This window comes from Streptomyces sp. NPDC088725 (genome assembly GCF_044751305.1).
Classification (GTDB): Bacteria; Actinomycetota; Actinomycetes; order Streptomycetales; family Streptomycetaceae; genus Streptomyces.
Genome location: NZ_JBIVLO010000009.1, coordinates 60504 through 118174, shown reverse-complemented (window position 1 = coordinate 118174; position 57671 = coordinate 60504). Strand labels below are relative to the sequence as shown.

The following is a 57671-nucleotide window of genomic DNA, read 5'->3' as shown; positions in this document are numbered from 1 at the left end:
CAATCTCCGCCGAGGTATTCAGCAAGGGCGTCAGGCCGGCAACACCGGTCCGGCGAACAACAGCTTCAACCTCGGCCCCTCTCACCAGCAGGAGCGTTAGTTGAGTCCGATGAGTCAGGCTGCGCAGAATCTGAACTGGTTGATCACCAACTTCGTGGACAACACCCCCGGGGTGTCCCACACGGTGGTGGTCTCCGCAGACGGACTTCTGCTGGCCATGTCCGAGGGCTTCCCCCGCGACCGCGCCGATCAGCTTGCGGCCGTGGCCTCCGGGCTGACCTCGCTGACCGCGGGGGCATCCCGGATCTTCGAAGGCGGCCCGGTCAACCAGACCGTGGTGGAGATGGAACGGGGGTTCCTCTTCCTCATGTCTGTCTCCGACGGTTCCTCCCTGGCCGTGCTCGCACACCCCGAGTGCGACATCGGTCTGGTGGGCTACGAAATGGCCCTCCTGGTCGACCGCGCCGGTACGGTCCTCACGCCGGACCTGCGCGCCGAGCTCCAGGGAAGCCTGCTGCACTGAAGCTTCCCAGGCACAGCCATCAGCTCCTACACCGTCAGGCCGCCCACCGGCCCCCCACCGGCCCATTCAGACGGCACGCAGAAATCCTGCTGTCACGCCCGGAGGATTCATGACCCCGCCACCCGCCTCTCACGATCCGTACGGCGCTTCCATCGACGCGTCGTACGGACCTGAGGGCGATCAACCGCTGGTACGTCCGTACGCCATGACCGGCGGCCGGACGCGCCCGCGGTACCAGCTCGCCATAGAGGCGCTGGTCAGTACCACCGCGGACCCGGCTCACCTCGCCACGCTGCTCCCCGAGCATCAGCGCATCTGCCACCTGTGCCGCGAGGTCAAGTCGGTGGCCGAGGTGTCCGCACTGCTGACGATGCCGCTCGGCGTCGCCAGGATTCTCGTGGCTGACTTGGCAGAGGCCGGCATGGTGGCCATCCACCAGCCGGGCAACGGAGAGGCCGGCGGCACGCCGGATGTGACACTGCTCGAAAGGGTGCTCAGTGGACTTCGCAAGCTCTAGCGACAGCGGAACCCGGTCGACCACCAGCGCGAAGATCGTGGTGGCGGGCGGATTCGGCGTGGGTAAGACCACGTTCGTCGGCGCCGTCTCAGAGATCAACCCGCTGCGTACCGAGGCCGTCATGACATCCGCGTCCGCGGGTATCGACGACCTCACACACACCGGAGACAAGACCACCACCACGGTGGCCATGGACTTCGGCCGCATCACACTCGACCAGGACCTGATCCTGTACCTCTTCGGAACCCCCGGACAGGACCGCTTCTGGTTCATGTGGGACGACCTCGTACGCGGCGCCATCGGCGCCATCGTGCTGGTCGACACCCGGCGTCTGGCCGACTGTTTCCCGGCGGTCGACTACTTCGAGAACTCGGGACTCCCGTTCGTCATCGCCCTCAACGGCTTCGACGGATATCAGCCCTACACCCCCGAGGAAGTACGCGAGGCCCTGCAGATCGGGCCGGACGCTCCCATCATCACCACCGACGCGCGGCACCGCGCCGACGCCAAGGGTGGCCTTATCACCCTTGTCGAACATGCCCTTATGGCGCGTCTCAAGTAGGCGAACCTCTACGGCAGTTGCTGTACTCAGCTCAGGGGCAAGGCTGTGTCATTCGACACGGCCCGCCCCTGTGTTCATAACATTTCGACAGAGAAATAACGGACCCCGGACACTCGACGCGTTCAGCTGGTGCCCCTGCGCTCATATCAGCCCCGCCTTTTGCCGGGGCTCGTTCTTTTTGCCCGTTCTATCCACGGCCGGTCCGCCTCGACCTGGCTGATTTCCGCTGTTTGGAATGCGACCGCTTCACGTGCTGGAATTCGGCGCGACCCCCGAGATAGTCACGGCCCCTGAAACGAGACACGGCACAAGTCGATTGCCGCGCTGAGAGGTTGTTGGTCGAGTGAGGCGAAGCAAGACGGGCTCCGCGGAGCAGGCACGGGGAAACTTCACCCCGCCGCCGCGCGCAGCGGTGCCGCCTGCGAACGTGGCAGGAACGCCTCGGGCCGTCAACACCCCGGGCCGGCTTTCCCCGCGCAACTGGCGCGTGCGGACCAGGCTGAACGCGATCCTCCTCATTCCGGTGCTCGTCGGGCTCGTGATGGGCGGCTTCCAGGTCAAGGGTTCCGTCGACACCTGGCGGGAGGCGCAGGACGCCGAAAGTACGGCGCTCGTCGTGCGCGCCGCCGCCGAGTACGGCCAGGCGCTCCTCAACGAGCGTGACCTCACGGCTCAGTCGCTGCTGACGGGCGAACGCGACGCCCCGGTCGTCGGCAAGTCCCGCGCCGCCACCGACGCGGCCAAGGCGAAGTTCGACATCGCGGTGAAGAGCATGCCCGCGAAGCAGGGCCTGCGACGCAGGCTCAGCCTTTTCCGCGGTGTGGAGCCCCAGCTCGCGGCCCTCAGGCAGAGCGCCTACACGGCGGCGCTCGAAACCCCTGACAAGACCGGCGGTCACGGCGGTCCCGTGGCAACCCAGGAGGGCTACACGCTGGTTCAGCACTCCCTCATGGAATTCTCGAACGAACTGGGTCTCGGCACCAGCAACATCACCAGCTACGGCCGCACCGTCTACGCCATTCAACTGGCGAAGGCCGCCGCATCACTTCAGCGTTCCATCGGTCTGGAACTCCTGGTCAGGCCCAGCCAGAAGCGGGAGATCAGGAGCGGCCAGATCGTCGCTTTCTCCTCGTACGCGTATCTGGAAGACGTATCCGTCGGTGAGTACGCCTCAGGCGGCACCGAGGCCGATACGAAAAGGCTTCAGGACGTCATGAAGCGGCAGGCGGTGCGCGGAGCCGAGGAACTGGCCGCCGCCAAGCAGCAGGCGACCGCCGCCGGCCGGGACTTCACTCCCCCGCCGAGCCAGGAAGGCTCCGTCTACGACGGCATGGTCGCCGCGATCGCGACCGGCGACAGCCCCGAACAGCTCGCGAAGCGCGGAGTGACGCCCGAGGTCTGGATGGCCGCGGCCACCGGCAAGTTCGACGGCTACGCGGTGATCGAGAAGGGCCTCGTCGACCGGGCAGTGACCGACGCGGCGCAGATCTCCGCCGACGCCAAGGCCAAGGGCCTCACCAACGGCGGCATCGTCGTGGTCGCCCTGCTGGCTGCCTTCGTCCTGGCCGGGATGATGGCCCGTCAGATGAGCCGGTCCATGCGGTCGCTGCGTACGGCCGCCTTCGGCGTCGCCGAGCAGCGGCTGCCGATGCTGGTCGACCAGCTCTCGCGCGCGGAACCGGGCCAGGTCGACACCCGTGTGGAGCCGATCCCGATCCATACGCGCGACGAGATCGGCGAAGTCGCCCGCGCCTTCGACCAGGTCCACCGCGAAGCGGTCAGGCTCGCGGCCGAACAGGCCATGCTCCGCGGGAACGTCAACGCGATCTTCACGAACCTCTCGCGCCGCAACCAGTCGCTGATCGAGGGTCAGCTGACCCTGATCACGGAGCTGGAGAGCAACGAGGGCGAGCCGGAACAGCTGGAGAGCCTGTTCAGGCTGGACCACCTGGCCACCCGTATGCGGCGCAACGGCGAGAACCTGCTGGTCCTCGCGGGCGAGGAGCCGGGCCGCCGCTGGAACCAACCGGTCCCGCTGGTCGACGTGTTGCGCGCCGCCTCCTCCGAGGTGGAGTCGTACGCGCGCATCGAGCTGACCGGCGTCCCCGAGACGGACATCCACGGCGACTCCGTGACCGACCTCGTCCATCTGCTCGCCGAACTGCTGGAGAACGCCACCACGTTCTCCTCGCCGCAGACGAAGGTCCGCGTCACCGCGACCCGGCTGCCCGACGGCCGTGTGATGATCGAGATCCACGACAAGGGCATCGGCCTCACCGCCGAGGACTTCGCGGACATCAACAACAAGCTCGCCAACCCGCCGGTCGTGGACGCCACCGTCTCGCAGCGCATGGGCCTGTTCGTGGTGGGCCGCCTCGCGGACCGGCACGGCATCCGGGTCCAGCTGCGCCCCTCCGGCGAGCAGGCGGGCACGACGTCGCTGGTCATGCTCCCCGACCTGATCACGCACGGCGGTGGTGGCGAGGAACCGGGCACCTCCGCCGACGAGTTCAGCGTCTCGCAGATCATCCCGGACCCGTCGCCCCCGCCCGAGGTCCAGGGCCACCACAGCCCCGCCACGCTGACCGCGGCGGACCTGGGCTTCGACGACTCGCGCTACGACCGGCCGGAGCCCGACAGCCTCCAGCTGAACCCCGTCAACCGCACGCTGCTGCGCGAGGAGCGACGGGCCGCGCTGGAGGCGAAGCCGGGCGCGGGCGAGCCTCTTTTCAGCGACCAGGTGGACGGCCGGTACCGCCCGGAGGCCGGAGGCACGCACACGCCGCCTCAGGTGCCGTACGGTCAGAACCCGCCGCTGGAACTGGGCAGCGGCTCGTCGTACGCACAGCAGGGCGGGTACGAGGAGTACCAGGCACCCGACGGATACCAGCAGCCCGGGGCCTACCGGCAGCCGGACGCGTACCAGCAACCCGAGACCTACCAGCAGCCCGGGGCGTACCAGCAGCCGCAGGCCTATACGGAATCCGGCTACCAGGCTCAGCAGAGCACGGAAACGCCCTACGAGAACCCGTTCGACACCCAGCCCCGCCAGGGTGAGTGGGCAGATCAGACGGCGTATCAGTCCGGTCAACAGCCGGAGGGGCGAACAGAATCGGATTCTGCACGGCCCGCTGCCGAGAACGCCGGGGACCGCGTAGGCTTTCACCGTCAGGGTCCCTCTCCGAGCACCAGCCACGCCTTGACCGACGCGGGCCTGCCCCGGCGGGACGGCGGCCGGTCACCGGAGCAGGAGCGGGAATCCACCGGTCAGGACGACGGACGGTCGGGTCAGGACAACGGACCGGCCGGGCAGACTCCGCGGCCGGGGCAGACCGAGGCGGAAGGCACCGAGGACTGGCGGTCGGCGAACGACGACCGCCGGCAGCGGGCCGAGAAGCTTCGTGAGCCCAAAGCGGGAGGCGTCACGGCGTCCGGTCTTCCCCGCCGCGTGCCCAAGGCGAATCTGGTCGAGGGCAGGGCGGAGCAGACCCCGCAGGTCGGCCCCCAGGTCTCCCGCGCCCCGGAGGACGTGCGAGGCAGATTGAGCAATCTGCGTCGCGGGGTCCAGCGGGGCAGGAACGCGGGGGCGGACAAGAACGGACCGGGCTCAGGCCCGGGCAGTACCTACAACCAGGAGCGTTAGTGTGAGCCCGATGAGCCAGGCGGCGCAGAATCTGAACTGGTTGATCACCAACTTCGTGGACAACACCCCCGGGGTGTCCCACACCGTGGTGGTCTCCGCCGACGGACTCCTGCTGGCGATGTCCGACGGATTTCCCCGCGACCGCGCGGATCAGCTGGCGGCCGTGGCCTCCGGGCTGACCTCGCTCACCGCGGGGGCGTCCCGGATCTTCGAGGGCGGCGCCGTCAACCAGACCGTGGTGGAGATGGAACGCGGCTTCCTCTTCCTCATGTCCATCTCGGACGGCTCGTCCCTCGCTGTTCTCGCGCACCCCGAGGCGGATATCGGCCTGGTGGGTTACGAGATGGCGCTCCTGGTCGACCGGGCGGGCACGGTCCTCACGCCGGACCTGCGCGCCGAACTCCAGGGGAGTCTTCTCAACTGACAGACAGTGCACTTCCCGCCACCGCACCATAAGGTGCGGTGGCGCGGATCCGCGGAGACAGGGACCGGCAACCGGCAGCAGGAGGAGGAAACGTGGCTACACCCCCAGGCGGAGACCAAGCCCGCAACCGCTTCAACTTTCCCTCCGCGCCGAGCGGTCAGTTCGCCCAGAGCCGTCCCCAGGACCAGGACCAGACGCACTACGGGCAGCAACAGTACGAGCAGTCGTACGACCAGCCGCAGCAGTCGCACGGACAGCACCAGCCGCCCTACGACCAGCCCGAGCAGTCCTACGACCAGCCCGAGCCGTCGTACGACCAGCCCGAGCAGTCCTACGACCAGCCCGAGCCGTCGTACGAGCGGCCCGAGCAGTCCTACGACCAGCCGGACCCCTCGTACGAACAGCAGCCGCCCCGGCGGCAGCCGTACGAGCAGTCGCGCGCGCCCCGGATCCAGCCGGTGCAGCCGCGGCACGTCTCGCCCGAAGACTCCCACTCCATGGGCGCCCACAACCCTCTGGTGCGCCCGTACGCCATGACTGGCGGCCGGACCCGGCCGCGGTACCAGCTCGCCATCGAGGCGCTGGTCAGTACAACGGCGGAACCGTCCCAGCTGCAAGGGCAGTTGCCCGAGCATCAGCGGATCTGCCAGCTGTGTTTCGAGATCAAGTCCGTAGCGGAGATCTCGGCTCTTCTCACCATTCCCCTCGGCGTCGCCCGGATCCTCGTAGCCGACCTGGCGGAGGCCGGACTTGTCGCCATCCATCAGCCCGGCGGCGACGAAGCCGCCGGCGGTCAGCCAGATGTGACACTGCTCGAAAGGGTGCTCAGTGGACTTCGCAAGCTCTAGCGGCGGTGCAGCCCGCTCAACCACCAGCGCGAAGATCGTGGTGGCGGGCGGATTCGGCGTGGGTAAGACCACGTTCGTCGGCGCCGTCTCAGAGATCAACCCGCTGCGTACCGAAGCCGTCATGACATCCGCGTCCGCGGGTATCGACGACCTCACACACACCGGAGACAAGACCACCACCACGGTGGCCATGGACTTCGGCCGCATCACACTCGACCAGGACCTGATCCTGTACCTCTTCGGAACCCCCGGACAGGACCGCTTCTGGTTCATGTGGGACGACCTCGTACGCGGCGCCATCGGCGCGGTGGTGCTGGTCGACACCCGCAGGCTCGCCGACTGTTTCCCCGCGGTCGACTACTTCGAGAACTCGGGACTCCCGTTCGTCATCGCCCTCAACGGCTTCGACGGACATCAGCCCTACACCCCCGACGAAGTACGCGAGGCCCTGCAGATCGGCCCCGACACCCCGATCATCACCACCGACGCCCGGCACCGCGCCGACGCCAAGAGTGGCCTCATCACCCTCGTCGAACACGCCCTCATGGCACGGCTGAGGTAGCTCGTACGGAGCCCGGCACGTCCGGGCTCCGTACGGCGAAGGCCCCGCACTCCTCAGGAGTGCGGGGCCTTCGCCGTACAGGCGTGGAGCCGGGGCCGGAGCCTCAGCCCTGCCAGCTGTGCGGGGCGCGGAAGCCGGGCGTACGCTCCAGGCGGCGCCAGCCGGCGGCGGACCGGGCGGCGAAGCCCGAGCTGTCCTGGCCTTCGCCCCTGGCGGCCGCACGGGCCATCAGGATGGCGGTGATGGCGGCCAGCTCCTCGGGAGCGGCCTGGCCCTTCTCGACGCGCAACAGGGAATTCGTGGATTCGATCATGGAGTTCGTGTCTCCGTCTTCTCGGCAGATCTCAGGTAGGCAGATCTCGGGGCGGGAGTGCGGGAGCAGAGCGCCGCGGGATGGGACGCGGGGCTACTGCGGGGGGTTGCCGTGCTTGCGGGACGGCAGGTCCGCGTGCTTCGTGCGCAGCATCGCGAGCGCGGCAGCGAGCACCTCACGGGTCTCCGAGGGGTCGATGACATCGTCCACCAGGCCGCGCTCGGCGGCGTAGTAGGGATGCATCAGCTCGGCCTTGTACTCCTTGACCATGCGGCCGCGCATGGCTTCGGGGTCCTCGGCCTCCGCGATCTGCTTGCGGAAGATGACGTTGGCGGCGCCTTCGGCGCCCATCACCGCGATCTCGTTGGTGGGCCAGGCATAGGTCAGGTCGGCCCCGATCGACTGGGAGTCCATGACGATGTAGGCACCTCCGTACGCCTTGCGAAGGATCAGCGAGATCCTCGGTACGGTCGCGTTGCAGTACGCGTACAGCAGCTTGGCACCGTGCCGGATGATCCCGCCGTGCTCCTGGTCGACGCCCGGCAGGAAGCCGGGCACATCCAGCAGCGTGACGATGGGAATGTTGAAAGCGTCGCACATCTGGACAAAGCGCGCCGCTTTTTCGGACGCCTCGATGTCCAGCACACCGGCGAGGGACTGCGGCTGGTTGGCGACGATGCCGATGACCTGACCGTCGAGACGGGCCAGTGCGCAGATGATGTTGCGCGCCCAGCGCTCGTGGACCTCCAGGTAGTCGCCGTCGTCGACAAGCTCCTCGATCACCTTGTGCATGTCGTACGGGCGGTTCCCGTCGGCGGGCACCAGGTCGAGCAGGACGTCGGAGCGGCGGTCGGCCGGGTCCTCGGGCTCGGTCCTCGGCGGGTTCTCGCGGTTGTTCTGCGGGAGCATCGACAGGAGGTAACGCACCTCGGCGATGCAGGTCTCCTCGTCGTCGTACGCGAAGTGCGCGACACCCGAGGTCTCGGCGTGCACGTCCGCGCCGCCCAGGCCGTTCTGGCTGATCTCCTCGCCGGTCACGGCCTTGACGACGTCGGGACCCGTGATGAACATCTGCGAGGTCTCGCGGACCATGAAGACGAAGTCCGTGAGGGCCGGGCTGTAGGCGGCGCCGCCCGCGCACGGGCCGAGCATCACGCTGATCTGCGGGATGACACCGGACGCGCGGGTGTTGCGCTGGAAGATGCCGCCGTAACCGGCGAGCGCGGAGACGCCCTCCTGGATACGGGCGCCGGCGCCGTCGTTGAGCGAGACCAGCGGGGCACCGGCCGAGATGGCCATGTCCATGATCTTGTGAATCTTGGTGGCGTGGGCCTCGCCCAGCGCGCCCCCGAAGATCCGGAAGTCGTGCGCGTAGACGAAGACCGTACGGCCTTCCACGGTGCCCCACCCGGTGATGACACCGTCGGTGTAAGGCTTCTTGTTCTCCAGGCCGAACCCGGTTGCCCGGTGCCTGCGCAGCTGCTCGACCTCCTTGAACGACCCCTCGTCGAGCAGCAGCTCGATGCGTTCGCGAGCGGTCAGCTTGCCCTTCGCGTGCTGGGCCTCTGTCGCTCGTTCGCTGGGGCCCCTGCGGGCCTCCTCACGCAGGGTGTGCAGCTCGGCCACACGGCCCCTGGCGTCGGCGGGCCTGCTCGGCGTCTCGTCCACAACGGTCATGTACCAACCCTACGAACATGAGTGAGGAAAGTGCGCCGTTGACTCCCACAGTCTCCTACCGATATTCCTGGTGGAGCTGGACAGAACCAGGCACTCTGGAGGGTTCCAGACCAGCAAGGTACCCCTGGCGTTTGTGGGAAACCCCTAGATTTCAGCGGAGCGAAAGCTCGCAGCCGTGACCGGCGCCCTCGGTACCGGGCGTGATGCGCAGTCGCAGCGTACGGCCAGTTTCCCGTACCTCGACGGCTGGGTCGTGCGCGGTGACCCGGCGCACCTCCCGGTCCCAGGTGATCTCCAGCGGCCGTCCCGAGCGCGGCGGCTCGCTCACGCGGAGCGTGGCGCTCGCGCCCCGCTCCACCACGAGCACGCTCGCGGGCGCGCTCGCGGTGAACGCGCCCGCCGTACCCGGCCGCCAGAAGTTCGCCGCCGTGTATCCGAGGGAGCGGATCACCACGGACTGCCGCTCTGCGGTATTGGTGACCACCTCCAGCCACCGCCGGTCGGCGGCGCGGGCCGCGAGCGTGCGCCGGCCGGCGCCCGGCATCAGCAGGTACACGTACGACGCGTCCGCCGGGTCCGTGCCGTGGTCCAGCCACAGGGTCCGGTAGTGGCGGGTACGGCGCTCGGCGGTGCCGCCGGTGTTGATGTCGCTCCAGGACCCGGTGCGCTCCTCGGCGCGGGTCCGCAGGGCGCCCGCGGGGGCTCCGCCGGGAAAGACCCAGCCGCCGTGACCCTCCAGGTGCGCCCAGCGCGGCCGGTCCCCGCCGTCGAGGGTGAAAACGCCGCTCGCGCTCGCGCCCAGGTTGCGGTTGTCCACGATCGTCTCCACGGCGGTGCCGTCCAGGGAGCCGATCCCGGCGCCCAGGCAGACCACCGCGTCGGCGACGCAGAACCAGGACTTGCGGGCGTCGAGCGTGGAGCCGAGCCCCCTGAGATGCTGCCCGACGGCCGCGAACTCTCCGTCGCTCACGCCGCCGACCCACCGCACCGCGGGCCTGGCTTCGCCCCACTCGCCGCCGGCGTTGTCCGCGAGACGCTTGGCGGAGACGGTCGTCCCGGGCAGCCGGTACGGGTCGACCGTGGGCCAGAACCAGTCCGTGTACTGGTCGTTGCCGTATGTCTCGCCCCACCAGGAGAGCATTCCCGCCCCGGTGTGCCAGCCGTGCGGATTCTCGCCGTTGCCGCATTCGTAGTGGGCGATCCGCTCGGAGGCCATGGAGATGTTCGCGGCCCAGCCGGGCCTGCGGTGCACGGCCCGGTCCATGGCGGCGAACAGGGTGTGGCCGACCGGCTCGGGCGCGGCGGGCAGCGCCGAGTCCGCCATGGCGTGCAGCCGGGCGAGGTCGGCGACCTCGAACTGCCGGGCGCCGAGGACGGGCGACACGGTGTCCCGTTCGATCCACCCCTTCACCCGTGCGGTCCAGCGGTCGCGTTCCGCCGCGCTCGCGGCGCCCGCGAGCAGGGCAATGGCCGCGATCAGGCCCTGACCGTGGAAGTGATCGCCGCGCATCACTCCCAGGTCGTCGCTGATCAGGCAACCACGGCTGACGGCACGGCCGTTGACGCTGTCCATCATCAGGCCGTTGTAGATCAGCGGGGCGTAGGCGTGCTCCACGCTGTCGTGGACGATCCGCCGGTTCGGGTCGGTGACCTCCCAGGCCGATCCGGCGAGCAGGGTGAGGAGCCGGCCGAGGCCGTCCAGCATGACCTGGCCGTACGTACCGGAGTAGGCGACGCGGGTGTGCTGGATGAACGAGCCGTCGGCGTAGAGGCCGTCGCCCGTGGTGGCGTACGGAAAGACCGGCGAAAGCGCGTCGCGGGCCAGCGCGATCTTGGCGGGCGTCTTCCCGAGCACACCGCGCAGGGCGACGGAACGGCACAGGTCGACGCGGTTGGCGCCGGTGCTCGTCCCGGAGTAGTCGCCGAGCAGCGCGTCCGGGACGAAGTGGTCGACGACCGCGCAGGCCGCGGTCCGACGCTCCTCGGTGAGGTCGTCGTACAGGACGGCGACGATGTCCATGAGCGGTCGGGGAGTACCGATCTGCCACTCCCACCAGTTGCCGTACGGCGTGGCTGCGGGCGCCAGGACGGTCGCGGAGAGGTGGTCGAGGCCGCGGACGAGCGCGGCGAGCAGGGCCGGGTCGCCGGTGACGCCGGTGCCCGGCTGGGCGTACGCCTGAGTCATCGTCCAGAGCCTCGTGCAGCTCTGGGTAATGCCGGCCGGCGGGTCGAACGGGCAGTCCGGCCACAGCGAGGTCCCGGCCGGGGCCATCGACCGCTGGAAGCGCGTGGCCAGCCGACCGGTCTCCGCGAGCCGGGAGGCGTACGGCTCGGCCGCGGGGTCGTAACCGGCGCCGAGCCGGGAGTCGACCCAGCGCAGCCGCAGTTCCTGGAACGGGTCGACGACGGGTGCGGCGGACTTCCCGGACGCGGCGGACGCGCTTTCGGAGAGCGCGAGAGACACGAGCGACAAGGTGCCCGCTCCGGCGGCAGCCAGAAACCCGCGCCGGGACCAGGCAGCCGTCAGCGACATGCGCGCCTCCGCGATCCGAAAGGTACAGACCTGCTACCCGGTTTAGCACGCATCCCGATCGCCTTTCAATGAACATGACACCAAAGGCATAACGGTGCCCATGTCGTTCCGCCGGAACTGAGAGCGCTCTCACTCTCTGCTCCTCACCTCTTGACGCCCACCGGCCGCGCTCGTCAGGGTGGTCCGCACGCAGGGCGCGACCCCCCACACAACCGCGCATCCCCTGCGACCCCCCACAGTTCAGGAGAACATCCGTGATATCCCGCCGCCTGTTCCTGACCGGCACGGCCGCCACCGCCGCCGCACTCACCTACCCCGCCTGGGGAAGCAGCCTGAGCCCCCGCGCGGCCGCCGCCGCCGGCACCTGCGAGATCGCCCTCCAGAACAAGTCGCTGTCCGGCTCGGTCAACGCGTATGTCACCGGGCACGAGCAGGGCACCGACCAGTGGATCCTGCTCCGCGCCGACGGCACGGTGTACCACCTGGAGGAGCCGCCGGCCGCCGGCACCCCGCTGCCCGTCGACTGCGCCATCCCGCTGGGCGCCGCGGGTTCCGCCCCGGTGGTCCTGACGCTCCCCCAGATGTACGGGTCCCGCGTCTACTTCGTACGGGACGACACGCTGGACTTCCTCGTCAACCCGGGTCCCTCCCTGGTCGAGCCGGCCTTCTCCAACTCCGCCGACCCGAACTACGGCCGCACGTGGTCGTTCTGCGAGTTCACCTTCAACCCGGACCAGATCTACTCCAACATCAGCTACGTCGACCTGGTGACCGGCCTGCCCATCGGCATCACCCTGGAAGGCGACTCCACCCACACGGTCGCCCCGCTGCCGGACGGCGCGCTGGAGAAGATCGCCGATGGTCTCACCGCCCAGGCGGCGACCGACGGCCACCCCTGGGACAAGCTGATCCTGCGCGGCGACGACGGCCAGGTGCTGCGCGTGATCTCCCCGCAGAACCTCGGCGGCGAGTCCTTCGGCGACGTCTTCACCAGTTATGTCGACCAGGTCTGGGAGAAGTACAGCTCCGAGGACCTGACCATCGATCTGCAGGGCGGGCGGGGCGTGTTCACCGGCCGGGTCAGCGGCGACACACTGACCTTCAACGGCGGACACACCTTCAGCAAGCCGAACTCGATGGACATCTTCACCTGCAACAGCGGCCCGTTCGCGAACAACCCGGACGACTCCGACGAGAAGAAGGGGCTGCTCGCCCGCCTCTCGGCCGCGTTCAACCGCTCGACCCTGCTGACCTTCCCCGACCAGCCGAACGGCCCCACGGCGGCCGACTACTACCAGGACCCGGTCACCAACCACTGGGCACGGCTGCTGCACGCAAACACCCCGATCGGCTACGCCTTCCCGTACGACGACGTCCAGCCGGACGGCCAGCCCGACGTCTCGGGCGCCGCTTTCGACGGCAACCCGACGCGCTGGACCGTGTCGGTCGGCTCCTGATCGCAACGACCCACCACAACGGTGCCCCGCTCCCATCAGCCTCAAGAGGAGCGGGGCACCGCGGGGCCCTGCCCTTCCCCGGGTCCGGAAGTAACCCTTCCCGGTGCGCGTCGGTCCCGCCGGGCGTCGCGTGCAGAGGATGCCCGCGCAGCGGGCTTGGCGATGTGCCCGGTATACGCCGCGCGCGCCCGGCGTTGATGCCGTCGGCCTTACGTACACCCCGCTCCGGACGGCTCGATGCCCTCCCGAACCTGGGCCGACCAGCAACGCCCCACCCTGACGGGAAGAAGGGCGACCGACCGGCACCGCAGAACCCTGCGCCCACCGATGCTCCGATCGGGCCGCCCGCACGCCCGCACACGCTCCACAAGAACGAATTGGCCGCCAACCGAAGCTGACAACAAATCACGAGAGACCGAGGTCACGGCGGGGAGCGGGGGTAACTGACGGTAGTGGGCTGTGCGGATATCGATAACTACAAGTCGGCGCAAGGCTTAATAACCGCTCAGTCCGAGTTTTTTTCTCTCAGTCCGAGTGCTTTTGGAACGACACCAATCATTGAGGCCCCAAGGCAGGAAAAGCGCGAACGGCCATCTCCCGATTAGGCCGATTTGTCTCATTAAATGCCATGACGCATTACACTTCCGGAAATATCCGCCGCGAAACGACGTGATCTGCTCCGTTGCTCATCACAATCAGCCGCTTGCCCGCAGCACTTTGGGATGTTTGAATCATGAGGCCGCCACGGCGGCTTACCGGCGGAGCCTCGGGACCATCTATGGATGTCGGCTTTCCGATGGCAGATTCAGAAGGATTTGCGATGAACAACGTTTCCTGGATCACAGCCCCCGGAAATTTTTCGACGAAGGCACAGTCGCGCCGCCCTCCGCCGCAATCGGCAATATGATGTCGACCCCCTCCCCAGCGCCAACGACAAACGAAACACCAGAGGGGGTAGTCAATGATTACCCGGAACTGTCTCAGGCACCGGAAGTAGAGCCTGGAACCATCGAATATCACAGTGCTCCCGACGCACCGCCATCAACCCCCCCTTGGGAAGACATTCCGGACATTGAGGTAACTCCCCCCACCCCAGATGCCGAGTACGCGCCGGATACCGCGCAGGCACCACAGGGGCCGGTTGCCGACGAAGACATTCCCATGGTCGGCGAGTCTCCAGACGACTACCCGAACCCTGACGACGTGCCTACCTACTCCTGGCCGCCGAGCCCTGGAACTGAGGCACCGGACTCGCTGACACTCCCTGACTCCACGGTCACCCCAGTCTCGTCCCTGCCGGACGCGGTGCCGGAACCGGTGCCCGAACCCACACCCGAACCGGCGCCCGAACCCACACCCGAACCGGCGCCCGAACCCACGCCCGAACCGGTGCCCGAGACCGAGCCCGCGTTGACGATGCCGGGCGCGTGGCCGGAGCCCGACGTGGCGCCCGATCCCACACCGCCCTCCGAGCTGCCGGAATCCGTACCGGAGTCTGAGTCCCCAGCCATGCCGGGGGCATGGCCCGGGGCCGGTCCGGTGGGTGCGCCTGCCCCCGTGCCCGTTCCGGTGGGTGCGCCTGTCCCCGTACCCGTTCCGGTGGATGCTCCTGGAAACGGGCTCCCCATGCCTGGCGCGTGGCCGGAGACTCCCCCTGCCACGCCGGACGATGTGCCTGATCCCGCTTCGGGGTCCTCCGTTCCGGATTCCGTGCCGGAGTCGACTCCTGGGCCCGAGCCGGAGCCGGAGCCGGAGCCGGCTCCCGTCATCGTCCCCGAACCCGAACCCGAACCCGTTCCCGTGGCGGTTCGCGGGCCCGAGACCGAGCCCGAGCCGGAGCCGACTCCCGTCATCGTCCCCGACCCCGAGACCGAACCCGAGCCCGAGCCCGAGCCGACTCCCGTCATCGTCCCCGACCCCGAGACCGAACCCGAGCCCGAGCCCGAGCCGACTCCCGTCATCGTCCCCGACCCCGAGCAGTCTGCCTCTGCGGGACCGGTCGTGGTCGCACCTCCCGAGGAGGAAGCGCCTCTCGCTACGCCCCACCCCCGTTTCGGCTTCGGTACCGTCCCGCAGGATCCACCGCACCCGGCGCCGATCGAGGCCCCGATTCCGCGCGAGGATCCGCTCGACTTCCTGTTCCCGGGTCACGGCCCAGGGCAGATACGGTGGTGAGTCTTTAGCACTCCAGCAGCGTTTGCTCTCTGACCCGGTCAGAGGTGTTACGCGGAGTGCGGTCGGCTGATGTTGCGTCGAGGGGCGGTCCGGGTGGATCGCCCCTCGACGGGTGGAGTCGTCGCCGGCAGTGACACCTCGGGGCACGGTCCATCACGTCCCGCGCACTGCGCAGCCGTACGAAGTCCCCCTGGACCGTCGAGTGCACCAGGAGGCCGCCCTGCCATACGGCCCGGACGGAAGTTTCTCGTCAGCCACGCTCCGGGGCCCCGAGCTCTCCGTGCTGTGGTTTCCGAACCCGATCCGCCACCGCATTCGCTGTGCGTCCGCCCGGCACGGCGACTCGGAGTCCGTCCGCTCGGACACACTGCTTTCGCAACCGGCCCCAAGGGCGGTCCCTCCGGCCGGGCGCGCGGCGTCGGCTACGCACCTCGCCGCGTTGTCGGATCGCCCGCATACGTCCAGCATGCTCGCGCCCCTCCGCTTTGCGATGCGCCGCGTCTGACTCCGCGCGCTGATCCGCCGGGAGTTACGGGACAGCTCTCAGCATCCGCCGCAGTTCTGGTACGTCACGTCCCAGTGACTGCCCTCGTCGGCGTAGACGTTGCCCGAGGCCGACTGCCACTGCGGATAGCCGTCACCGCGCAGTCCGATGTAGGTGAAGGTGTTCTTGACGTAGTTCGTCAGGCAGGTGGTCTTGCCGAAATCGAGCTTGTAGCCGTTCCAGTGCGAGTACGTGCCGCTCGCGTGCCCGGTTTCCGTACCGCCCGTAATGTTGAGAGCGCAGCCCGACGCGGACTTCAGCGTCTGCGCGCCCTGGGCCGTGGTGAGGTTCAGCTGATCGAAGGACGTGCAGGTCGCGACGTTACGGTTTGAGCAGCCACCCGAGGAGGACCAGGTGATCCCGGACGAGGAGAACATCGAGGTCGCGGAGGCGTGCGTGAGCTTGGTCACCGCCGGGGCGGCGGCCGCCGAGCCGGTGAGTCCGGCGGCGGGCACGAGGAGCGCGCCCAGGATCAGGGCGAGCGCGGTGAGTATGGAGCGGGTTTTCATGGGGGGAACCCTCCTGCTGGAGACCGTGGATGGGGTAGCCGGCTGTGCAGGTGGAGCAGGGGAGATCGTGCCCGATGGCCGCGCACGTCCGCCAGAGGGCCGGACGGCTCAATCCAAAGACATTGTTGAACCTTGAACAAAATTGCCCTACAGTGGGGCACTCAAGGTTGAATGTTCAACCAAAAACTCCCCAGGAGGAAACCCATGGCGCTCTTCCGCCGCCAGAACGACAGCGCGACGGCCCCCACCGCACCGGTGGACCCGGCTCTGGCCACCCTGACCGGTGAGTACACGGTCGACCAGGCCCACAGCAGCATCGGATTCAGCGTCCGGCACGCGATGGTGACCAACGTCCGCGGCTCGTTCACGCAGCACGAGGGGACGCTGTACCTGGACGGAACGAACCCGGAGAACTCCACCGCGTCCATCGACGTCGTGATGGCCAGCATCGACACCGGCGACTCCGGCCGCGACGCCGACCTGCGCGGCGCCAACTTCTTCGACACCGAGCAGTTCCCGGCGATGACGTTCCGCTCGACCTCGACGGAGGCGGTGGGCACCGACACGTACCGTGTCAGCGGCGATCTGACCATCAAGGGCGACACGCGCCCGCTGTCCATCACGCTGACGTACAACGGCACCGCCACCGACCCCTTCGGCAACGAGCGGGTCGGCTTCGAGGGCAGCGCGGAGATCGCGCGCTCCGACTGGGGCCTGACCTACAACGCGGCGCTGGAGACCGGCGGCGTGCTGATCAGCGACAAGGTGAAGCTGAACTTCGAGATCTCCGCGATCAAGAACGCACCGCAGGCCGCCTGAGCCCGGGCGGGAAGCGATGCCGGTCCGGCGGAACGTGCCATGGATGTGGCATCCGGACATGAGATCCGGGTGCCACATCCATGGGGGTCCTCCGGTCAGGCCGCCCGGTAGGCCGCCGTCAGGCCGGCCAGCGCGCCGGTCAGATCACCGGTGAGCAGCAGGTGGTCCGCGTCGGCGAAGGGTTTGGCCGACGCCGCCGTGATGTGCTGCCCGATCTTCCGCTGGACGAGGAGTCTGGCCCGGTCGGCCAGCGCCTTGCCCTGGGGCGACTTCCCCAGGCCCGCCTTCTGGAGCAGGCCCGCCGCGACGGACAGCGCGCGCAGGGCGGGCTCACCTCCCACGGGCGGCTTCGTGAGCGTCGCCAGGCCCCAGCCGTAGGGGAATTGGGGATCGTACGCGGCGTCACCGACGTTGATCGGCAACTGCTCGACCGACTTCGGCCAGGTCAGCGGCAGTTGACCGGTGAAGGGCAGCTTGCCGTAGAGGACATCGGCCACACCGTCGCCCTCGGTGCCCGGCAGCCAGGACGCCACCAGCGCGTCGATCCCGCCGAGCCGGTCGCCGATGAGCTGCGGACGGCCCGAGACGATCAGTACGGCGCACTTCATGGCGGCGCAGACCGTGTCCACGGCCTTCTGGTCGGCCGCCGTCAGCTCCAGGTCGTTGCCGTTGCCGACATCGCCGATCCCTTCGGCGTACGGCGTCTCACCGACCACGACCACCCCCACGTCGTACCCGTCCGTGGCCGCCGAGGCGTCCTCGGAGTAGGTGAGCGCGGCCTTCGGGGCGGCCTTCTTCATGCCCGCGAGGATCGTGGTGGCTCCGGTGGTGGTCGCTCCCGAGGCGCCCTGCCAGGTGACGGACCAGCCGCCCATCTGGTTGCCGATGTCATCCGCGTTCGACCCGGCCACGTACACCTTCTGCGAGGGCTTCAGCGGCAGGACTCCGCTGTCGTTCTTCAGCAGCACCTGCGATTCCGCCGCCGCCCTGCGCGCCACCGCGCGGTGCTCGGGCGAGCCGATCCGCGCCAGGTTCGCGGGGTCGGCGTACGGCTTCTCGAACAGCCCCAGCCGGAACTTCTGCTCCAGGATCCTGGAGACCGCGTCGTCGATCCTGGCCCGGCTGATCCGGCCCGCGGTCACCTCGTCCTCCAGGGTCGCGACGATGTCCCGGTAGGCCGCCGGCTCCATGATCATGTCGAGGCCCGCGTTGACGGAGGTGCGCACGTCGCTCGCGCGGTCGCCGGGGATCTGGTCGATCGCCGCGTAATCGCTGATGACGAAGCCCTCGAAACCCAGCCTGCCCTTCAGCTCGCCGTTGATCATGGCGGCGTCCGCGTGCATCTTCAGCGGGCCCGTGCCGTCGCCGATGACGTCCAGCGAGGAGAACGAGGGCATGACCGTGCCGATACCGCGCTTGACGGCATCCTTGAACGGGGCGAGGTGGACGGTTTCCAACTCCCGCCGGGTGACCGTCGTGACGCCCTGGTCGATGGTGTACGTGCCTTCGGTGGACGATCCGTACGCCGTGCCGCCGTCACCGACGAAGTGCTTGGCGGTGGCCAGCACCTTGTCGTCGCGGTCCAGGTCCTTGCCCGACGCGTCGCCCTGCATGCCGTGGATCACCGTCTCCATCGAGGAGACGAGCGCGGGGTCCTCGCCGAAGGTCTCGTACGTACGGCCCCACCGTTCGTCGCGTCCGACGCACAGGCAGGGGGCGAAGTCCCAGGGGACGCCGGTGGCGCGTACCTCGTTCGCCGTCATCACTCCGGCCTGCTCGGCGAGAGCGGGGTCGCGGGTCGCGCCGATCCCGATGTTGTGCGGCGCGAGCGCCGCTCCCACGAGGTTGTTGTGACCGTGCACCCCGTCCACGCCGTAGATCAGCGGGATCTGGAAGCGGGTGGCCCGCGTCCTGAGCTGGTACCCGTCGACCATCTCCGCCCATGCCTCAGGGGTGTTGGGCGTGGGAACCGACCCGCCGCCGGAGAAGAGCGAGCCGAGGCCGTAGCCGGCGATGTCGTCCTGCGAGGTGAGCGCGCCCCGCTCGGCCTGCGTCATCTGGCCGGCCTTCTCGGCGAGTGACATACGGGAGACGAGGTCGGCTACCCGCTTCCGGACGGGCAACTTCGCGTCGAGGTACGGCAGTCCATGGGCGTTGATGACGATCTGCGGCTGCTCGGCGGGGGCTTCGGCGCCGGTGACGACGAGCTTCAGCGGGACGCTCTCGGCGCTCTCGGCGCTCCGGTCCCGCAGGATCGGCACGGCCACCGTGCGCGAGGCTCCCGAGCGCGTGCCCGCGGGGAAGGTGACCGTACCGGTGAGCGGCCGGTAGTCCCTGCCGGGTTCGGCGGTGCCGCCGCCGGTGGAGTACGCGACGGTGACGGGCGCGCCGACGGGGGCCGCGCCGGTGGTCGTGAGCGAGATCCTGACCTCGGCCGTGTCGCCTTCCCCGACCGGGTGGACGGCCGCGTCGGTGACGACCTTCGCTGTCCGGTCGGGGTCGGGCTCCCCCGCCGCCGCGCTGGACCCGGCGCCCGCCAGCGGCAGCAGGCCGGCCAGGACAGCGGTCGCGGCGAGCGCCGCCGTCCTGGCGGACGCTCCCGGTTTCCGGCGTGGTGTGCGTTGCATGGTGGCTCCTCGGAGATCGGTGTCGCTTCTCTTCGTCCCGCACCCGGCCGGGACGCCGCCCGGGTCCGCCGCACGACCCACAAGACACCTCCTGAGCGCCCGGACGCCGCATCCCGGGCACGGACACACGGGGCGGGCCTGCTCTCTCCACGAGAATCAGCCCGGTCACGGACGGTGAGTCAATCGGGACGCACCGCCGTCGTCAATACTTCGGGCGCATTGGTCCGAACCTTTGTTACGCACCGGACCGGCCGCAGGTCAGCGGCGGGATGCGGTCAGCGGGTGCGTACGCGGGCTCTTGACGGGAGTTCCCAACGGCAGTTCACTCACGCCGCACGGACCCACGCGTCACCCCCCACCTGTGCCGAGAAGGGCAGCAGACCTATGTCGAGAACGACTGGCCGCGGACGAAGACTCGTGAGAAGGCTCCTCGCCGGAGCCCTCGCCACCGCCGGACTCACCGGCCTCACGAGCCTCACCGCCGGCACCGCGCAGGCCGCCGGCGAACCGGTGAACATCTGGCTGACGACGACGGACGACGCCGGCGGACGCCATGTCACCCGGGGTCTCCAGCAGCAGACCCCCATCGCCTTCCAGTCGGGCAACGGCGGCAGCGGCACCAACATCACCGTCGACGAGGGCACCAAATACCAGCAGTTCACCGGCGGCGGAGCGTCCTTCACCGACACCGCCGCCTGGCTGATGAAGAGCAGCGGCGCCCTCTCTCAGGCGACCCGCGACGACACCATGAAGAAGCTGTTCTCACCGACCGACGGCATCGGCCTGACCTTCCTGCGCAACCCCATGGGCGCCTCCGACCTGGCCCGGGGCAACTACACGTACGACGACATGCCGGCCGGGCAGACCGACCCGAACCTCGCGCAGTTCTCCATCTCGCACGACCAGGCCGACGTACTGCCGCTCACCCAGCAGGCCAAGCAGCTCAACCCCGCCGTCAAGGTGATGGCCGTGCCGTGGAGCGCACCCGCCTGGATGAAGGACAACGATGCGATGAGCCAGGGCTGGCTCCAGTCGCAGTACTACGGCGCGTACGCCCAGTACTTCGTCAAGTACATCCAGGCGTACCAGTCGGCCGGCGTCCCGATCGACTACATCTCCGCGCAGAACGAGCCGACGTGCTGCGCCGGTTACCCGTCCATGCAGTGGAACGGCTCCGGGCTCGCCTACTTCACCAAGAACAGCCTGCTGCCCGCTCTGCACGGCGCGAACCTCTCCACCAAGGTGCTGGCCCTGGACTGGAATCCGGACTCCTACGCCGGCTACGCCGCGCCCACCGTGGACGACGCGGCGATCCGCAACGACCCCAACTTCGGCGGGATCGCGTACCACGGCTACACCGGCGGCATCGACATCCAGACGACGGTCCACAACCAGTACCCCACCGTGCCGGCGTTCGACACCGAGCACTCCGGCGGTACCTGGGTCGGCAACCAGCAGCAGGAGGACATGAACAACCTGGTCGACTACACCCGCAACTGGGGCCAGAGCGTGGTCAAGTGGAGTCTGGCCGTCGACCAGAACATGGGCCCGCACAACGGCGGCTGCGGCACCTGCACCGGGCTGATCACGGTGAACAACGGCGGCAGCAGGAGCGGTCAGGTCGACTACACCGTCGAGTACTACACGATGGGCCACCTCACGAAGTTCGTGAAGCCCGGCGCCTACCGGATCGCGTCCACCGCCTCCTCCTCGGTCCCGAACGTCGCCTGGCAGAACCCGGACGGCTCCAAGGCGCTCATCGCGTACAACGACTCCTCGTCGGCGCAGCAGCTGCAGGTCAACTGGGGCGGCCAGAAGTTCGGTTACTCGCTGCCCGGCAAGACCTCCGCGACCTTCACCTGGGCCGGCACCCAGTCGGGCAGCGCCCCGGCACAGACCGGCACGATCACCGGTCTCGGCGGCAAGTGCCTTGACATCGCGGGTGGTTCCACCGCCAACGGCGCCGCCGCGCAGGTCTACACCTGCAACGGCTCGGCGGCTCAGCAGTGGTCCGTGAAGCCCGACGGCTCCATCCAGGGGCTCGGCAAGTGCCTGGACGTCAACGCCGGTTCGGTGGCGGACGGCGCGAAGGTACAGCTCTACGACTGCAACGGGTCCGGAGCGCAGCAGTGGAGACTCGAATCCGCCGGTGATCTCGTCAACGCGGCGGCGAACAAGTGCCTCGACGTCGTGGACAACTCCCCCGCGGACGGCGCCAAGGTGCAGATCTGGACCTGCACCGGAGCCGCCAACCAGAAGTGGCAGCTCCGGAGCTGAGGTTCAGGCACCGGCGCCCCGGGCCGGGGCGGACCGTACGGGGTGTCTCTACTCCGCCGGTTCGACCCCGGCCCGCAGCAGTCCGTACGTGTACGCGTCCTCCAGCGCCTGCCAGGACGCCGAGATCACGTTCTCCGCGACCCCGACCGTGGACCATTCGGTGCTGCCGTCGCCGGTGGTGATCAGCACCCGGGTGGTGGACTCCGTACCGTGCCTGCCCTCCAGGATGCGGACCTTGTAGTCCACCAGCTCCAGCTTGGCCAGCTGCGGGTAGATGCGTTCGAGGCCGACGCGCATGGCCCGGTCCAGCGCGTTGACCGGGCCGTTGCCCTCCGCGGTGGCGACGATGCGCTCGCCCTTGGCCCACAGCTTCACGGTGGCCTCGTTGGCATGCGTACCGTCCGGGCGGTCCTCGACGATCGCGCGCCAGGACTCCGTACGGAAGTAGCCGCGGGTGCGGCCCTCCGCCTCTTCGCGCAGCAGGAGTTCGAAGGAGGCGTCGGCGGCCTCGTACGTATAGCCCTTCAGCTCACGTTCCTTGACGCGGCGCACGACCCGGGCGACCAGATCGCGGTCGCCGCCGAGGTCGATGCCGAGTTCCTTGCCCTTCAGCTCGATGGAGGCGCGGCCCGCCATGTCGGAGACGAGCATCCGCATCGTGTTGCCGACGCGCTCGGGGTCGATGTGCTGGTACAGGTCGGGGTCGACCTTGATCGCCGAGGCGTGCAGCCCCGCCTTGTGGGCGAAGGCGGAAACGCCGACGTACGGCTGGTGGGTGGACGGGGCGAGGTTGACGACCTCCGCGATGGCGTGCGAGATCCGGGTCATCTCGGCCAGCGCGCCGTCCGGCAGCACCTTCTTGCCGTACTTCAGCTCCAGGGCGGCGACGACGGGGAAGAGGTTGGCGTTGCCGACGCGCTCGCCGTAGCCGTTGGCGGTGCACTGCACATGGGTGGCGCCCGCGTCGACGGCCGCCAGGGTGTTGGCGACCGCGCAGCCGGTGTCGTCCTGGGCGTGCATACCGAGCCTGGCGCCGGTGTCGGCGAGGACGGTGGAGACGACGGCCTGGATCTGGGCGGGCAGCATGCCGCCGTTGGTGTCGCAGAGGATGACCACCTCGGCACCGGACTCGGACGCGGCCCGTACGACGGACTTGGCGTACTCCGGGTTGGCGCGGTAGCCGTCGAAGAAGTGCTCGCAGTCGACGAAGACGCGGCGGCCCTGCTCGCGCAGGTACGAGACGGTGTCGCGGACCATCGCCACGTTCTCGTCGAGGGTGGTGCGCAGGGCCAGTTCGACATGGCGGTCGTGGGACTTGGCGACCAGGGTGATCACCGGAGCGCCGGATTCGAGCAGCGCCCTGACCTGCGGGTCCTCCGAGGCCTTGGCACCGGGGCGCCGGGTGGCGCCGAAGGCGACGAGCTGCGCGTTCCGGAAGTGGATCTCCTGCGTGGCCCGGGAGAAGAACTCGGTGTCACGCGGGTTGGCGCCGGGCCAGCCGCCCTCGATGAAGCCCACGCCGAACTCGTCCAGATAACGGGCGATGGCCAGCTTGTCGGCGACCGTCAGGTTGATGCCTTCGCGCTGTGCTCCGTCACGGAGTGTGGTGTCGAAGACATGAAAACTGTCGTCGGTCTCCGTGGACTCTGTGCTCATGGTGGCTTTGCTCCCTGTCGAGTGGATGTTCTGGCTCCACTTGCCCCCGTCTGCGCGTGCGTCCCGTCTTCGGCCGGGGTGGGGCCGGAAAACGAAAAAACCCCTCGCGGGTGCGAGAGGTCTGCGCGCGGGTCTGAGGCACGATGGCCGCTCCGTACATGGTGGTACGAGGCAGTCACTGCGGACCGGCGCGCTTGCTGCCAATAATCATGGCGAACGAGAGCACGAGTCGAGTTTCGCACGTCTCACGTTCATACGAAGAGTCGTCTCACGATTCGGTCGGCGCTGAGACCCGTACCCGGGAATCGTCCCAGGTACGGGCCTCGGCGGCGACCGTACGCGGTCGTACGGCGGTGTCGTACCGGCGTCGCGGGGGCTGTCTTCGCGGGGCCGTCAGCCCAGCTGGTGCATCCAGCCGTGGGTGTCCGCCGCCGTGCCGCGCTGGATGTCCAGCAGCGCCTCGCGCAGCTTCATCGTCACCTCGCCGGGACGGCCGTCCGACTGCGTCCACTCGCCCGCGGCGGACTTGACCAGGCCGACCGGCGTGATGACGGCGGCGGTGCCGCAGGCGAAGACCTCGGTGAGCGTGCCGTTCTCCGTGTCGCGGCGCCAGTCCTCGGTGGAGATACGTCCCTCCTCGGAGCTGTAGCCGAGGTCCGACGCCAGCTTCAGCAGCGAGTCACGCGTGATGCCCGCGAGCAGGGAGCCGGTCAGCGTGGGCGTGACGATGCGGTCCCCGTACACGAAGTACAGGTTCATGCCGCCCATCTCCTCGACCCAGCGGCGTTCCAGCGCGTCCAGCCAGACCACCTGGTCGCAGCCCTCCTCGGCCGCTTCGGCCTGGGCGAGCAGGGAGGCCGCGTAATTGCCGCCGGTCTTGGCGAAGCCCATGCCGCCGGGGACCGCGCGGACGTAGTTCTCCGAGAGCCAGACGGAGACCGGCTCCACACCGCGCGGGAAGTAGGCGCCGGCCGGCGAGGCGATGACCAGGAAGAGGTATTCGTTCGCCGGCCGCACACCGAGACCGGCCTCGGTCGCGATCATGAACGGCCTGAGGTAGAGCGAGGCCTCGCCGCCGTGCTCGGGCACCCACTTCTTCTCCTGCCGGACCAGCGCGTCGCAGGCGGCGATGAAGGTCTCGACGGGCAGCTCCGGCATCGCGAGCCGGCGGGCCGAGCGCTGGAAACGGGTGGCGTTGGCCTCAGGACGGAAGGTGGCGACCGAGCCGTCGGGGCCGCGGTACGCCTTCAGCCCCTCGAAGATCTCCTGCGCGTAGTGCAGGGTCATGTTCGCCGGGTCGAGCGAGAGCGGACCGTACGGCACGAGCTGCGCGTCGTGCCAGCCGCGGCCCTCGGTCCACTTGATGGTCACCATGTTGTCGGTGAAGTGACGGCCGAACCCGGGGTCGGCCAGGATCGCCTCGCGCTCCGCGTCGGACAAGGGGGTCGCGGTCGGCTTCAGCTCGATCGTGGGCGTGTTCATGAATACTCGTCCTTCACCGGTTGTGTGTGACGGACCGCGTTCATGCCGCTACTGCCTCGAGGACGTCCGGGCATTCCCGCATGCCGCGGCCCAGTCCGATTATCGCCCGGGGGCAGGACTGCGCGGAGAACGGGGTGAACGCGGCCCACAGAATGATGGTGGCACCCGGTGGCAGCGAAAGAGAACAGCCGCCGGGTTCCGAGAACCCGGCGGCTGTGGGAAGTCGACGGGTCAGCTCGCTACGCGTACCGCGAGCGCGTCACCGATCTCGGTGGTCGTACGCGCCGCGCCGTCCCGCGCGTCGAGGTCGGCCGCGACTGCCTCCTCGATCCGGACGGCCTCGGCGTCGAAGCCGAGGTGCCGCAGCAGCAGGGCCACGGAGAGGATGGTGGCCGTGGGGTCGGCCTTCCCCTGGCCCGCGATGTCCGGGGCCGAGCCGTGGACCGGCTCGAACATGGACGGGAAGGTGCGGTCCGGATTGATGTTCGCGGACGCGGCGAGACCGATTCCTCCGCTGATGGCGGCAGCCAGGTCGGTCAGGATGTCACCGAAGAGGTTGTCGGTGACGATGACGTCGAAGCGCTCGGGCTGGGTGACGAAGAAGATCGTCGCGGCGTCGACGTGCAGGTAGTCGGTGGTGACCTCGGGGTACTCCCTGCCCACGCGGTCGAAGATGTTCTTCCACAGGTGACCGGCGTAGACGAGGACGTTGTTCTTGTGGACCAGCGTCAGCTTCTTGCGCGGACGGGCGTTGGCCCGCTCGTACGCGTCCCGCACGACCCGCTCCACGCCGTACGCCGTGTTGAGGCTCACTTCGGTGGCCACCTCGGCGGGCGTGCCGGTGCGCAGTGAGCCTCCGTTGCCGGTGTACGGGCCTTCTGTGCCCTCGCGGACGACGATGAAGTCGATCTCGGGACGGCCCTCCAGCGGGGAGTCCGTGTTCGGGAAGAGCTTCGAAGGACGCAGGTTCACGTAGTGGTCGAACGCGAAGCGCAGCTTCAGCAGCAGCCCGCGCTCCAGGACGCCGGACGGCACCGACGGATCACCGATCGCGCCGAGCAGGATCGCGTCATGGGTCTTGAGGGAGTCGAGGTCCGCGTCCGGGAGGGTCTCTCCGGTGCGGTGCCAGCGGCTCGCGCCGAGGTCGTACTCCTTGGTCTCCAGCTTCACATCCTGCGGGAGGACGGCGCGGAGGACCTTCAGGCCCTGGGCGACGACCTCCTGACCGATGCCGTCACCGGGAACCACTGCGAGATTGAGGCTGCGAGACATGCCGGTACCGTACTCCCCCGTCCCAACGGGTGACACGTGCTGTCCATTCTGTGGACACCGTGTCGGCCCGTGTTCCGCGCTTGCGATCACGCGCGGACCGGCTCGGGCACCGGTCCGCGTCGCGTCTGCGCTGAGCCGAGGGGGCGGCCGGTCAGTGGCCGGTCGAGCCGCCGTTGTCCCTGCGGTCGAGAGCACGCTGGAGGGCATCGGCGGCGTTCTTGCGGACATTCGTACGGTCGGACTCGCTCGTACGGGGAGTGTGACGAACGCGGCGGCGGACAGTCGTCTCGGCCATGATGATCGACTCCTTGACATAGCTGAGCCACGCGGGGAAACCGCATGAGGCATCTGCGAGGCGCCGGAAGAGGCGGGGGCGCGCGCCGCAGGGGTCGCCTGCCAGGGGTGCGCGCCGACAACCGCCATTCGCTGATGGAGCGATTCGTTCGGCTCCTACAAAGCTAGGTGAGCGAAGCCGTTCTGTCTCCACAATTACTCGGACTTCCTACTATCTGAGACGGCGTTCACTCGAAGGCATCAGCGGGAACTTGCGAAGGCGTCGGGCCAAACTAGGTTGTATTCCTATCTAGGTGGTGGTGGAATACACCCATGGCCGCAGACCGCAGATCCAGCTGGCTCAAGGGAGTCCTCGATCTCCTCGTCCTGTCCTGCCTCACCGAGGGCGAGAGCTACGGATACGAGATCGCCAAGGCGCTCGCGGAGGCCGGGGTCGGAGAGATCAAGGGCGGCACCCTCTACCCCGTGCTCAACCGGCTGGAGGAAGCCGGCCTGGCCGTCGGGGAGTTCCGGGCCGCGCAGCGCGGGCCCGGCCGCCGCTACTACCGGCTCACCGGTGAGGGCCGGAGCCATCTCGCCGCCGAGGGCGGCGCGTGGCTGGAGTTCCACACCAGCGTCACCACCATGCTGCACCGAGGGGGAGCGTCATGACCGACCACGCCTATTTCGAGGAACTCGACCAGGCCCTGCGCGCCGCGGGCGTGCCGGAGGAGCGCGCCGCCGCGACCGTCGGCGATCTGACCGGCTATCTCGCGGAGACGGGTACGACGGCGCTCGACGAGTTCGGCCCCGCGGCGGAGTTCGCCGCGCGGCTGACGGGTACGGGGGCGGCGGGCACGGGGGCGGCGGGCGACGAGGAGCCCGCGGCGGAGGCGGAGACCTGGAAGTGGACCGCCGACATCTACACCGACAGGCGGCTGCTGAACGAGTACGGCGCCCAGGGCTGGGAGGTCGAACGGATCGACCGGCTCGGGCTGTTCGTGAGCCGGCGCGTCCCGGACGCGGCCATGCGCTGGGAGTACCGCCGCGAGGTGACCAACAACGCGCGCGAACGTGCCGGGGTCTCGGCGGAGCTGGCGCCCGAGGGCTGGGAGCCGTGCGGCTCGTGGCTGTTCCTGACGTACTACAAGCGCCCGGCCGCCGCGACGACGGGCCCGGCCGCCGAGCTGTCCTCGACCCCGGCGCAGCCCGCCCGGCGGATCTTCCTGAGCCGTACGTACGTCCTGACGCTGGCCTTCTGGCTGCTGGCCGTCGCCGCGGTCGTGACATACCTGATGGTGGCGGACGCCGACGTCACTGAGCCGGGATTCCTGGCCGGGGCAGTGGTCGGTGCCGTGGTGGGCGGTGTCCTGACGATGCGGGGCATACGGCGCGATGTGGCCAGGACCTCCGGGAGCTGACGCTCCCGGACCAGGGAGCGCGGCGCCGGCGCCGGGGGGCGCCGGGGCCGCCGTTTCCGTCCGGTGGACCGGGGCACCCGGACACCGGAGGTCAACAACGATGAACGCACGCACGACGACACTCAGTGGCAGCGGCAAGGCCCGGCAGGCGGCCAACAGTACGGCGATGGATGTGGCGGCCCGCTGGGGCTTCGGCGCGCGCGGGGTGATCTACCTGCTCATCGGGGTGCTCGCCCTGCAGATCGCGTTCGGCGGCGGTGGCGAGCAGGCCGACCGGGGCGGCGCGCTCGCGGAGATAGCCAAGAAGCCCATGGGCTCGGTCCTGCTGTGGATCCTGGGCATCGGTCTGGTCGGGATGGCGCTGTGGCGGCTTTCCGAGGCGCTGGTCGGAGCGGCTGGCTCCGACGGCGGGAAGGCGACCAAGCGCGTCTTCTCCGCGGGACGCTTCGTCTTCTACGGGTTCATGGCCTACTCGGTCCTGGCGTTCGCCGCCGGTGACAAGGGCAGCGGCAGCGGCTCGAGCGATCAGCAGTCCCAGGACATCACGGCCCGCGCGATGGAGTGGCCGGGCGGCAGGTGGATCGTCGGGATCGCCGGTGTGGCGATCGCGGCGACCGGTGTCTGGATCGGCGTCCGCGCGGCGATGCGCAGCTTCCACAAGCATCTGAAGCTCGGCGAGATGTCCCGTACGGCACGGCGGTACGTCGATGTGACGGGCATCGCGGGCGGCGTGGGCCGTGGCGTGCTCTTCGCCGCGGTGGGGGTGTTCGTGGTCCAGGCCGCGGTCGAGTACGAGCCGGACAAGGCCAAGGGTTTCGACGACACGCTGCGCACCTTCACCGACACTCCGGCGGGACCCTGGCTGCTGGCGCTCGTCGCGGTGGGGCTCGCGCTGTTCGGGCTGTTCTCGTTCGGGATGGCCCGCTGGCGCCGGGTCTGACGCGGGGCGCTTGCGCTTGGCGGTGCGGGTGCCTGCGCGGGCGGGCTCGCGGGTGCGTGCGGGTGCGTGCGTGCGCGTGCGTGCGCGTGTGCGGGCTCGTTGGGGTGCGGGGTTGTGGGGCGGGGTGCGAGGACTCCGGAGACAGGCATCCGGGACGCATGATTTACGGCGCGTGCGGGTTGTTCTTCGGGCGCGGGCCGGTGAACGCGCCACAAATCACGCGCAAGTGTCCCGGACACCTGTCCCCTCCGCCCCCGCCCCCCTCGCGTCGTTCTCCTGCTGCGGGTTCGGGACGGCCATTCCCCCCGACGTCGCGTTGCCGTCTTGTCCCCGCGGCGGCGGGTGGGGCCGGGAATGGATACCGCCCCCGGACCGGCGGGGGACCGGTGCGGGGGCGGCGTGGGTGGGACGGGGTGCCGTCAGCCCATGTGCGGGTAGCGGTAGTCCGTCGGGGAGATGAGCGACTCCTTGATGGCGCGGGTCAGCGTCCAGCGCATCAGGTTCTGCGGGGCGCCCGCCTTGTCGTTCGTACCGGACGCGCGGCCGCCGCCGAACGGCTGCTGGCCGACGACGGCGCCGGTCGACTTGTCGTTGATGTAGAAGTTGCCGGCCGCGTAGCGCAGCTTCTCCATCGCGTGCGCCGCGGCGGCGCGGTCGTTGCCGATGAAGGCGCCGGTCAGCGCGTACGCCGACACCGACTCCAACTGCGTGAGCACCGACTCGTAGTCCGCGTCGTCGTAGACGTGCACGGCGAGGATCGGCCCGAAGTACTCGGTCGTGAAGACCTCGCTCTCGGGGTCGGTGCAGACGATGACCGTCGGGCGGACGAAGTAGCCGACCGAGTCGTCGTACGTGCCGCCCGCGATGATCGTGCACGCCGGGTCCTCGGCGGCGCGGTCGATCGCGGCCTTGTTCTTCGCGAAGGCACGCTCGTCGATGACGGCGCCCATGAAGTGCGAGAGGTCGGTGACATCGCCCATGGTGAGCGAGTCGACCTCGGCCGCGAACTCTTCCTTGAAGCCGTCGTTCCAGATCGAGGCGGGAACGTACGCGCGGGAGGAGGCCGAGCACTTCTGGCCCTGGTACTCGAAGGAGCCGCGGGTCAGCGCGGTCTTGAGGACCGCGCGGTCGGCGCTCGGGTGGGCGACGACGAAGTCCTTGCCGCCGGTCTCGCCCACGATGCGCGGGTAGGAGCGGTACTTCTCGATGTTGTTGCCGACCGTCTTCCACAGGTGCTGGAAGGTCTTGGTCGAGCCGGTGAAGTGGATGCCCGCCAGCTCCGGGTGGTTCAGCGCCACGTCGGAGACGGCGATGCCGTCGCCGGTCACCAGGTTGATGACGCCCTTCGGCAGCCCGGCCTCCTCCAGCAGTTCGAGCAGCAGCACGGCCGCGAAGGTCTGCGTGGGGGACGGCTTCCAGACCACGACGTTGCCCATCAGCGCGGGCGCGGTCGGCAGGTTGCCGGCGATCGCGGTGAAGTTGAACGGCGTGATCGCGTAGACGAAGCCTTCGAGCGGGCGGTGGTCGAGGCGGTTCCACACGCCGGGCGAGTTGGCCGGCGGCTGCTCGGCCAGCAGGTCACGGGCGTACGAGACATTGAAGCGCCAGAAGTCGACCAGCTCGCAGGGGCAGTCGATCTCCGCCTGCTGGGCGGTCTTCGACTGGCCGAGCATCGTGGCGGCGGCCATCGTCTCGCGCCACGGGCCGGACAGCAGCTCGGCCGCGCGCAGGATGATCGCCGCGCGGTCGTCGAAGGACATCGCGCGCCAGGCGGGAGCGGCGGCGAGGGCCGCGTCGACCGCGTCCTGCGCGTCCTGCTCGGTCGCGCCGGCGAACGTACCGAGGACGGCCTTGTGGTTGTGCGGCTGTACGACGTCGACGCGCGCGCCGCCGCCCATCCGCTTCACGCCGCCGATGGTCATCGGGAGGTCGGCGGGGTTCTCGGCCAGTTCCTTGAGCTTCACTTCGAGCCGGGCGCGCTCCGGGGAACCGGGGGCGTAGCCGTGCACCGGCTCGTTGACCGGCGCGGGAACCTGGGTCACTGCGTCCATGGGTGCCGAATCTCCTTCATCAGTAGGTCAGTTGGCGGGTGCGGCGGGGAAGAGCGAGCGCATGCGCGGCTCAGCCGCGGCTGACCAGCGAGCGCAGGAAGAACGCGAGGTTGGCGGGGCGCTCGGCGAGGCGGCGCATGAAGTAGCCGTACCAGTCGGTGCCGTACGCGATGTACACCCGCATCCGGTGTCCCTCTGCGGCCAGTCGCTGCTGCTCGGCCTCACGGATGCCGAACAGCATCTGGAACTCGTACTGATCGAGTTTACGGCCGGCGCGGTGCGCGAGTTCCTGGGCGATCGCGATGATCCGCGGGTCGTGCGAGCCGATCATCGGGTAGCCCTCGCCGGCCATCAGGATCTTGAGGCCCCGGATGTACGCCTTGTCGACGTCGGCCTTGTCCTGGTACGCGACGGAGGCGGGCTCCTTGTAGGCGCCCTTCACCAGCCGCACGCGGGAACCGGCGGCGGCCAGCGCCCGCAGGTCGTCCTCGGTGCGGAAGAGGTACGACTGGACGACGGCGCCGGTCTCCGGGAAGCGCTCGCGCATCTCGGCGTGGATGGCGAGCGTCGAGTCGACGGTCGTGTGGTCCTCCATGTCGAGGGTGACCGTGGTGCCGATCGCGGAGGCCGCCTCGATCACCGGGGTGACGTTCTTGAGCGCGAGGTCGTGCCCGCCGGACAGCCCCTGTCCGAAGGACGACAGCTTCACCGACATCTCGGCGCGGGGGCCGAGGTTCAGCGGGGTGAGGGCCTCGATCAGTCGCAGGTAGGCGTCCCGGGCCCGGCGCGCCTCCGCCGGGTCGGTGATGTCCTCACCGAGGACGTCCAGGGTGACTTCCAGACCGCGGTCGGCCATGGTCTCGATGACGGGGGTCGTCTCCTCGACGGACTCCCCGGCGATGAAGCGGCTCACCACGGGCTTGGTGACCGGCGCGGCCGACACGGCACGGCGCATGCTGTCGCTGCGCGACGCGGCGAGTATCACGGGACCCAGCACAGGGCACCTCCACGGAGAGAGATCGGAACACGGAGAACCACTGTGAAACCTAGGGACCGCTCCGATCCTCTGCCATCGACAGCTGTCACGCATCCGTGGGCGGTATCTCAGACATATGTCTGAAAGCGGTGGGAGAATGTCCGGGTGAAGGACGATTATCAGGAACTCGTGGACGAGATCTCGGCACTGCTCGGGGTGCCCGCCACGCTGGAGAACCGGGATTTCGGACTGATCGCCTTCGGCGCGCACGACAGCGACGACGACACGGCGATGGACCCGGTCAGGACCCGCTCGATCCTGACCAGGAAGTCCACCCCCGCTGTCCGGGACTGGTTCGAGGGCTTCGGCATCACGCGGGCGACCGGGCCCGTCCGTATCCCCGCCGCACCGGACGCCGGGGTGTACCGCGGGCGGATCTGTCTGCCCGTACGCCACCGGGGCATGGTGCTCGGCTACGTCTGGCTGCTCGACGGCTCTGATCCGGGCCTCGGGGACTCCCGGCTCGCGGCGGCCATGGAGGTGACGTCACGGATCGGCGATCTGCTCGCCGAGGAGCGGCGCGCGGGCGCCGACCTGGCGCGCGAGCTGCGCGCGGTCCTGACGTCGGCTCCCGGCTGGCAGCGCGACATGGCGGTGACCGAGCTGCACACGGCGCTGGGGCCGAGCGCGGACGGGCTGCATGTGGTGCTGTGTGTGACGCCCTGGCACGGTGAGGAGCCCCAGGTACGCGCGGTCCCCGGCACGGCGGCGCTGTGCACGCTGCCCGCCGCTCCCGCGCGCGAGCCCGCCGCCGACTCCCCGGAGGCGCTGGCCCTGCTCGTACGGCTCCGCTCGGCGGACGCGCTGCTCCCCGCGCTCGCCGCCACGGCCCGGCTGCGCGAGCGCGCGGGCGGCGCCGGCGGCCGGGGCACGACGGCTCTCGCCGGGGCCTCCGACCCGCGCCGGGGCCTCGCGCAGCTGCCGGCCGCGTGGCACGAAGCGGTCTCCGCGGCGCGGGCGGCCACCGCCCAGCCGCGTCTGGGTCCGGTGGCGCAGTGGCCGTCGATCGGCCCGTACCGCATGCTCACGGCTCTCCCGCCGGGCACGGACCCGGCCGTGCGCCCGCTGATGACCCCGGACCACGGCGAACTGGCGCACACGGCGGAGGTGTTCCTCGACTGCGCGGGCCAGGCCGGCCGCACGTCGGCGGCGCTCGGCATCCACCGCCAGACGCTCTACTACCGGCTGGCCCGGATCGAGCAGCTGACGGGCCTCGATCTGGACGAGGGCGAGGACCGGCTGCTGCTGCACATGTCCCTGAAGGCGTCGCACCTCTGACGGGTCGCCGGGCTCCTGGGCTGCCCGGCCCGGACTCCCCGGCACGGCCGAGGGGCCCGGCCGGTGGCCGGGCCCCTCGGGGGCGTACGTGCGGAACGGAAGGCGATCAGTCGGTGAGGTTCACCGAGCGGGCCGACGCCGCGCCGATCTCCTCGGAGATCTCCGACAGCACCGCCTGCGGCACGCTGTCGTCGACGGTGAGCACGACGAGGGCCTCGCCGCCCTCCTCCGCGCGGGAGACCTGCATCCCGGCGATGTTGAGACCGGCCTCGCCGAGGATCCGGCCGACCGTGCCGACGACGCCGGGACGGTCCTCGTAGCGCAGTACGACCATGTGGTCGGCGAGCGCGACATCCACGCTGTACTCGCCGATCGCGACGACCTTCTGGAGGTTCTTGGGACCTGCCAGCGTGCCGGAGACGGAGACCTCTTCGCCGCCCGCGAGGGTGCCGCGCACCGTGACCACGTTGCGGTGGTCGGGGGACTCGCTCGACGTGGTGAGACGGACCTCGACGCCGCGCTCCTGCGCGAACAGCGGGGCGTTCACATAGCTCACGGTCTCGGCGACGATGTCCTCGAACACGCCCTTGAGCGCGGACAGTTCGAGCACCTTCACGTCGTGCTGGGTGATCTCGCCGTACACCTCGACATCGAGGCGGGCCGCGACCTCGCCCGCGAGGGCGGTGAAGATCCGGCCCAGCTTCTCGGCGAGCGGCAGCCCCGGGCGTACGTCCTCGGCGATGACCCCGCCCTGGACGTTGACCGCGTCGGGCACCAACTCGCCCGCGAGCGCGAGCCGTACGGACCTGGCGACCGCGATGCCCGCCTTCTCCTGCGCCTCGTCGGTCGACGCGCCGAGGTGCGGGGTGCAGACGACCTGGTCGAACTCGAACAGCGGGGAGTCCGTGCAGGGTTCCTTCGCGTACACGTCGAGACCGGCGCCGGCGACGCGGCCTTCCTTGAGCGCGGAGGCGAGCGCCGCCTCGTCCACGATCCCGCCGCGCGCGGCGTTGACGATCCGCACGGCCGGCTTGACCTTGTGCAGCGCCTCGTCGCCGATCAGGCCCACCGTCTCCGGGGTCTTGGGCAGGTGCACGGTGATGAAGTCGGAAACCGCGAGCAGTTCGTCCAGCGTGAGGAGCTTGACGCCCATCTGCGCGGCGCGCGCGGGCTGCACGTAGGGGTCGTACGCCACGATGTTCATGCCGAAGGCGGACATGCGCTGGGCGACCAGCACACCGATCCGGCCGAGGCCGACGACACCGAGCGTCTTCTCGCTCAGCTCGACGCCCGTGTACTTCGAGCGCTTCCACTCGCCGTTCTTGAGCGCGGAGTTGGCCTGGGGGATGTTGCGCGCGGTGGCGATCAGCAGGCCGCAGGCCAGCTCGGCGGCGGTGATGATGTTGGAGGTCGGCGCGTTGACGACCATCACGCCGGCCTTGGTGGCGGCGGACACGTCGACGTTGTCGAGGCCGACTCCGGCGCGGGCCACGACCTTGAGCTTGTGCGCCGCGGCCACGGCTTCGGCGTCGATCTTGGTGGCGGAGCGGACGAGGATCGCGTCCACGTCGGCGATGGCGGGCAGCAGTTCCGCGCGGTCGGCGCCGTTGCAGTGCCTGATCTCGAAGTCAGGACCGAGTGCGTCGACAGTGGCGGGCGAAAGCTCTTCAGCGATGAGTACGACAGGTTTCGAGCTCACGTGAGTCCTCACAAGTCCCATTGCGGACGGCCGTCCCGACGGCCGCATGCGGTGGAGGGGTGCCATGCCCTTGCGGGCCTGGCCGCGTAAAAGACGCACGACGCTGTGGGCCTGACGCGGATGTGTTGAGCAGTGTAGTGCCGTATGCGCACAGTGATCCCGTCCTGAAAGCACAGGATCACCCGTACGTGGAAAACGGCTCCGGCCCCGGTGGATCGGGGCCGGAGCCGGAGCGGAGGCGAGGGCCGCTTACGCCTCTTCGTCGACCCAGCTCATGAGCTTGCGCAGCTCGGCACCCGTGGTGGCCAGCAGGCTCTCGCTGTCCGCCTTCTTGTACTCGTTGTACTTCTTCAGACCGCCGTGGTACTCGTCCATCCAGTTCTTGGCGAACGTACCGTCCTGGATCTCGGCCAGGATCTTCTTCATCTCGACCTTGGTCTGGTCGGTGATGACACGCGGGCCGCTGACGTAGTCGCCCCACTCGGCGGTCTCGGAGACCGACCAGCGCATCTTCTCCAGGCCGCCCTCGTACATGAGGTCGACGATCAGCTTCAGCTCGTGGAGGCACTCGAAGTACGCGATCTCCGGCTGGTAACCGGCCTCGGTCAGCGTCTCGAAGCCCGCCTTGACCAGCGCGGCGGTGCCACCGCAGAGCACGGCCTGCTCACCGAACAGGTCGGTCTCGGTCTCCTCGGTGAAGGTCGTCTTGATGACGCCGGCGCGGGTGCCGCCGATGCCCTTCGCGTACGAGAGGGCCAGCGGGAACGCCTTGCCCGACGGGTCCTGCTCGACGGCCGCGATACACGGAACGCCGCGGCCCTCCTCGTACTGACGGCGCACCAGGTGACCCGGGCCCTTGGGCGCGACCATGGCGACGTCGACGTTGGCCGGCGGCTTGATGAAGCCGTAGCGGATGTTGAGGCCGTGGCCGAAGAACAGCGCGTCGCCGTCCTTCAGGTGGTCCTTGATGGACTTCTCGTAGATCTCGGCCTGCAGCGGGTCCGGGACCAGGATCATGATGACGTCGGCCTCGGCGGAGGCTTCTTCCACCGACACGACGCGCAGGCCCTGCTCCTCGGCCTTGGCCTTGGACTTGGAGCCCTCGTGCAGACCGACCCGGACATCGACGCCCGAGTCACGGAGCGACAGCGCGTGGGCGTGGCCCTGGCTGCCGTAACCGATGACCGCGACCTTGCGGTTCTGGATGATGGACAGGTCGGCATCGTCGTCGTAGAACAGCTCGGCCACTGGGTCTCTCCTTGGTGTACGGGTGTTGCGTCCCACCGTACGGCGGGGTGCGTGTATGACGGTCGGGGGTCTCGGTATACGGGCCGGTGCGGCGCGTTGTGCCGCTACGCGCTGCGGTCGAGGGCCCGCAGGCTGCGGTCCGTGATGGACCGTGCGCCGCGTCCCACGGCGATGGTCCCGGACTGCACCAGCTCCTTGATGCCGTACTGCTCCAGCATCTTGAGCATCGCTTCGAGCTTGTCGGTCGATCCGGTGGCCTCGATCGTGACGGCCTCCGGCGAGACGTCGACGGTCTTGGCGCGGAACAGCTGGACGATCTCCACGATCTGCGAGCGGGTCTCGCTGTCGGCGCGGACCTTCACGAGGACCAGTTCGCGCTGGATCGCGGAGCCGGGCTCCAGCTCGACGATCTTCAACACGTTAACCAGCTTGTTCAGCTGCTTGGTCACCTGCTCCAGCGGCAGTTCTTCCACATTGACCACGATGGTGATGCGGGAGATGTCGGGGTGCTCGGTGACACCGACGGCGAGTGAGTCGATGTTGAAGCCGCGGCGGGAGAACAGGGCGGCGATCCTGGCGAGGATGCCGGGGGTGTTCTCCACCAGGACGGAGAGTGTGTGCTTGGAGGACATGTCTGGTCTCTCTCGGTCTGTCTCTGAACTGGGTCTCGGATCCGGGCTCTTGACTCAGTCTTCCGCGTTGTCACCGAAGTCGGGGCGGACGCCTCGGGCAGCCATGACCTCGTCGTTCGAGGTGCCCGCGGCGACCATCGGCCACACCTGGGCGTCCTCGTGGACGATGAAGTCGACCACGACGGGACGGTCGTTGATGGAGTTGGCCTTGGCGATCACGGCGTCCAGCTCGTCGGGCGACTCGCAGCGCATCGCGACGCACCCCATGGCCTCCGCCAGCTTCACGAAGTCCGGCACGCGGGTGCCGCCGGTCGGGCCGCCCTCCGTCTCGGTGCTGGAGTGCAGGACGGTGTTGGAGTAACGCTGGTTGTAGAAGAGGGTCTGCCACTGGCGGACCATCCCGAGCGCGCCGTTGTTGATGATCGCGACCTTGATCGGGATGTTGTTGAGCGCGCAGGTGGTCAGTTCCTGGTTGGTCATCTGGAAGCAGCCGTCACCGTCGATCGCCCAGACCGTGCGTCCTGGCTGTCCGGCCTTGGCGCCCATGGCGGCCGGGACGGCGTATCCCATGGTGCCCGCGCCGCCGGAGTTCAGCCAGGTGGACGGCTTCTCGTGGTCGAGGAAGTGGGCGGCCCACATCTGGTGCTGGCCGACGCCCGCGGCGAAGATGGTGTCCTCGGGGGCGAGTTGGCCCACCCGCTGGATGACCTGCTGCGGGGAGAGGCTGCCGTCGCCGGGCTGGCTGTAGCCGAGCGGGTAGGTCTCGCGCCAGCGGTTGAGGTCGTTCCACCAGAGGCTGTAGTCACCGACGTTGCCCTCGGTGTGCTCCACCTGGACCGCCTGCACGAGGTCGGCGAGGACCTCGCGGGCGTCTCCGACGATCGGCACGTCCGCCGTGCGGTTCTTGCCGATCTCGGCGGGGTCGATATCGGCGTGGACGATCTTGGCGTACGGCGCGAAGCTGTCGAGCTTGCCGGTCACGCGGTCGTCGAAACGGGCTCCGAGGGCGACGATCAGGTCGGCCTTCTGGAGCGCGGTGACGGCGGTGACCGCGCCGTGCATGCCCGGCATTCCCACGTGCAGGGGGTGGCTGTCGGGGAACGCGCCCAGCGCCATCAGCGTGGTGGTGACGGGGGCTCCGGTCAGCTCCGCGAGGACCTTCAGCTCTGCGGTGGCGCCGGCCTTGATGACGCCGCCGCCGACGTACAGCACGGGCCGCTTGGCCTGGGCGATCAGCTTGGCGGCCTCGCGGATCTGCTTGGCGTGCGGCTTGGTCACCGGGCGGTAGCCGGGCAGGTCGAGGACGGGCGGCCAGCTGAAGGTCGTACGCGCCTGGAGGGCGTCCTTGGAGATGTCGACCAGGACGGGGCCCGGGCGTCCCGTGGAGGCGATGTGGAACGCCTCCGCGATCGTCCGCGGGATGTCCTCGGGCTTGGTGACGAGGAAGTTGTGCTTGGTGATCGGCATCGTGATGCCGCAGATGTCCGCCTCCTGGAAGGCGTCCGTGCCGATGGCCTTGCTCGCCACCTGGCCGGTGATCGCGACGATCGGCACCGAGTCCATGTGGGCGTCGCCGATCGGAGTGACCAGGTTGGTGGCACCGGGGCCCGAGGTGGCCATGCAGACCCCGACCTTGCCGGTGGCCTGCGCGTATCCCTCCGCCGCGTGGCCCGCGCCCTGCTCGTGGCGGACGAGGACGTGCCGGACGCGCGTGGAGTCCATCATCGGGTCGTAGGCGGGGAGGATCGTGCCGCCGGGGATGCCGAATACCGTGTCGGCGCCCACTTCCTCAAGCGAGCGGATGAGGGACTGTGCGCCCGTGACGTGCTCGACGGGGCTGGACGCCGGTCCGCCGTTACGGACACGCGGCTGCGGGTGGTGGGCCCCGGTGGCCTGCTCGGTCATCGACATTCTCTTCTCGAAGCTGAGGGCTTATGCGACGTTTCGCGGTGTATCGGTGCAACAAAAAACCCCTCGTGCCGTGAGGCAGGCGAGGGGAGCGCGTCGGGGTGGTCTGCGGAGCCGGTGACGAGGCTCTGCTTCAGCCGACGCGCTGTCCAAGTACGAGAATTCGGGTGCGCATGGCCTTGACTCTTCCTCCGGCGCGCCATCACTGTCAAGTGGGTGGGACGGGCGTCTCATTATTTGATCGCATCGATGGCCGGGCGAGCCGGTCGGGACCGAGCGGTCTGGGGTGTCTGACCGGCAGGGAACTGCCGGTCAGCACGGGCAGGACCGCGCTGCCCGGCAGCGGGAAGGGGCCGCGCACCAGCGCCCTGCGCAGCCGGTATTCGTCGAGCGGCCCGGAGAAGGCCATCCCCTGGCCGTGCGTGCATCCCATGGCACGCAGCGCGAGCACCTGCTCGGGGAGGTCGACGCCCTCGGCCACGGACTGCATGCCCAGATCGCAGGCGATCCGGAGCAGGCCGGCGGTGATCTTGTGGAGTCGCGCGGACTCCACGACGCCCTCCACCAGCCCCCGGTCCAGTTTCAGTACGTCGACGGGGAGCCTGCGCAGGGCGTTGATCGCCGCGTAACCGCTGCCGAAGCCGTCGAGGGCGATCCGTACGCCGAGGCGGCGCAGCGCCACGAGGCGGTGCTCCAGCTCGTCCAGGGAGCTGCGGGGGTCGTTGTCCGCCAGCTCGATCAGCAGGGCGCCCGACGGCAGCCTGTGGCGGGTCAGCAGGGCTTCCACAGAGCCCAGGGGCATGGACTTGTCGAGCAGCCTGCGGGCCGAGAGACGGACGGCCACAGCGACCCGGTGGCCGGTCCTGGCGCGCTCAGCGGCCTGCGTCACCGCCTCTTCGAGCAGCCAGCGGCCCAGCTCCGCGGTGCGGTCGCCGTCGTCGGCGACGCGCAGGAACTCGGCCGGTGTGAACAGGATCCCCTGGGCGGAGCGCCAGCGCGCCTGGGCGGCGACGGCGGAGACCAGGCCGGTGGTGAGGCTGACGACCGGTTGGTGGAGCAGGGCGAATTCCCCGTCGTGCAGGGCGGTGCGCAGCCGCGCGGCCAGCTCGGTCCTGCGGACGACGTCCGCCTGCATCTGGGGCGCGTACAGCTCGACGCGGTCCTTGCCGGCCGCCTTGGCGCGGTACATGGCGAGGTCCGCGTTGCGCATGAGATCGGTGGGGGTCGTGCCGGGATCGGCGAAGGCGACGCCGATGGAGGCGGCGACCCGGACTTCGGTGCCTTCGATGGTGTACGGCTGCGAGAGCTTGAGGCGCAGCCGGTCGGCGATCTCGTGGACCTGGCGCTCCCGGGCCGCGCGGTCGGCGCCGCCGTCGCCGAGGATGACGGCGGCGAATTCGTCGCCGCCGAGTCGGGCGGCGGTGTCACCGGCCCGTACCGACTCCTGGAGCCGCCGGGCGGCCAGGATCAGCAGTTCGTCGCCCACCTGGTGGCCGAGGCGGTCGTTGACGCCCTTGAAGCCGTCGAGGTCGATGAAGAGCACGGCCGTGCCCGGGTCGCTCGCGCGGCGGCCGGAGACGGCCTGGCGGACGCGCTCGGTGAACAGCGCGCGGTTCGGCAGGTCGGTGAGCGGGTCGTGCTCGGCGTTGTGCTGTAACTGGGCCTGGAGGCGTACCCGTTCGGTGACATCGCGGCTGTTGAAGATCAGGCCGCCCTGGTGGCGGTTGACGGTGGACTCGACATTGAGCCAGTCGCCGCTGCCGGACGTGAAGCGGCATTCGATCCGGGTGGTGGGCTCGTCCGCCGGGGAAGCGGCCAGGAACCGCCGTACTTCGTGGACCACGCGGCCCAGGTCGTCCGGGTGGATGATCGAGGACAGCTCGGCGCCGATGAGATCGTCGGCGTCGCGCCCGTAGACGCCCGAGGCGGCCGGGCTGACATAGCGGAGTATGCCGGAGGGCGCGGCGATCATGATGACGTCGCTCGACCCCTGGACCAGGGAACGGAAGTGGTTCTCCTTCTGGGCCAGTTCGTGGGTGAGCGCGACATTGTCGACGAGCATGATGCCCTGCCGTACGACCAGGGCGAGCACGACGGCGCAGCCGGTGAGCACGACCACGCGGTCGATCCGGCGCCCCTCGATCACGTTGTAGAGGATCCCCAGCGTGCAGACGGCGGCCGCGAGGTACGGGGTGAGCGCGGCGAGCGATCCCGCGATGGGCCGGCTGGAGTGGCGCGTGCCGCGCGGGAGAGGAGCGGCGTCCGCCGCGCGGCGCACCCCCCAGGGCGCGTACGCGAGAAGCAGCGAGCCGGCGAACCAGCCGGCGTCGAGCAGTTGTCCCGAGCGGTAGCTCGCCCGCAGCAGCGGGGACGTGAACAGGGCGTCGCACAGGACGGTCAGGGCGAGGGCGGCGATCGCGGTGTTGACCGCGGAGCGGCTGCCCGTGGAGCGACGGAAGTGGAGGGCGAGCACCATGCTGACGAGGACGATGTCCAGTAAGGGATAGGCGAGGTTGAGCGCGGCCTGAGCCACGCTCTCGCCCGCGAAATGCGCGGTGTGCGCGAGGGCGAGGCTCCAGGAGAGGGTGAGCAGCGAGCCGCCGATCAGCCAGGCGTCCAGCGCGAGGCAGACCCAGCCGGCCCGGGAGACAGGCCGTTTGGCGAGGACGAGAAGGCCCACGATGGCGGGCGGCGCGAAGCAGAGGAAGAACAGATCGGCGAGGGACGGGCTCGGTACGGGCTTGTCGAGCACGAACTCGTACCAGCCCCAGACCGCGTTCCCGCCCGCCGCCATCGCGGAGGAGAGCGAGAACAGCAGCCACGCGGGCCGGAAGCGGCTCCCCCGGCCCCGGGCGTAGAGGAAGCAGGAGACGGCGGCGACCGCGGCGGCGAGGGCAAGCCCGAAGTCGCCCATGAACAGCGCCACTTCCTTGGAGCCCCAGCCCAGCGCGGCCCCGGCCGCGTAGCCGCCGCAGAGCAGGGCGAGGGTCAGCTGCGCGGGCAGACCCGTCCAGGCGCTGCCGGGGACGGCCCGGCGGCCGAGGCTCACGCCTTCGGCGCTCACGGGGCCACTCCGGCTGCCCTCGCCGTCACCGCCGAAGAGCCCGATGCGCCGGCCCAGGTGTCCGGGGGCCGAAGTCTGCGGCCCTTCCGCGTCGGATGGTTGGTCCATTGGCTCTGCATCGCCCGTCGCCCCCCTCGGATTCTGAACTCGCTGCCCCGCACCGCCCCACGCGCTGCGCAGCCCCCAGATCGGGACGATACACCAGACTCGTCACTCAGGGACATAGTTCTTCTACTCTCCGTGACGAACGGGGGAGTTGTCGAGCCGTGCCGCCTTCCGGGAGCCGCGACGCGCGGTTCCGGCCGGGTCGCGGTCGGGTTCAGCCGCTGGTGAGCACCACGTTCCGCGGTTCCTCTCCCGCGGCGAAGCGGGTGAGCTGGTCCGCGAGCAGTCGCTTGGCGCGGGGCAGGAAGGCCGAAGTGGATCCGCCCACATGGGGGCTGATGAGGACACCCGGAGCATGCCAGAGAGGATGCCCAGCGGGCAGCGGTTCAGGCTCGGTGACGTCCAGGGCGGCCTTGATCCTTCCGCTCTCCAGTTCCGCGAGGAGTGCGTCGGTGTCCGCGACGCCTCCACGCCCGACGTTCACGAACAGCGCGCCGTCCTTCATCCTTCCCAGGAAGTCGGCGCCGGCCAGGCCCTTCGTCTCCTCGGTGAGCGGTGTCGAGATGACGACGACGTCGGCCTGCGGCAGCAGGGCGGGCAGTTCGGTGAACGCGTGGACCTCACCGCGCTCCGTGGTGCGCGCCGAGCGCGCGACGCGCGTCACCCGCGCGCATTCGAAGGGAGCGAGCCGGTCCTCGATGGCGGCGCCGATCGACCCGTACCCGACGATCAGTACGGACTTGTCGGCGAGCGCCGGGTAGAAGCCGGAGCGCCACTCCTCCCGCCGCTGGCCCTCGGCGAATCCCGGGAAGCCACGCAGCGAGGCGAGGATCAGGGCGAGGGCCAGTTCGGCGGTGCTCGCGTCGTGAACGCCCTTGGCGTTGCAGAGACGCACCCCGGCGGGCAGCGCGCCGAGTCCCGGCGTCACGTGGTCGACACCGGCGGAGAGGGTCTGCACGACGCGCACGGACTTCATCGCGGGGAGCGGCCTGAGCGCGACCTCCATCCCCTTGAGGTACGGAACGGTGTAGAAGGCACAGTCCGCCGGGTCGGCGGGGAAGTCGGCGCCGCCGTCCCAGAAGCGGTAGGCGAGGCCCTCGGGGAGCCCTTCGATCTGGTCGGCGGCAAAGGGAAGCCATATGTCTGCGGTCATGGTCAGGAGGCTATTCCAAGCCCGCGCGGCCGATGAGGTTAGCTGGGGTCGGCGGGCGGACGGCGGAGGGATGGTGCGGTCAGTTGGAGCGCAGGACAATCGGTGCGACGCCGCTCGAAGTGGGCGCGATCGGACTCGGCTGTATGCCGATGCACTGGGCCTACACCGCTTCGGAGCAGCACGGCGACCGGTCGCTCCGTACGGTGCACGCGGCCCTCGACGCCGGCTCGACCCTGCTCGACACGGCTGACATGTACGGACCGTTCACCAATGAACTGCTGCTGGGACGCGTGCTCGGCCGTCGGCGGGCCGACGCCTTCATCTCCACCAAGTGCGGGCTGCTCGTGGGCGACCAGCATGTGGTGGCCAACGGCAGGCCCGGTTACGTACGGCGGGCCTGCAACGCGTCGCTGCGACGGCTGCGGACCGATGTGATCGACCTCTACCAGTTGCACAGGCCCGACCCCGAGGTGCCGATCGAGGAGACCTGGGGCGCGATGGCCGAGCTGGTGCGCGCCGGGAAGGTACGGGCGCTCGGGTTGTGCGCGGTGGGAGCGCGCGTGTCCCGGCGGAGATCCGGCGCGCACCTGCACGAGGAGACCATCCGGCAGTTGGAGCGGATGCAGCAGATCTTCCCGGTCAGCACGGTGGAGGCCGAGCTGTCGCTGTGGTCGCAGGAGGCGCTGGAGTGGCTGCTGCCGTGGTGCGCGGCGCGCGGTATCGGTTTCCTGGCGGCGATGCCGCTGGGCAACGGCTACCTGACGGGGACGCTCACTCCGGGACAGGGCTTCGAGCCCGGCGACGTACGGGCCCGGCATCCGCGGTTCACGGCCGAGATGATGGCGGCGAACCAGCCCCTGCTGGCGGGGGTGCGGCGGGTCGCCGAACGGCACGGGGCGACACCGGCGCAGGTGGCACTGGCATGGGTGCTCAGCCGGGGGTCTCAGGTGGTCCCGATACCGGGCACGAAGCGCGAGCGGTGGGCGGTGGAGAACGCGCGCGCGGCGGAGTTGCGGCTGACGGCGCGAGACCTGGCGGAGATGGCGGTGCTGCCGCCGGTGCGGGGTCCGTGGAACTGACCTGTGGTCGGCGGGGCTCGCGGTCCCTGCAAGGCGGCGGGGCTTGCGGGATTTGCGGAGCCCGTGGTGCGAGGGGCTTCCCGGGCTTCTGGAAATCGCGTCACGGGGAACCTGAGCCGGAGTCACGGTGTAAGAACGGTAGGAACGCCGCCGTCGAAGGGACCGGAATCATGCAACGCACCGCGATGGCCGCCGTATGCGCCGCCGCCGCTCTCCTGGTGGCCACCGGATGTTCCTCCGGCGGCGGGCTGCTGGATCCCGGGGGCCGCGGAAGCACGGCGCCTGATACGTCCGCACCCGCCTCCGAGGCGGCGCCCGGTCCCTCGGCCGCACCGGCGAAGGGCTCGGTGACGGTGACGTCGACCGTGACCACGGGCCTCGGCTCACCGTGGAGCCTGGCCGAACTGCCCGGCGGCGACGCGCTGGTGTCCTCGCGGGACAAGGCGACGATCCTCCGGGTGGACGCCAGGAGCGGGAAGAAGACCGTGGTCGGTTCGGTGCCGGGCGTCGCCCCCGCCGGGGAGGGCGGGCTGCTGGGGATCGCCCTGTCCCCGTCGTACGCCACGGACCACATGGTGTACGCGTATTTCACCACCGCGTCGGACAACCGCATCGCGCGTATGCGGTACGACGAGACGAAGCCCGCCGGGGAGCGGCTGGGGGCGCCGGACACGATCCTGCGCGGCATCCCGAAGGCCGCCATGCACAACGGCGGGCGGATCGCCTTCGGACCCGACAGGATGCTCTACGCGGGCACCGGGGACGCGACCAGGAAGAATCTCGCACAGGACAAGAAGTCGCCGGCCGGCAAGATCCTCCGGATGACCCCCGAAGGGCAGCCCGCGCCGGGCAATCCCGAGGCGAATTCCGTGGTGTATTCGCTGGGCCACCGCGATGTGCAGGGCTTGGCCTGGGACTCCGGAAAGCGGCTGTGGGCGTCGGAATTCGGCGACCACGACTGGGACGAGCTGAATCTGATCGAGCCCGGAAAGAATTACGGCTGGCCGCTGGTGGAGGGCAAGGCCCATAAGCCGGGTCTCGTCGATCCGGTGGTGCAGTGGAGACCGAGCGAGGCGTCGCCCAGCGGTCTCGCGTATGCCAGGGGCTCGCTGTGGATGGCGGCGCTGCGCGGCGAACGGCTGTGGCGCATTCCACTGGCGGGCCGGGAAACGTCGGGGGCCCCTCAGGCGTTCCTCACAGGGAAGTACGGCCGCCTGCGGGCGGTGCTTTCCCTGGGGGGCGACAGGGTGTGGCTGCTGACCAGCAATACGGACGGCCGCGGCACACCGAAGCCGGGAGACGACAGGATTCTTCAGCTGGACGTCTCGTAACTCGCTGTAAGAAGGTGAGCAGCCCGTGTTCAACATGATCGAGCAGATCTTCGCACCAGGCCGCAAGCATCACCACGAGGAAAAGAAGCGGCTCGACCTGGCCCGGGTCGATGTCAATGCCAACGATCCGGGATACGGCCCCATAGACCTCACCTCCGGGAAGGTCACGATACGAGTGCCGAGCGGACAGCAGGACTGACCGGGAGCCCCGTCAGGGGCCTCCCGGTCACCCGGACGCCTCCGGCCTCCCCGGTCTCTCGGGGAACAGCCGCAGCCGGTGAGCGAGGGCCGCCGCTTCGGTGCGGCCCGAGACGCCCAGCTTGGCCAGGATGTTGGAGACGTGCACGCTCGCGGTCTTCGGCGAGATGAACAGCTCCCCGGCGATCCGGCGGTTGCTGTGGCCCGTCGCGACCAGGCGCAGGACGTCCCGTTCGCGCGGGGTGAGTCCGAGCGCGGTGGCCGGATCGGCGGCGGGTTCCGGCTTCGCCCCCGAGGAGGTCGCCTTTGTGACGTTTTCGGGTGTGAGGCTGACGCGCGCGCGGGCGGCGAGCAGCGTGATGTCCTCGGCGAGGAGGCGCGCACCGAGCCCTACAGCCGTACGGTGCGCGTGTACGAGCGGCGCCGCCGCCCCGGACCGTTGCGCGTGGACGTCGAGCAGGGCGGCTGCCCAGCGGTAGCGGGCCGACGCCAGCTCGAAGGGCCGCCCCTGCCCCGTCGGCCCCTGCGACGGCTCCGCCGGCCGCTCCCCCAGCGCTTCGAAGGCGGCCACGGCGCGCGCCCAGAGCGCCGGGGCCGGTTCGCCTTCCGCGCGGGCCAGCTCCGCTTCGCACAGCAGACCGTACGCACCCCAGACGGATACGAGCGTCGGCAGTCTCTTCAACTGGCCGCGCACGGCCTTGAGCGTCCGCTCCCTGCCCTCGTCCGCGCCCGGCAGGCCGCGCGCGTCCGCCTCCATGGACGCCGCCGCGCGCAGCAGCGGCAGCGCGTAGCGCTGGGCGCCCGGCGGGAAACCGTCCGCGACGACCCGCTGGAATTCGGTTCGCGCACCGGCGAGTCTGCCCTGTCTCGCGGCGGTCTCCATCGCCAGGCGAGCCGGGGTGATGACGTGCTGCGGCTGCGGATCGTGCGGGCCGAAGGCGCCCCGGATCAGGGCCAGTTGGCTCTGCGCCTGTTCGATATCGCCACGGGCCAGGGCCAGTTCGGCACGGCGTAAGGCGATCAGGCCGCGAGCCGTACGGGAGTGGGCGACGCCGGCCGCCTCTTCGAGGACCGCGTCCGCCTCGGGCCAGCGGCCCAGGGAGAAGAGGGAGAGGGCCAGGTGGGCGCGCACGCACGCCTCCCTGTCCGCGAGGCCGCGCCGATGACAGATCTCGACGCCGCGCTCGGCGGCGGCCACGGCCTCCGTGGACCGGCCCATGCCCTCCAGCGTCGACGGCAGGTACACGCTGACGCGCCCCAGGATCTCGACGGCCTCCCTGGCTGCCGCCAGTTCACGTACCTCGTACATCTCGGCGAGCCCGTCCTCGACGCCGCCCGCCTCCGCTGTCAGCCGGCCGCGGACGAGCCGGGCGTGCAGCCCGGTGTGCTCGGCGCCGACCAGTCCGGCGTACCGCACGGCGCGGTCCGCGGCGACCAGCGCCTCTGGTCCGGGCCGGTGCAGCGCGCCCCAGCCTGCGACGTTGACGAGGATGTCCGCGTGCACCCCGGACGGGGGCAGTCCCCGCACCAGTTCCTGCGCGGTGTCCAGTTCCAGCCGCCCGTCGCCACGGGCGAGGTCCTGTACGAGACAGGAGCGCTGCGTCCAGAACCACGCGGCGCGCAGCGGATCGTCCCGTCCCTCCGGGCCGCGTGTGGCCCTCTTGGCGAGCGCCAGGGCCCGTTCGGGGGCACCGCCGAAGCGGGCGGCGACGGTCGCCTCCGCCAGCAGGTCCGCATGGCACAGCGGGTTCGTTCTGTCGCTGCCGCCCGGCGGGCGGACCTCGATGTCGTCCGGGGGCCGCAGACGGGCCAGCACCTCCTCCGGCGCTTCGTCCCACAGCTCCATGGCCCTTTCCAGCAGGCGCAGTTGCTCGGAGTACGCGTACCTCCTGCGGGCCTCCACGGAGGCCCGCAGGACGACGGGGAGAGCCTTGGCCGCGTCGTGCGCGTGGTACCAGTGACTGGCGAGGCGGGTGGTTCGCTCGTCGGCCCGTACGAGCGTGGGACCGGCTTCCAGCGCCTCGGCGTAGCGGCGGTTGATCCGGGACCGTTCGCCGGGGAGCAGGTCGTCGCTGACGGCCTCACGGACCAGCGAGTGACGGAAGCGGTAGCCGTCCCCGTCCTCCGTGGGGACCAGGATGTTGGCGCCCACGGCGGCGCGCAGGGCCGTGATGAGTGTGTCCTCGGACAGCCGCGCGACGGCCGACAGCAGGCGGTGTTCGACGGCGGTGCCGCCCTCGGCGACGATGCGCGCGATCCGCTGGGCGTCCTCGGGGAGGGCTTCGACGCGTACGAGCAGCAGATCGCGCAGGGAATCGCTCAGTCCCGCACGACGGCCGGCCGTGAAGGAGCAGGCCAGTTCCTCGACGAAGAAGGCGTTGCCGTCGGAGCGTTCGAAGATCTCGTCCAGCAGGGCGGGGGCGGGCTCGGCGGCCAGGACGCCGGTCAGCTGGTGCCTGACCTCCGCGCGGCTGAAGCGGGACAGTTCGACCCGCTGTACGGAGCGCAGCCGGTCCAGCTCCGCGAGGAGCGGACGCAGCGGGTGGCGGCGGTGCACGTCGTCGGCGCGGTACGTGGCGATCACGACGAGGCGGCCGCGGCGGAGCGTTCGGAAGAGGTAGGCGAGGAGATGACGGGTGGAGGCGTCCGCCCAGTGCAGGTCCTCCAGGACGAGCACGACCGTACGGTCCGCCGCCAGGCGCTCCAGGAGCCTGACCGTCAGTTCGAAGAGCCGCGCGGTGCCGTGCTCTTCGAAGGATCCGGCGCGCTCCTGACCCAACTCGGGCAGGATCCTGGCCAGTTCGCCCTCCTGGCCGTCCGCGGCCGCTGCCAGCTCCTCGGGCAGGCCGCGCCGGAGGGAGCGCAGCGCGGTGGAGAAGGGCGCGAACGGCAGTCCGTCCGCGCCCACCTCGACACAGCCGCCGGCCGCGACGACGGCCCTCTCGGCGCGGGCGGTGTCAAGAAGCTCCGTGACGAGCCGGGTCTTGCCGACTCCTGCCTCGCCGCCGATGAGCAGCGCCTGCGGCTCGCCCGCCGTGGCGCGGGCGAGCGCTTCGGTGAGTACGGTGAGTTCACGGGCCCGGCCGACGAACACCGGGCTGACGGACCGGTTCTGCACGCTGCCGAGCATCGCACAGGCAGCTGACCGCGCGGCGCTCACCGTGGGCCGAAGCGTCCTCACGAGGTGCGGCCGAAGCGGGCCCGCAGCCGGTCCACCCGCCCTTTCACGGTGTCACCGGCCGCACGCCGTTCCTGCTTGCGGATCGTGCGCAGCTCCTCTTCCAGCCGCCGGCTCTCGGCCTGGCGGAGCAGCTCATCCGTGTGCGGCTTCTGGAGTTCGGACCCGAACATGGTCATCTCCCTTGGGCGAAGGCGTGGTCGCTTGTGGCGATGCCTCGACCTTCGCCGCCCAGGGGGCTCGGCCGCATCGGGCAAGTGCCCCATCTCCGGGCCGCCCGGGACCTCAGGGACGTCACACGGACGGGCCCAGGCCTAAGGCCTGAGACACCCGGGGGCACCGGAGCCCGCGGTTCGCCCGGCCGCCGGGCAGACGGTTCGCCCGGCCGCCGGGCAGACGGTTCGCCCGGCCGCCCGGCAGACGTCGTCGTCGGCGGGCGCGCGGCCCGGGCCCGGCCGGTGCCCCCGGGACCGAACATGCCGCCGGGGCCCTCGTAAGGGCCCCGGCGGCATGGTGGACGGGCGTAAGACGGGCGTGGGTCAGCCGGCCGGCGGCGCGACGGGCGGGGTGGCCGGGGCGCTCGGCAGAGCCGCGAAGAGGTCGAAGTACATGCCGAGGGACACGATCACACCGATGGCGCCCAGGACGACCGCGGCCACGGCGAAGGGGCGCACCCAGTTCGCCTTCTGCGGCAGCAGGAGCGCCACTACGGCGACGATCAGCGCCACGAGGGCGACGGCGCCGTTGATCAGGGCGGTGACGTGCCAGCCGTCGCCGTAGCCCTCGGAGATCTGCTGCGCGATGGTGGCGTTCTGCGGCATGTTGATCTGGCCGACGAGCGTCTCGCGGGCGGCGCCGATCTGGCCGGTCCAGCTGCCGGTGAGCGCGACGATCCCGAGGCAGAGCGCGACGATCGCCGAGGACGCGGCGGCGAGGCCGGACGAGGCGCGCGGGGTGAACTCCTCGTCGTCGCCCAGTACCTCCGGCTCCTCGGCGTCCAGCTCGTCCGTCACGACGGCCGGCTCGCCCGCGGTCTCGGTGCCCGGACTGTCCTGCGCGCTCGTGGCCGTGGTCCCGGCCTTCGTGGTCCCCGCCTCCGCAGCCTCGGGCGCGGTGGCTTCGGGCGTCTGCGACTCGGGGGTCTGTGTGTTGGGCGTGGGGTTCATGAACCGCACGCTAGGTGCATCGTCTGAGAGGTTTCTGAGAATGGCGAAGACCGATAGCCAACTGTTGTGATGCGGGCCGGACAGCGGAGTGTTTCCTTCACCTTCGCCACCGCCCACCCGTAATGCCCGAATGCCGGTTTCAGTGCGCCGCCTCCGGCTCCTGTCCCCGCCACTCGGGGGCCAGAACGGACCAGACCTCGATGTCCTGGCGTACCCCGCGATACGGATAGCTCTCCCGCAGCACACCGTCGCGCCGCATGCCGAGCCGCTGGGCGACCCGGACGCTCGGGCTGTTGGCGGAGGACACCAGCCACTCCACGCGGTGTATCCCGCGTACGTCGACCGCCCAGTCGATCAGCACCCGCGCGGCGCGCGTGACCAGCCCGCGCCCTGTGGCGGCGGGCTCCAGCCAGCAGCCGACCTCGCACGTACCGTGGAGCGCGTCGAACTTGGGGAACATCACCCCGCCCACGAGCGCGGCGTCGAGCCAGATCCCGTAGATCCGTCCGCTGTCCGCCGCCTGCTTCTCGGCGAACGAGGTGAGCAGGTCCCGCGCCGAGTCCACGTCGCAGACGCGCTGGGCGAGCCGGATGTGCTCGTCCACCAGGCCCCTGGCCCGGTCCATGTGGGCCAGGAACTCCTCGGCCTGATAAGGCTCCAGAGGGCGCAGCTCAGCCCCGTCCCCCAGCGGTATCGCGAACATTCGGAACCTCCCGCACACCGTACGAGCGAGGGCCGGCCCTCGCTCGTGTCCTGTACACGGATCTTCGCACGCGCGAGGGGGGTGCGCGGGAGCCCCAAGTGGGTTGTTCCGGGTTCCCGCGCACCACCGCGCGTATCAGCCCGAGACGCTTACCCGCCCGTTCTCGATGTGCCCCATGAGACGCCGGCGGAAGCGGACGCCGGCGCCATCGGGGCCGTCGGAGGGACGGTCGCCGCGGGGGTGGCCGCCGTCCGCCGTCCCGGCGGTGATCTCGATGTCGTACCAGCCGTGCGCGTCGGCCGCGGAGTGCACGATGTCCCTGCTGCGCCCGGGCTTCACGGTGATGCTCCGGGTCCAGTCGGCCAGATCGGCCTCGTCCACGTAACCGAGGGGCCGCACCGTGAAGGTGACGGGCCGGTCGCCCCTGTTGCGCAGCGTCAGACGGACGTCACGGTCGTGGTGGTCGACGGCCGAGGTGACCTCGGCGCCCTCCCCCGCCACCGGCCCGGCGAACTCGCGGCGGAAGCCGTTGGGGCCGGTGACCGTGAAGCGGTACGCGGCCGGCTCGCCGTCCTCGCCCCGGGCGAGTCCGGTAAGGGGCACCGTCCATTGCGCCGTGCCCCTTACATCGCGGTGCTGGGGAACCTCGAACTCACCGGCGTAGGGATACAGCGTGAAGTGCGCGCCGGCGCGCCCTGTGTTGCTGAGCACCAGCCGGAGGACGTCGCCGTCGACCTGCCCGTACGCGTCCGTCTGGTACGGCAGCGGCCTGGCCGGGCGGACACCCGTCTCCTGGACGGGCATCCGCTGCTCGGCGGGCGGTTCCGGCGCCCAGCGCTCCGAGAACGGCGGGACGGCCCCGGGCCGTTCGACCGCGGGCAGCGACCGGCCGTGCCGGAAGTCGAAGGCCGAGGTCAGATCGCCGGTGACCGCGCGCCGCCACTCCGTGATGTTGGGCTCGGCCACCCCCGTCCACTCCTCCAGGAAGCGGACGACCGAGGTGTGGTCGAAGACCTGCGAGCAGACGTATCCGCCGACGGTCCACGGCGAGACGATCAGCAGCGGCACCCGCATACCGAGTCCGGTCGGCCGCCCCTCCCAGCGCTCCTCGTCGGCGTCGACGGGCGCGACGGGCGGCGGGACGTGGTCGAAGAAGCCGTCGTTCTCGTCGTAGTTGATCAGTACGACGGTGTGCCGCCAGACCTCCGGATGCGCGCCGAGCGCGTCCAGCACCTTGTAGACGAGGGACGCGCTGGCGACGGGCGACGAGGCGTCGGGGTGCTCGGAGTCGATCGCGGAGGGCACGAGGTAGGACACCTCGGGCAGTGTCCCCGCCGCCACGTCGGCCCGGAAGCGGTCGGCCAGCGTCCCGGTCTCCACACGCCGCAGCCCGCGCTCGAAGAGCGACCGCTCGTGCTCGGTCAGCGCGGCTACGCCTTCTTCGAGCGCGGCGAGAAGCCGCTCGCGCACGGCGGGGTCCTCGGTGTCCCGCACGGCGGCGTAAAAGGCCTCCATGTACGTGAATCCGGCCGCGCCCGGCTGCCCGGTGAGGGCGCGGGCGGCGGTGAGTGCCTTGCGGGCGACGGTCTTGAAGGTGGTGAAGAACTCGATGTTGTTGTCGGTGAAGTTCTCCCACTCCGTGTACGTCTGCCAGCTGTGCCCGGCCTTCTCAAGCCGCTCTGCGTACGTCGGCCAGGGATATCCGGGGTGGGTGTCCTCCTCGTACGCGTCATTCCCCACGGCCCGCCGCCCGTCGGCCTCGAACCCGGTCCAGCCGCTCCACAGGTGGTTGCGGTTCGGGCTGGTGGAGGAGTGGATGGAGGAGTGGTAGGCGTCGCAGACGGTGAACGTGTCGGCGAGTTCGTAGTGCAGCGGGATGTCACGCCGGTCGTAGTACGCCATGGTCGCGGGCGACTTGGCGGAGACCCAGCGGTCCATCCACCCGTTGTTCCAGGCCGTGGCGCCACCGTCCCACGAGTGGTCGAGCGCCCCGATGTACTGGAGGTCCTTCTGCTGCGCCCTGGCCGCGCCCCGGACGGAGAACGGCAGGACCGTGCCCGAGGGAGCCGGCTGCTCGAAGACGGACGCGCCGGAGGGCAGCTCGACGGCGTTGCGGTCCCCGAACCCGCGCACACCGCGCAGGGTCCCGAAGTAGTGGTCGAACGAACGGTTCTCCTGCATGAGCACCACGACGTGCTTGATCTCTTCCATGCCACCGGCCGGAGGCTCGGCGGCCAGCGCCGCCTGGAGAGAGGGCGGCAGCAGTGACCCGGCGGCAGCAGCGCCGAGGGCCCCGGACCCGAGGGCGAGCATTCGTCTGCGCGAGATCTCCGGTGTCATGCCTGCCTCCAGTCGTCGCCCCACGGTCCGCTGGTCAGCGAGCGGCCACTGATGGGTGGTTTCGCGGGGACGCTAATGAGACCGTGTGTCAGGAGTGAGGCCCGGGGACATCCGCGAGATGAACGTCAGAACGGTGGGGCGGGGCGACGGGGCCGGGGAGCGAGTCCCCCGCTCAAGACGGCGCGGCCGCCATTCAGGACCTCGGCACCGGCCTCGTCAGGCGCCCCGCCGAGACCACCACCGCGTGCCTTCTCGCCGCGATCCCCGCCGCGTCGTCGTCCGCCGTCGCCGGTTCCGGGCTGCCTTCGCTCCATGTCATCGCCAGGCCGACCAGCAGCGCGAGCAGCAGGTGCGGCGGCAGCCCCGCGTCCACCTTTCCCTCACCCTGGGCCGCCGACAGCGCGCGGAGTTTCGCGGCGTTCGCCTTTTCCGCGATCGGCAGCACCTCCCCCGGGCGCTCCAGGCTGTGCCAGCGCGCGAGGCGCATCAGATGCGGGTGGCCGATGTGGAAGTCGAACAGCGCGCCCGCGTATCCCGGCAAGTCGTCGGCGTCGAACGGCGCTGCGTCCAGGATCTCCTTCACCGCGTCCTCGTACACCGCGTCGAAAAGCTGATCCTTGCTCCCGAAATGCACGTAGATCAGGTTCTTGTTGTATCCGGCCGCCGCGGCGATGCGGTCGACGCGCGCGCCCGCGATGCCGTGCTCGGCGAATTCGCCGGTCGCCGCGCGCAGCAGGCTGGTCTTGGTGGTACGGGAGTCTCTGGCCACTCCAGCATCGTAGTCAGCGGCGCCCCGGCCCCGGGCCCGTCCTCTGCGGGGCACGGCTGATAACCAACCAGTCAGTCACCCTCTCGGGCCTGACCCGCACCACCATCCCCCCACGTCACGCACGGGCAACTCGCCACCACCTCGTGCTTGCATCCCCCGGCGCTCAGATTTACAGTGAAGTAACTGGATAGTCAGTTACTTTGCTGTGGCCATCCACCCACTCCCTGAGAGGCATCGCCATGTCGCAGTCGCAGGTCTGGTTCATCACCGGCAGCTCGCGCGGCCTCGGCCGCGCCATCACCGAAGCGGCCCTCGCCGCCGGCCACCGGGTCGTCGCCACGGCGCGCAAGCCCGCCCAGCTCGACGACCTCGTCAGCAGGTACGGCGATCAGCTCCGGGCCGTGGCGCTCGACGTCACCGACGGCGAGGCCGCGCGCGCCGCCGTCCGGGGCGCGGCCGAGACGTTCGGGCGGCTGGATGTCGTCGTCAACAACGCGGGGTACGGAGACCTGGCCGCCATCGAGGACGTCACCGACGCCGACTTCCGCGCGCAGATCGACACCAACTTCTACGGCGTCTACCACGTCAGCAAGGCAGCCGTACCGATCCTGCGCGCGCAGGGTTCCGGACACATCATCCAGATCTCGTCCAGCGGCGGCCGGATGACCACGCCCGGCCTCGGTGCCTATCAGGCCGCGAAGTGGGCGGTCGGCGGGTTCTCCGAGGTGCTGTCGCGCGAGCTGGCCCCGCTCGGCGTGCACGTCACGATCATCGAGCCCGGTGGCCTGCGTACCGACTGGGCCGGTTCCTCGATGACGATCCCGCCGGTCAGCGAGCCGTACCGGGCGACCGTCGGTGCGATGGTGGAGATGCTGCGCACCGGTGACGGACGGCAGCCCGGCGACCCGGCCAAGGCCGCGCGGGTCATCCTCGGACTGCCCGATCTGACCGAGCCTCCGCTGCACCTGCTGCTCGGGAGTGACGCCTACGGCTACGTGACCGCTTCCGACCGGGCCCGCACCGAGTCCGACACGAAGTGGCGCGAGCTGACCGAATCCATCAATTACGACGACGTCACGGGCGGCACCGCGGGCGACGCCGTATAACCCTCGGCGCCCGGCAGCTCACCGCTCGGCATCTCACCGCGCGGCCACACCAGCAGCACCGGGCACTCCGCGTGGTCCACCACATAACGCCCCGCCGCGGCCAGGCTGTGCGGGCCCGGGACGGTGGTGTCGCCGTCGCGGGCAAGGATCAGCAGGTCCGCGTCGGCCGCCGCGCGGATGACTTCGTCCTCCACGCGGCCGTGCCTGTCGAGGAGTTCGCACGGACGGCCGAGCCGGTGCGCGGCCGCTTCCAGGATGTCGGCGGCCGACGAGCCCGAGAGCGCTTCGAGGGAGTCGGCCGGGTCCCGGTCGGGGCGGTTGCCGCGGCCCAGGAGGTCCGCGTAGGCGTCATGCGCGGCGGCGGCGACCTTGTCGTCGCTGATGTGGAGCAGCACCACATCGGCGTCCGCGGCACGCTCGCGGGCCGCGTCGACGCAGGCGGGCCAGCCGGCTTCGGTGATCCACACCAGGACGGTCGTCCGCACGTCCGGATCCTCGTCCGCGTCCATGTCCATGTTCATGTCCATATCCATGTCGGTCACAGGGGCAGCCTCCCACCACTTGCGAAGTGCCCGGCCCTGCCGCGCCCAAGCATGCGCGTGGCCCCGAAGGAGGTCGTCACTTCGGGGCCACACACGTTCAGAGGTCAGGCCGGCAGGTGGAACTGCTGGTTGGAGCCGCCGAAGCAGTCCCAGATCTGCAGCCGCGCCAGATTGGCCGTGTTGTTGTCGGTGACGTCCAGGCAGCGGCCGGAACCGGAGTTCACGAGCGTGTTGCCCGTGCCCTTCGCCCACTTCTGCGCCGCGGTTCCGTTGCAGTCCCAGATCTGGGTCTTGGAGCCGTTGGCCGTACCCGCCGAGGCGACGTCCAGGCACTTGCCGAGGGACCGGATCGTGCCGTCGGTGCCCACCGTCCACTGCTGCGCGGCGGTGCCGTTGCAGTCGTAGAGCTGCACGGCCGTTCCGTTGGCGCTGCTCGCCGCGTTCACGTCGACACACTTGCCGCCCAGGCCGGTGATCTGTCCCGTGCCCTGCGCGGGCGGGGTTCCGCCACCGCCGCCGCCCGAGCCCGTGATCCCGTTGAAGATGCTGGAGAACTGCCAGGCGCTCTGCGAGGTGCCGCTGCAGGTGTCCGACAACTGGCCGTTGGATCCACAGGCCTTGTCGCGGCCCAGGGCCCAGAAGGCGAGTTCCTGGATTCCCTTGGACTTGGCGAAGCTCGCCAGCGTGCTGGCGTTGCCCGTGCTGAAGACCTCGGACTGGACGTCGTTCACCCCGATCATCGGGGTGTTGCCCTCCATGGCCCACAGCTGCGCGTCGGTCTTGCCGGTCCAGATCTTGCCGAGCTGGCCGTGCAGCGCGGTCGCCGCGTCGGTGGCCGCCTTGCCCATGTCCAGGGACGGGCCGTAGTCCATCGTCATGACGTTGACGAGGTTCACGTCGAGGTTGTTGTTCTTCGCGTTGTTCAGCAGATTGAGCGAGTTCTGCAGCAGTCCGCTCGGGTCGACCGGGAGCGTGTACTGCACGTCGAGCTTCCTGCCGGCCGTGGCGTACTCCGACTGGAGCTGCGCGAGTGCCTGGTTGCGGCGGGTGTTGGCCGTGGTGTTGTCCAGTGTGCCGCCCTCGATGTCGAGGTCGATCCTGGTCAGGTTGAGCCCGTCGATGACCTTCTTGTACTGGGCCTTCAGCGCGGAGACCGACGTACAGGACACGCCGAGTTCCGTACCGGAGGCGCCACCGAAGGAGACGATGACATCGCCGCCGGCGGCGCGCGCCGAGTTGATGGCAGAGGTCCAGCTGCCGTCGGTGATGTCGGTGTCGCCGTTGAACTTGGCGTTGCAGCCGCCCGCGTCGATGACGAAGGCGAGAGTGAAGTACTTCAGCCCGGTGGCGTTGCGGACGGTGGTCATCGCGGAGGGCGACGCCCAGGTCTCGACGTACGGAGCGGCGTACTGAGCGGGGAAGCCCGGTCCGGGGTTGGCCGCGGCGCTTGCGCTGGTACCGGTGGCGACGACCGCGGTGGCGGCCAGGGCGAGAACAGCGGGCGCGACGGCCAGGGCTCTCTTGCAGGATCGGAACACAGGGGGACTCCTGTCATGGGCGCATCAATGCACGAGTGTGGAGGTGGAACACAGGCAAGTGCTGTCGAGACGTGATGCGGCCTGCCGTTCACATGGGGAAACAGGGGCCCCTCACATGAACCTGCTGGCACTGGGAGAAGTAAAGGACTAGACCAAGGCCGCGTCAATCCCCCGCGCGCAACGGAGTTGAGGCGCAGCCGGGTCGGTCCTGTCCGGGTTGGGGCCTGTCCGGGTTGGGGCCTGTCAGGGTTCAGGCCTGCCTCGCGTTGACGCGGGTCTGTGTCAACGTGCGTCCGTGTCAAGGTGTGTCCGCATTGGCAGGGCGTCCACGTTGACACGCGTCCGTGTCAACGCGTCGACGGTCGCGCGGCGACGGCACCGCGAAACGGCGGAGGGGCGGGGCCCCGACCGGTGGGGCGCCCCGCCGCCGGGGGGGTTGTAAACGGGGGCGCCCGCGGGGCGCCGCGGGGCGCGGGGGGGGGGGCGGGCGCGG

The 57671-nt window shown here is 70.0% G+C and carries 46 protein-coding genes (1 of these 46 only partly in view); 20 read left to right on the top strand and 26 right to left on the bottom strand.

The window, feature by feature from the left end:
- The 8 genes from ACIP6N_RS22640 to ACIP6N_RS22605 all read left to right on the top strand — a co-directional run.
- On the top strand, window positions 1–100 hold the 3' portion of the coding sequence (locus ACIP6N_RS22640) for a nitrate- and nitrite sensing domain-containing protein (protein ID WP_401818084.1). Its footprint begins 3998 nt before the window's first position; the window shows 100 of its 4098 coding nt (coding positions 3999–4098); its start codon lies off the left edge, out of view; its stop codon occupies window positions 98–100.
- 9 nt (window positions 101–109) lie between these two features.
- Window positions 110–523, top strand: coding sequence for a roadblock/LC7 domain-containing protein (locus ACIP6N_RS22635; RefSeq protein ID WP_030351794.1), 414 nt, complete (start codon window positions 110–112; stop codon window positions 521–523).
- Between the two features lie 109 nt (window positions 524–632).
- Entirely contained in the window at window positions 633–1040 is a 408-nt protein-coding gene (locus tag ACIP6N_RS22630) for a DUF742 domain-containing protein (RefSeq protein WP_401818081.1), read from the top strand.
- Complete coding sequence (locus ACIP6N_RS22625; RefSeq protein ID WP_401818078.1) at window positions 1021–1602, top strand: GTP-binding protein; 582 nt, start codon at window positions 1021–1023, stop codon at window positions 1600–1602. Before ACIP6N_RS22630 ends, ACIP6N_RS22625 begins: the two co-directional genes overlap by 20 nt.
- Before the next feature lie 343 nt (window positions 1603–1945).
- On the top strand, window positions 1946–5245 hold the full coding sequence (locus tag ACIP6N_RS22620; protein WP_401818076.1) for a nitrate- and nitrite sensing domain-containing protein: 3300 nt from the start codon (window positions 1946–1948) through the stop codon (window positions 5243–5245).
- Window positions 5246–5255: 10 nt separating this feature from the next.
- Window positions 5256–5669, top strand: a complete 414-nt coding sequence (locus ACIP6N_RS22615; RefSeq protein WP_040028900.1) for a roadblock/LC7 domain-containing protein — start codon at window positions 5256–5258, stop codon at window positions 5667–5669.
- A 92-nt stretch (window positions 5670–5761) separates the two neighbouring features.
- On the top strand, window positions 5762–6517 hold the full coding sequence (locus ACIP6N_RS22610) for a DUF742 domain-containing protein (RefSeq protein WP_401818074.1): 756 nt from the start codon (window positions 5762–5764) through the stop codon (window positions 6515–6517).
- Window positions 6498–7079 carry an ATP/GTP-binding protein gene (locus tag ACIP6N_RS22605; RefSeq protein ID WP_031229389.1) on the top strand — a complete coding sequence of 194 codons (582 nt, stop codon included), beginning with the start codon at window positions 6498–6500 and terminating at the stop codon, window positions 7077–7079. Before ACIP6N_RS22610 ends, ACIP6N_RS22605 begins: the two co-directional genes overlap by 20 nt.
- Before the next feature lie 103 nt (window positions 7080–7182).
- On the opposite strand, the gene ACIP6N_RS22600 is transcribed toward ACIP6N_RS22605, so the two are convergent.
- From ACIP6N_RS22600 to ACIP6N_RS22590, 3 genes are all read right to left on the bottom strand, one after another.
- Window positions 7183–7392: an acyl-CoA carboxylase subunit epsilon gene (locus ACIP6N_RS22600; protein WP_401818073.1), complete on the bottom strand. Its 210-nt coding sequence runs from the start codon at window positions 7390–7392 to the stop codon at window positions 7183–7185.
- A gap of 93 nt (window positions 7393–7485) precedes the next feature.
- Window positions 7486–9069, bottom strand: coding sequence for an acyl-CoA carboxylase subunit beta (locus ACIP6N_RS22595; protein ID WP_401818070.1), 1584 nt, complete (start codon window positions 9067–9069; stop codon window positions 7486–7488).
- A gap of 151 nt (window positions 9070–9220) precedes the next feature.
- Window positions 9221–11602, bottom strand: a complete 2382-nt coding sequence (locus ACIP6N_RS22590; RefSeq protein WP_401818068.1) for a polysaccharide lyase family 8 super-sandwich domain-containing protein — start codon at window positions 11600–11602, stop codon at window positions 9221–9223.
- A 254-nt stretch (window positions 11603–11856) separates the two neighbouring features.
- Between ACIP6N_RS22590 and ACIP6N_RS22585 the strand changes: the two genes are divergently transcribed.
- A complete protein-coding gene (locus tag ACIP6N_RS22585) occupies window positions 11857–13059 on the top strand; it encodes a glycoside hydrolase family 64 protein (RefSeq protein ID WP_401818065.1) in 1203 nt (400 codons plus the stop codon).
- A 1211-nt stretch (window positions 13060–14270) separates the two neighbouring features.
- On the opposite strand, the gene ACIP6N_RS22580 is transcribed toward ACIP6N_RS22585, so the two are convergent.
- Window positions 14271–14570 carry a hypothetical protein gene (locus ACIP6N_RS22580; RefSeq protein WP_401818063.1) on the bottom strand — a complete coding sequence of 100 codons (300 nt, stop codon included), beginning with the start codon at window positions 14568–14570 and terminating at the stop codon, window positions 14271–14273.
- A gap of 289 nt (window positions 14571–14859) precedes the next feature.
- Between ACIP6N_RS22580 and ACIP6N_RS22575 the strand changes: the two genes are divergently transcribed.
- Window positions 14860–15234: a hypothetical protein gene (locus ACIP6N_RS22575; protein ID WP_401818061.1), complete on the top strand. Its 375-nt coding sequence runs from the start codon at window positions 14860–14862 to the stop codon at window positions 15232–15234.
- A 543-nt stretch (window positions 15235–15777) separates the two neighbouring features.
- Here the strand turns inward: ACIP6N_RS22575 and ACIP6N_RS22570 are convergent.
- A complete protein-coding gene (locus ACIP6N_RS22570) occupies window positions 15778–16287 on the bottom strand; it encodes a hypothetical protein (protein WP_401818058.1) in 510 nt (169 codons plus the stop codon).
- A 204-nt stretch (window positions 16288–16491) separates the two neighbouring features.
- On the opposite strand from ACIP6N_RS22570, the gene ACIP6N_RS22565 reads away from it, so the two are divergent.
- Entirely contained in the window at window positions 16492–17106 is a 615-nt protein-coding gene (locus tag ACIP6N_RS22565) for a YceI family protein (protein ID WP_401818056.1), read from the top strand.
- 95 nt (window positions 17107–17201) lie between these two features.
- Here the strand turns inward: ACIP6N_RS22565 and ACIP6N_RS22560 are convergent, their stop codons facing one another.
- Window positions 17202–19733 (bottom strand): glycoside hydrolase family 3 N-terminal domain-containing protein, encoded by a 2532-nt coding sequence (locus ACIP6N_RS22560; RefSeq protein ID WP_401818055.1) that lies wholly within the window; start codon window positions 19731–19733, stop codon window positions 17202–17204.
- Between the two features lie 384 nt (window positions 19734–20117).
- On the opposite strand from ACIP6N_RS22560, the gene ACIP6N_RS22555 reads away from it, so the two are divergent.
- Window positions 20118–22010 (top strand): ricin-type beta-trefoil lectin domain protein, encoded by a 1893-nt coding sequence (locus ACIP6N_RS22555; RefSeq protein ID WP_401818052.1) that lies wholly within the window; start codon window positions 20118–20120, stop codon window positions 22008–22010.
- Between the two features lie 48 nt (window positions 22011–22058).
- Here ACIP6N_RS22555 and cimA read toward each other — a convergent pair whose 3' ends face one another.
- The 4 genes from cimA to ACIP6N_RS22535 all read right to left on the bottom strand — a co-directional run bounded on the left by cimA (window position 22059) and on the right by ACIP6N_RS22535 (window position 26715).
- Window positions 22059–23666, bottom strand: a complete 1608-nt coding sequence (gene cimA, locus ACIP6N_RS22550) for a citramalate synthase (protein WP_401818050.1) — start codon at window positions 23664–23666, stop codon at window positions 22059–22061.
- A gap of 393 nt (window positions 23667–24059) precedes the next feature.
- Window positions 24060–25148: a branched-chain amino acid aminotransferase gene (locus ACIP6N_RS22545; protein WP_401818048.1), complete on the bottom strand. Its 1089-nt coding sequence runs from the start codon at window positions 25146–25148 to the stop codon at window positions 24060–24062.
- A 231-nt stretch (window positions 25149–25379) separates the two neighbouring features.
- On the bottom strand, window positions 25380–26420 hold the full coding sequence (locus ACIP6N_RS22540) for a 3-isopropylmalate dehydrogenase (protein ID WP_401818045.1): 1041 nt from the start codon (window positions 26418–26420) through the stop codon (window positions 25380–25382).
- 151 nt (window positions 26421–26571) lie between these two features.
- A complete protein-coding gene (locus ACIP6N_RS22535; protein ID WP_401818043.1) occupies window positions 26572–26715 on the bottom strand; it encodes a hypothetical protein in 144 nt (47 codons plus the stop codon).
- Between the two features lie 311 nt (window positions 26716–27026).
- Between ACIP6N_RS22535 and ACIP6N_RS22530 the strand changes: the two genes are divergently transcribed.
- The 3 genes from ACIP6N_RS22530 to ACIP6N_RS22520 all read left to right on the top strand — a co-directional run bounded on the left by ACIP6N_RS22530 (window position 27027) and on the right by ACIP6N_RS22520 (window position 29054).
- Window positions 27027–27365 (top strand): PadR family transcriptional regulator, encoded by a 339-nt coding sequence (locus ACIP6N_RS22530; RefSeq protein ID WP_401818040.1) that lies wholly within the window; start codon window positions 27027–27029, stop codon window positions 27363–27365.
- Window positions 27362–28114, top strand: coding sequence for a hypothetical protein (locus ACIP6N_RS22525; protein ID WP_401818039.1), 753 nt, complete (start codon window positions 27362–27364; stop codon window positions 28112–28114). Before ACIP6N_RS22530 ends, ACIP6N_RS22525 begins: the two co-directional genes overlap by 4 nt.
- A 100-nt stretch (window positions 28115–28214) precedes the next feature.
- Window positions 28215–29054 carry a DUF1206 domain-containing protein gene (locus ACIP6N_RS22520; protein ID WP_401818037.1) on the top strand — a complete coding sequence of 280 codons (840 nt, stop codon included), beginning with the start codon at window positions 28215–28217 and terminating at the stop codon, window positions 29052–29054.
- A 419-nt stretch (window positions 29055–29473) separates the two neighbouring features.
- Here the strand turns inward: ACIP6N_RS22520 and pruA are convergent, their stop codons facing one another.
- Both pruA and ACIP6N_RS22510 read right to left on the bottom strand, forming a co-directional pair.
- The gene (gene pruA / locus ACIP6N_RS22515) at window positions 29474–31105 is read right to left on the bottom strand and encodes an L-glutamate gamma-semialdehyde dehydrogenase (RefSeq protein WP_401818034.1); all 1632 of its coding nucleotides are present in this window, start codon (window positions 31103–31105) and stop codon (window positions 29474–29476) included.
- A 70-nt stretch (window positions 31106–31175) separates the two neighbouring features.
- The gene (locus tag ACIP6N_RS22510) at window positions 31176–32102 is read right to left on the bottom strand and encodes a proline dehydrogenase family protein (RefSeq protein ID WP_401818032.1); all 927 of its coding nucleotides are present in this window, start codon (window positions 32100–32102) and stop codon (window positions 31176–31178) included.
- A 144-nt stretch (window positions 32103–32246) separates the two neighbouring features.
- Between ACIP6N_RS22510 and ACIP6N_RS22505 the strand changes: the two genes are divergently transcribed.
- The gene (locus ACIP6N_RS22505) at window positions 32247–33419 is read left to right on the top strand and encodes a PucR family transcriptional regulator (RefSeq protein ID WP_401818029.1); all 1173 of its coding nucleotides are present in this window, start codon (window positions 32247–32249) and stop codon (window positions 33417–33419) included.
- A gap of 106 nt (window positions 33420–33525) precedes the next feature.
- Here the strand turns inward: ACIP6N_RS22505 and serA are convergent, their stop codons facing one another.
- The 6 genes from serA to ACIP6N_RS22475 all read right to left on the bottom strand — a co-directional run bounded on the left by serA (window position 33526) and on the right by ACIP6N_RS22475 (window position 43228).
- Window positions 33526–35118 (bottom strand): phosphoglycerate dehydrogenase, encoded by a 1593-nt coding sequence (gene serA / locus ACIP6N_RS22500; RefSeq protein ID WP_401818028.1) that lies wholly within the window; start codon window positions 35116–35118, stop codon window positions 33526–33528.
- A gap of 249 nt (window positions 35119–35367) precedes the next feature.
- On the bottom strand, window positions 35368–36366 hold the full coding sequence (gene ilvC, locus ACIP6N_RS22495) for a ketol-acid reductoisomerase (RefSeq protein WP_401818026.1): 999 nt from the start codon (window positions 36364–36366) through the stop codon (window positions 35368–35370).
- 104 nt (window positions 36367–36470) lie between these two features.
- Window positions 36471–36998: an acetolactate synthase small subunit gene (ilvN, locus tag ACIP6N_RS22490; protein WP_401818025.1), complete on the bottom strand. Its 528-nt coding sequence runs from the start codon at window positions 36996–36998 to the stop codon at window positions 36471–36473.
- A gap of 54 nt (window positions 36999–37052) precedes the next feature.
- Window positions 37053–38903: an acetolactate synthase large subunit gene (locus ACIP6N_RS22485; protein WP_401818023.1), complete on the bottom strand. Its 1851-nt coding sequence runs from the start codon at window positions 38901–38903 to the stop codon at window positions 37053–37055.
- A gap of 211 nt (window positions 38904–39114) precedes the next feature.
- Window positions 39115–42078 carry a putative bifunctional diguanylate cyclase/phosphodiesterase gene (locus tag ACIP6N_RS22480; protein ID WP_401818020.1) on the bottom strand — a complete coding sequence of 988 codons (2964 nt, stop codon included), beginning with the start codon at window positions 42076–42078 and terminating at the stop codon, window positions 39115–39117.
- 211 nt (window positions 42079–42289) lie between these two features.
- The gene (locus tag ACIP6N_RS22475) at window positions 42290–43228 is read right to left on the bottom strand and encodes a 2-hydroxyacid dehydrogenase (protein WP_401818018.1); all 939 of its coding nucleotides are present in this window, start codon (window positions 43226–43228) and stop codon (window positions 42290–42292) included.
- An 83-nt stretch (window positions 43229–43311) separates the two neighbouring features.
- Between ACIP6N_RS22475 and ACIP6N_RS22470 the strand changes: the two genes are divergently transcribed.
- From ACIP6N_RS22470 to ACIP6N_RS22460, 3 genes are all read left to right on the top strand, one after another.
- A complete protein-coding gene (locus ACIP6N_RS22470) occupies window positions 43312–44307 on the top strand; it encodes an aldo/keto reductase (RefSeq protein WP_401818016.1) in 996 nt (331 codons plus the stop codon).
- 170 nt (window positions 44308–44477) lie between these two features.
- Window positions 44478–45638 (top strand): PQQ-dependent sugar dehydrogenase, encoded by a 1161-nt coding sequence (locus tag ACIP6N_RS22465; protein ID WP_401818015.1) that lies wholly within the window; start codon window positions 44478–44480, stop codon window positions 45636–45638.
- A 34-nt stretch (window positions 45639–45672) separates the two neighbouring features.
- Window positions 45673–45837, top strand: a complete 165-nt coding sequence (locus ACIP6N_RS22460; RefSeq protein ID WP_401818364.1) for a DUF6191 domain-containing protein — start codon at window positions 45673–45675, stop codon at window positions 45835–45837.
- Window positions 45838–45864: 27 nt separating this feature from the next.
- Here the strand turns inward: ACIP6N_RS22460 and ACIP6N_RS22455 are convergent, their stop codons facing one another.
- From ACIP6N_RS22455 to ACIP6N_RS22430, 6 genes are all read right to left on the bottom strand, one after another.
- Window positions 45865–48966 (bottom strand): AAA family ATPase, encoded by a 3102-nt coding sequence (locus ACIP6N_RS22455; RefSeq protein WP_401818361.1) that lies wholly within the window; start codon window positions 48964–48966, stop codon window positions 45865–45867.
- 47 nt (window positions 48967–49013) lie between these two features.
- A complete protein-coding gene (locus tag ACIP6N_RS22450) occupies window positions 49014–49187 on the bottom strand; it encodes a hypothetical protein (protein WP_401818013.1) in 174 nt (57 codons plus the stop codon).
- A gap of 366 nt (window positions 49188–49553) precedes the next feature.
- The gene (locus ACIP6N_RS22445; RefSeq protein WP_401818012.1) at window positions 49554–50180 is read right to left on the bottom strand and encodes a hypothetical protein; all 627 of its coding nucleotides are present in this window, start codon (window positions 50178–50180) and stop codon (window positions 49554–49556) included.
- Between the two features lie 139 nt (window positions 50181–50319).
- Entirely contained in the window at window positions 50320–50883 is a 564-nt protein-coding gene (locus ACIP6N_RS22440; protein WP_401818009.1) for a GNAT family N-acetyltransferase, read from the bottom strand.
- Window positions 50884–51018: 135 nt separating this feature from the next.
- Window positions 51019–53223: a phosphocholine-specific phospholipase C gene (locus ACIP6N_RS22435; protein WP_401818007.1), complete on the bottom strand. Its 2205-nt coding sequence runs from the start codon at window positions 53221–53223 to the stop codon at window positions 51019–51021.
- Window positions 53224–53416: 193 nt separating this feature from the next.
- Window positions 53417–53992 (bottom strand): TetR family transcriptional regulator, encoded by a 576-nt coding sequence (locus ACIP6N_RS22430; protein WP_401818005.1) that lies wholly within the window; start codon window positions 53990–53992, stop codon window positions 53417–53419.
- A gap of 239 nt (window positions 53993–54231) precedes the next feature.
- On the opposite strand from ACIP6N_RS22430, the gene ACIP6N_RS22425 reads away from it, so the two are divergent.
- Entirely contained in the window at window positions 54232–55098 is an 867-nt protein-coding gene (locus ACIP6N_RS22425) for an oxidoreductase (RefSeq protein WP_401818003.1), read from the top strand.
- On the opposite strand, the gene ACIP6N_RS22420 is transcribed toward ACIP6N_RS22425, so the two are convergent.
- Both ACIP6N_RS22420 and ACIP6N_RS22415 read right to left on the bottom strand, forming a co-directional pair.
- Entirely contained in the window at window positions 55056–55631 is a 576-nt protein-coding gene (locus ACIP6N_RS22420; RefSeq protein WP_401818358.1) for a universal stress protein, read from the bottom strand. The genes ACIP6N_RS22425 and ACIP6N_RS22420 overlap by 43 nt on opposite strands.
- A 113-nt stretch (window positions 55632–55744) precedes the next feature.
- Window positions 55745–57178: a ricin-type beta-trefoil lectin domain protein gene (locus ACIP6N_RS22415; RefSeq protein ID WP_401818001.1), complete on the bottom strand. Its 1434-nt coding sequence runs from the start codon at window positions 57176–57178 to the stop codon at window positions 55745–55747.
- Between the last annotated feature and the right edge of the window lie 493 nt (window positions 57179–57671).

Excerpts from the sequence above, each read along its gene's own strand:
- ACIP6N_RS22555 (WP_401818052.1), top strand. The coding sequence starts at position 20,118 with ATGTCGAGAACGACTGGCCGCGGACGAAGACTCGTGAGAAGGCTCCTC.
- ACIP6N_RS22435 (WP_401818007.1), bottom strand. The coding sequence starts at position 53,223 with ATGACACCGGAGATCTCGCGCAGACGAATGCTCGCCCTCGGGTCCGGG.
- ACIP6N_RS22540 (WP_401818045.1), bottom strand. The coding sequence starts at position 26,420 with ATGTCTCGCAGCCTCAATCTCGCAGTGGTTCCCGGTGACGGCATCGGT.
- ACIP6N_RS22525 (WP_401818039.1), top strand. The coding sequence starts at position 27,362 with ATGACCGACCACGCCTATTTCGAGGAACTCGACCAGGCCCTGCGCGCC.
- ACIP6N_RS22450 (WP_401818013.1), bottom strand. The coding sequence starts at position 49,187 with ATGTTCGGGTCCGAACTCCAGAAGCCGCACACGGATGAGCTGCTCCGC.
- ACIP6N_RS22615 (WP_040028900.1), top strand. The coding sequence starts at position 5,256 with ATGAGCCAGGCGGCGCAGAATCTGAACTGGTTGATCACCAACTTCGTG.
- ACIP6N_RS22440 (WP_401818009.1), bottom strand. The coding sequence starts at position 50,883 with ATGTTCGCGATACCGCTGGGGGACGGGGCTGAGCTGCGCCCTCTGGAG.
- ACIP6N_RS22465 (WP_401818015.1), top strand. The coding sequence starts at position 44,478 with ATGCAACGCACCGCGATGGCCGCCGTATGCGCCGCCGCCGCTCTCCTG.
- cimA (WP_401818050.1), bottom strand. The coding sequence starts at position 23,666 with ATGAGCACAGAGTCCACGGAGACCGACGACAGTTTTCATGTCTTCGAC.
- ACIP6N_RS22425 (WP_401818003.1), top strand. The coding sequence starts at position 54,232 with ATGTCGCAGTCGCAGGTCTGGTTCATCACCGGCAGCTCGCGCGGCCTC.
- ilvN (WP_401818025.1), bottom strand. The coding sequence starts at position 36,998 with ATGTCCTCCAAGCACACACTCTCCGTCCTGGTGGAGAACACCCCCGGC.
- ACIP6N_RS22480 (WP_401818020.1), bottom strand. The coding sequence starts at position 42,078 with ATGGACCAACCATCCGACGCGGAAGGGCCGCAGACTTCGGCCCCCGGA.
- ACIP6N_RS22545 (WP_401818048.1), bottom strand. The coding sequence starts at position 25,148 with ATGAACACGCCCACGATCGAGCTGAAGCCGACCGCGACCCCCTTGTCC.
- ACIP6N_RS22530 (WP_401818040.1), top strand. The coding sequence starts at position 27,027 with ATGGCCGCAGACCGCAGATCCAGCTGGCTCAAGGGAGTCCTCGATCTC.
- ACIP6N_RS22570 (WP_401818058.1), bottom strand. The coding sequence starts at position 16,287 with ATGAAAACCCGCTCCATACTCACCGCGCTCGCCCTGATCCTGGGCGCG.
- ACIP6N_RS22580 (WP_401818063.1), bottom strand. The coding sequence starts at position 14,570 with ATGGCTGGGGACTCAGACTCCGGTACGGATTCCGGCAGCTCGGAGGGC.
- ACIP6N_RS22595 (WP_401818070.1), bottom strand. The coding sequence starts at position 9,069 with ATGACCGTTGTGGACGAGACGCCGAGCAGGCCCGCCGACGCCAGGGGC.
- ACIP6N_RS22565 (WP_401818056.1), top strand. The coding sequence starts at position 16,492 with ATGGCGCTCTTCCGCCGCCAGAACGACAGCGCGACGGCCCCCACCGCA.
- ACIP6N_RS22560 (WP_401818055.1), bottom strand. The coding sequence starts at position 19,733 with ATGCAACGCACACCACGCCGGAAACCGGGAGCGTCCGCCAGGACGGCG.
- ACIP6N_RS22455 (WP_401818361.1), bottom strand. The coding sequence starts at position 48,966 with ATGCTCGGCAGCGTGCAGAACCGGTCCGTCAGCCCGGTGTTCGTCGGC.
- ACIP6N_RS22485 (WP_401818023.1), bottom strand. The coding sequence starts at position 38,903 with ATGACCGAGCAGGCCACCGGGGCCCACCACCCGCAGCCGCGTGTCCGT.
- ACIP6N_RS22475 (WP_401818018.1), bottom strand. The coding sequence starts at position 43,228 with ATGACCGCAGACATATGGCTTCCCTTTGCCGCCGACCAGATCGAAGGG.
- ACIP6N_RS22520 (WP_401818037.1), top strand. The coding sequence starts at position 28,215 with ATGAACGCACGCACGACGACACTCAGTGGCAGCGGCAAGGCCCGGCAG.
- ACIP6N_RS22590 (WP_401818068.1), bottom strand. The coding sequence starts at position 11,602 with ATGTCGCTGACGGCTGCCTGGTCCCGGCGCGGGTTTCTGGCTGCCGCC.
- ACIP6N_RS22535 (WP_401818043.1), bottom strand. The coding sequence starts at position 26,715 with ATGGCCGAGACGACTGTCCGCCGCCGCGTTCGTCACACTCCCCGTACG.
- ACIP6N_RS22460 (WP_401818364.1), top strand. The coding sequence starts at position 45,673 with ATGATCGAGCAGATCTTCGCACCAGGCCGCAAGCATCACCACGAGGAA.
- ACIP6N_RS22420 (WP_401818358.1), bottom strand. The coding sequence starts at position 55,631 with ATGGATATGGACATGAACATGGACATGGACGCGGACGAGGATCCGGAC.
- ACIP6N_RS22600 (WP_401818073.1), bottom strand. The coding sequence starts at position 7,392 with ATGATCGAATCCACGAATTCCCTGTTGCGCGTCGAGAAGGGCCAGGCC.
- ACIP6N_RS22630 (WP_401818081.1), top strand. The coding sequence starts at position 633 with ATGACCCCGCCACCCGCCTCTCACGATCCGTACGGCGCTTCCATCGAC.
- pruA (WP_401818034.1), bottom strand. The coding sequence starts at position 31,105 with ATGGACGCAGTGACCCAGGTTCCCGCGCCGGTCAACGAGCCGGTGCAC.
- ACIP6N_RS22635 (WP_030351794.1), top strand. The coding sequence starts at position 110 with ATGAGTCAGGCTGCGCAGAATCTGAACTGGTTGATCACCAACTTCGTG.
- ACIP6N_RS22445 (WP_401818012.1), bottom strand. The coding sequence starts at position 50,180 with ATGAACCCCACGCCCAACACACAGACCCCCGAGTCGCAGACGCCCGAA.